This is a genomic window from Vibrio cortegadensis (assembly GCF_024347395.1).
GTDB classification, from domain to species: Bacteria; Pseudomonadota; Gammaproteobacteria; order Enterobacterales; family Vibrionaceae; genus Vibrio; species Vibrio cortegadensis.
In genome coordinates this window covers 1,095,759-1,153,429 of the sequence record NZ_AP025473.1, presented here as the reverse complement: position 1 = coordinate 1,153,429, position 57,671 = coordinate 1,095,759, and the positions used below count along the sequence as shown (strand labels likewise).

At 42.9% G+C, this 57,671-nt stretch carries 43 protein-coding genes (2 of these 43 cut by a window edge); 26 read left to right on the top strand and 17 right to left on the bottom strand.

The features are described 5' to 3' along the window. Together OCV39_RS19345 and OCV39_RS19340 are read left to right on the top strand one after the other, a co-directional pair. A protein-coding gene (locus OCV39_RS19345) for a DUF4145 domain-containing protein (protein WP_261889744.1) crosses the window boundary here: on the top strand, positions 1–231 show its 3' portion. It extends 1,362 nt beyond the left edge of the window; the window shows 231 of its 1,593 coding nt (coding positions 1,363–1,593); the start codon falls outside the window, past its left edge; it ends in the stop codon at positions 229–231. Positions 232–560: 329 nt separating this feature from the next. Next, the gene (locus OCV39_RS19340; protein WP_261889743.1) at positions 561–1,943 is read left to right on the top strand and encodes an MATE family efflux transporter; all 1,383 of its coding nucleotides are present in this window, start codon (positions 561–563) and stop codon (positions 1,941–1,943) included. Positions 1,944–2,031: 88 nt separating this feature from the next. Here OCV39_RS19340 and OCV39_RS19335 read toward each other — a convergent pair whose 3' ends face one another. Continuing rightward, positions 2,032–3,594 (bottom strand): arylsulfatase, encoded by a 1,563-nt coding sequence (locus OCV39_RS19335; RefSeq protein WP_113798975.1) that lies wholly within the window; start codon positions 3,592–3,594, stop codon positions 2,032–2,034. A 347-nt stretch (positions 3,595–3,941) separates the two neighbouring features. On the opposite strand from OCV39_RS19335, the gene OCV39_RS19330 reads away from it, so the two are divergent. From OCV39_RS19330 to yegS, 10 genes are all read left to right on the top strand, one after another. Then, positions 3,942–5,489: an arylsulfatase gene (locus OCV39_RS19330; RefSeq protein ID WP_261889742.1), complete on the top strand. Its 1,548-nt coding sequence runs from the start codon at positions 3,942–3,944 to the stop codon at positions 5,487–5,489. A gap of 207 nt (positions 5,490–5,696) precedes the next feature. Then, complete coding sequence (locus tag OCV39_RS19325; RefSeq protein WP_261889741.1) at positions 5,697–8,030, top strand: multiheme c-type cytochrome; 2,334 nt, start codon at positions 5,697–5,699, stop codon at positions 8,028–8,030. 95 nt (positions 8,031–8,125) lie between these two features. Then, positions 8,126–9,109 carry an AAA family ATPase gene (locus tag OCV39_RS19320; RefSeq protein WP_017094550.1) on the top strand — a complete coding sequence of 328 codons (984 nt, stop codon included), beginning with the start codon at positions 8,126–8,128 and terminating at the stop codon, positions 9,107–9,109. Positions 9,110–9,121: 12 nt separating this feature from the next. Further along, positions 9,122–10,084, top strand: a complete 963-nt coding sequence (locus OCV39_RS19315) for a DUF58 domain-containing protein (protein WP_261889740.1) — start codon at positions 9,122–9,124, stop codon at positions 10,082–10,084. After that, the gene (locus tag OCV39_RS19310; protein ID WP_261889739.1) at positions 10,085–10,645 is read left to right on the top strand and encodes a DUF4381 domain-containing protein; all 561 of its coding nucleotides are present in this window, start codon (positions 10,085–10,087) and stop codon (positions 10,643–10,645) included. Beyond that, positions 10,638–11,717, top strand: a complete 1,080-nt coding sequence (locus OCV39_RS19305) for a vWA domain-containing protein (RefSeq protein WP_261889738.1) — start codon at positions 10,638–10,640, stop codon at positions 11,715–11,717. The genes OCV39_RS19310 and OCV39_RS19305 overlap by 8 nt, the downstream gene beginning before the upstream one ends. Next, complete coding sequence (locus OCV39_RS19300) at positions 11,710–13,434, top strand: VWA domain-containing protein (protein ID WP_261889737.1); 1,725 nt, start codon at positions 11,710–11,712, stop codon at positions 13,432–13,434. Before OCV39_RS19305 ends, OCV39_RS19300 begins: the two co-directional genes overlap by 8 nt. Beyond that, positions 13,431–14,810, top strand: a complete 1,380-nt coding sequence (locus OCV39_RS19295; RefSeq protein WP_261889736.1) for a BatD family protein — start codon at positions 13,431–13,433, stop codon at positions 14,808–14,810. Before OCV39_RS19300 ends, OCV39_RS19295 begins: the two co-directional genes overlap by 4 nt. A gap of 78 nt (positions 14,811–14,888) precedes the next feature. Further along, a complete protein-coding gene (locus tag OCV39_RS19290) occupies positions 14,889–15,794 on the top strand; it encodes a LysR family transcriptional regulator (protein WP_261889735.1) in 906 nt (301 codons plus the stop codon). A 17-nt stretch (positions 15,795–15,811) separates the two neighbouring features. Continuing rightward, positions 15,812–16,753, top strand: coding sequence for a lipid kinase YegS (gene yegS, locus OCV39_RS19285; RefSeq protein WP_261889734.1), 942 nt, complete (start codon positions 15,812–15,814; stop codon positions 16,751–16,753). Between the two features lie 144 nt (positions 16,754–16,897). On the opposite strand, the gene OCV39_RS19280 is transcribed toward yegS, so the two are convergent. Together OCV39_RS19280 and OCV39_RS19275 are read right to left on the bottom strand one after the other, a co-directional pair. Further along, the gene (locus OCV39_RS19280) at positions 16,898–18,580 is read right to left on the bottom strand and encodes an alkaline phosphatase family protein (protein ID WP_261889733.1); all 1,683 of its coding nucleotides are present in this window, start codon (positions 18,578–18,580) and stop codon (positions 16,898–16,900) included. A gap of 97 nt (positions 18,581–18,677) precedes the next feature. Next, positions 18,678–19,466, bottom strand: coding sequence for a formylglycine-generating enzyme family protein (locus tag OCV39_RS19275; RefSeq protein WP_261889732.1), 789 nt, complete (start codon positions 19,464–19,466; stop codon positions 18,678–18,680). Between the two features lie 136 nt (positions 19,467–19,602). On the opposite strand from OCV39_RS19275, the gene OCV39_RS19270 reads away from it, so the two are divergent. From OCV39_RS19270 to OCV39_RS19250, 5 genes are all read left to right on the top strand, one after another. Continuing rightward, positions 19,603–20,934: an anaerobic sulfatase maturase gene (locus OCV39_RS19270; RefSeq protein WP_261889731.1), complete on the top strand. Its 1,332-nt coding sequence runs from the start codon at positions 19,603–19,605 to the stop codon at positions 20,932–20,934. Positions 20,935–21,021: 87 nt separating this feature from the next. Then, positions 21,022–22,062, top strand: a complete 1,041-nt coding sequence (locus OCV39_RS19265; protein ID WP_261889730.1) for a hypothetical protein — start codon at positions 21,022–21,024, stop codon at positions 22,060–22,062. A 434-nt stretch (positions 22,063–22,496) separates the two neighbouring features. Next, positions 22,497–23,534: a TerC/Alx family metal homeostasis membrane protein gene (locus OCV39_RS19260; RefSeq protein WP_390903258.1), complete on the top strand. Its 1,038-nt coding sequence runs from the start codon at positions 22,497–22,499 to the stop codon at positions 23,532–23,534. A gap of 289 nt (positions 23,535–23,823) precedes the next feature. Beyond that, positions 23,824–24,015: a hypothetical protein gene (locus OCV39_RS19255; RefSeq protein ID WP_017054483.1), complete on the top strand. Its 192-nt coding sequence runs from the start codon at positions 23,824–23,826 to the stop codon at positions 24,013–24,015. Between the two features lie 152 nt (positions 24,016–24,167). Continuing rightward, complete coding sequence (locus tag OCV39_RS19250) at positions 24,168–24,878, top strand: DUF1223 domain-containing protein (RefSeq protein ID WP_261889729.1); 711 nt, start codon at positions 24,168–24,170, stop codon at positions 24,876–24,878. Between the two features lie 47 nt (positions 24,879–24,925). On the opposite strand, the gene OCV39_RS19245 is transcribed toward OCV39_RS19250, so the two are convergent. From OCV39_RS19245 to OCV39_RS19235, 3 genes are all read right to left on the bottom strand, one after another. Beyond that, positions 24,926–25,483: a PhnA domain-containing protein gene (locus OCV39_RS19245; RefSeq protein ID WP_113798945.1), complete on the bottom strand. Its 558-nt coding sequence runs from the start codon at positions 25,481–25,483 to the stop codon at positions 24,926–24,928. A gap of 232 nt (positions 25,484–25,715) precedes the next feature. Next, complete coding sequence (locus tag OCV39_RS19240) at positions 25,716–28,142, bottom strand: VolA/Pla-1 family phospholipase (RefSeq protein WP_261889728.1); 2,427 nt, start codon at positions 28,140–28,142, stop codon at positions 25,716–25,718. Between the two features lie 16 nt (positions 28,143–28,158). After that, a complete protein-coding gene (locus OCV39_RS19235; RefSeq protein WP_261889727.1) occupies positions 28,159–29,406 on the bottom strand; it encodes an outer membrane protein transport protein in 1,248 nt (415 codons plus the stop codon). Between the two features lie 404 nt (positions 29,407–29,810). Between OCV39_RS19235 and OCV39_RS19230 the strand changes: the two genes are divergently transcribed. Further along, positions 29,811–30,893: a site-2 protease family protein gene (locus tag OCV39_RS19230; protein ID WP_113798983.1), complete on the top strand. Its 1,083-nt coding sequence runs from the start codon at positions 29,811–29,813 to the stop codon at positions 30,891–30,893. A gap of 92 nt (positions 30,894–30,985) precedes the next feature. On the opposite strand, the gene dcuC is transcribed toward OCV39_RS19230, so the two are convergent. Further along, on the bottom strand, positions 30,986–32,353 hold the full coding sequence (gene dcuC / locus OCV39_RS19225; protein WP_017054672.1) for an anaerobic C4-dicarboxylate transporter DcuC: 1,368 nt from the start codon (positions 32,351–32,353) through the stop codon (positions 30,986–30,988). 649 nt (positions 32,354–33,002) lie between these two features. Between dcuC and OCV39_RS19220 the strand changes: the two genes are divergently transcribed. Then, a complete protein-coding gene (locus tag OCV39_RS19220) occupies positions 33,003–34,148 on the top strand; it encodes a glycerate kinase (RefSeq protein ID WP_261889726.1) in 1,146 nt (381 codons plus the stop codon). Positions 34,149–34,301: 153 nt separating this feature from the next. Here the strand turns inward: OCV39_RS19220 and OCV39_RS19215 are convergent, their stop codons facing one another. Then, a complete protein-coding gene (locus tag OCV39_RS19215) occupies positions 34,302–35,429 on the bottom strand; it encodes an acyl-CoA desaturase (protein ID WP_017054674.1) in 1,128 nt (375 codons plus the stop codon). A 303-nt stretch (positions 35,430–35,732) separates the two neighbouring features. Here OCV39_RS19215 and OCV39_RS19210 point away from each other — a divergent pair, with 303 nt between their 5' ends. Together OCV39_RS19210 and OCV39_RS19205 are read left to right on the top strand one after the other, a co-directional pair. Continuing rightward, entirely contained in the window at positions 35,733–36,278 is a 546-nt protein-coding gene (locus OCV39_RS19210) for a GNAT family N-acetyltransferase (protein ID WP_113798938.1), read from the top strand. Between the two features lie 201 nt (positions 36,279–36,479). After that, positions 36,480–37,655, top strand: coding sequence for an MFS transporter (locus tag OCV39_RS19205; RefSeq protein WP_113798936.1), 1,176 nt, complete (start codon positions 36,480–36,482; stop codon positions 37,653–37,655). Positions 37,656–37,761: 106 nt separating this feature from the next. On the opposite strand, the gene OCV39_RS19200 is transcribed toward OCV39_RS19205, so the two are convergent. The 3 genes from OCV39_RS19200 to tal all read right to left on the bottom strand — a co-directional run bounded on the left by OCV39_RS19200 (position 37,762) and on the right by tal (position 41,943). After that, positions 37,762–38,730 (bottom strand): hypothetical protein, encoded by a 969-nt coding sequence (locus OCV39_RS19200; RefSeq protein ID WP_113798934.1) that lies wholly within the window; start codon positions 38,728–38,730, stop codon positions 37,762–37,764. A gap of 195 nt (positions 38,731–38,925) precedes the next feature. Beyond that, entirely contained in the window at positions 38,926–40,920 is a 1,995-nt protein-coding gene (tkt, locus tag OCV39_RS19195; protein WP_261889725.1) for a transketolase, read from the bottom strand. A 72-nt stretch (positions 40,921–40,992) separates the two neighbouring features. After that, a complete protein-coding gene (gene tal, locus OCV39_RS19190; protein ID WP_017053249.1) occupies positions 40,993–41,943 on the bottom strand; it encodes a transaldolase in 951 nt (316 codons plus the stop codon). A gap of 525 nt (positions 41,944–42,468) precedes the next feature. Here tal and OCV39_RS19185 point away from each other — a divergent pair. Continuing rightward, positions 42,469–43,470 carry a sugar-binding transcriptional regulator gene (locus OCV39_RS19185; RefSeq protein WP_017053248.1) on the top strand — a complete coding sequence of 334 codons (1,002 nt, stop codon included), beginning with the start codon at positions 42,469–42,471 and terminating at the stop codon, positions 43,468–43,470. A gap of 160 nt (positions 43,471–43,630) precedes the next feature. Here OCV39_RS19185 and OCV39_RS19180 read toward each other — a convergent pair whose 3' ends face one another. The 5 genes from OCV39_RS19180 to moeA form a co-directional block, all read right to left on the bottom strand. Then, positions 43,631–45,916, bottom strand: a complete 2,286-nt coding sequence (locus tag OCV39_RS19180; protein WP_113798928.1) for a bifunctional diguanylate cyclase/phosphodiesterase — start codon at positions 45,914–45,916, stop codon at positions 43,631–43,633. 190 nt (positions 45,917–46,106) lie between these two features. Beyond that, a complete protein-coding gene (locus OCV39_RS19175) occupies positions 46,107–46,550 on the bottom strand; it encodes a hypothetical protein (RefSeq protein ID WP_261889724.1) in 444 nt (147 codons plus the stop codon). 11 nt (positions 46,551–46,561) lie between these two features. After that, positions 46,562–48,676 (bottom strand): LruC domain-containing protein, encoded by a 2,115-nt coding sequence (locus OCV39_RS19170; RefSeq protein WP_261889723.1) that lies wholly within the window; start codon positions 48,674–48,676, stop codon positions 46,562–46,564. A 215-nt stretch (positions 48,677–48,891) separates the two neighbouring features. Next, positions 48,892–49,644, bottom strand: a complete 753-nt coding sequence (gene moeB / locus OCV39_RS19165) for a molybdopterin-synthase adenylyltransferase MoeB (protein WP_136995389.1) — start codon at positions 49,642–49,644, stop codon at positions 48,892–48,894. Positions 49,645–49,655: 11 nt separating this feature from the next. Next, positions 49,656–50,891 carry a molybdopterin molybdotransferase MoeA gene (gene moeA / locus OCV39_RS19160; protein ID WP_261889722.1) on the bottom strand — a complete coding sequence of 412 codons (1,236 nt, stop codon included), beginning with the start codon at positions 50,889–50,891 and terminating at the stop codon, positions 49,656–49,658. Between the two features lie 201 nt (positions 50,892–51,092). Here moeA and folE point away from each other — a divergent pair, with 201 nt between their 5' ends. Next, entirely contained in the window at positions 51,093–51,746 is a 654-nt protein-coding gene (gene folE / locus OCV39_RS19155; RefSeq protein ID WP_017053242.1) for a GTP cyclohydrolase I FolE, read from the top strand. Between the two features lie 168 nt (positions 51,747–51,914). Here folE and ppsA read toward each other — a convergent pair whose 3' ends face one another. Continuing rightward, the gene (gene ppsA / locus OCV39_RS19150; RefSeq protein WP_261889721.1) at positions 51,915–54,287 is read right to left on the bottom strand and encodes a phosphoenolpyruvate synthase; all 2,373 of its coding nucleotides are present in this window, start codon (positions 54,285–54,287) and stop codon (positions 51,915–51,917) included. 170 nt (positions 54,288–54,457) lie between these two features. Between ppsA and ppsR the strand changes: the two genes are divergently transcribed. The 3 genes from ppsR to OCV39_RS19135 form a co-directional block, all read left to right on the top strand. Then, positions 54,458–55,291 (top strand): posphoenolpyruvate synthetase regulatory kinase/phosphorylase PpsR, encoded by an 834-nt coding sequence (ppsR, locus tag OCV39_RS19145; protein ID WP_113798914.1) that lies wholly within the window; start codon positions 54,458–54,460, stop codon positions 55,289–55,291. Positions 55,292–55,431: 140 nt separating this feature from the next. Next, positions 55,432–56,388, top strand: a complete 957-nt coding sequence (locus OCV39_RS19140) for a diguanylate cyclase (protein WP_113798912.1) — start codon at positions 55,432–55,434, stop codon at positions 56,386–56,388. Positions 56,389–56,612: 224 nt separating this feature from the next. Continuing rightward, on the top strand, positions 56,613–57,671 hold the 5' portion of the coding sequence (locus OCV39_RS19135) for a basic amino acid/polyamine antiporter (protein WP_029203438.1). The gene runs 339 nt beyond the window's last position; only the first 1,059 of its 1,398 coding nucleotides appear in the window; the start codon lies at positions 56,613–56,615; the stop codon falls past the right edge of the window.

Sequence of the window (57,671 nt, the reverse complement as noted above, 5' to 3'; positions counted from 1 at the left end):
AAATTTAAAATGCGTGATGGTGTTAAAACACCGAAACCTATCCCTGCATTACTTCAAGAAGCAGCCGATGCGGGACATCCTGAAGCCCGAACTTTTGTAAACAGTGCCGAAGGTAAGGCAGTACTTAAGAAAGTGGGCTTTACAAGCCAAGGTAAGATGCAAAAAAACTCAGCGGAGAAGAAGAAGAGCAAGCAGAAACGTAAGTTGGCGAAGAAAGCGAAGCGTAAGTGATTTCGCTTTCAGTGAAGCAGATAAGTTGACAATACCTTTCCTTCCTCCTTTTTTTTACTAAGATGCCTCTCATCACTGAATCGATGAGAGGCCTTTTGTACTTTTAGTCTTTAACCAAAGTTAAGTTTTAATGATTCTCCATACTTAACTCAGCGTCCAAAGCTATTGGTACGGATCAGTACTCTCGTTAGCTGTCCTCCTTAACAATTCCAATGCTTGACCCTACTGAGTATTCTGTTTATATTATCGCCGCCCAACGGGCACATCCTAAAATACACATTCGCTATCCTGCCATCATTCGTGTATTTATATTGGTGTTTAATACTTCCATGCAAACTAAACTTCCCTCATTTACTCGAGAATCGGGTGCTTTAATGCATCTCTCGATCCCTATCATTTTTACTCAAATTGCAACCCAAGCTATGGGGTTTGTTGATACAACCATGGCAGGTCAAGTTAGCCCTGCCGATCTTGCGGCCATTGCTCTAGGTACCAGTCTTTGGCTTCCAGTATTGCTGTTGCTTCGCGGTATTATCATGGCTTTAACACCTGTCGTGGCATATCATCGTGGTTCACGAAATTTTGAACGTGCCTCTGTAGAATTTTTCCAAATGATATGGTTGGCATTATTGGCGAGCGTGCTATTGATCGCCTACTTGATCAATGCAAAGCCAATTTTGGAATGGATTGGTGTCGCCTCAGAAATTATCCCAATTGCGAGCGATTATACATTTGCGCTGGCGTTTGGTGTGCCGGGTATTGCGCTGTTTTACACATTGAATGGTTTTTGTGAAGGGATGAACAACACCAAAGCACCAATGATCATTTCCGTTATTGGCTTGCTTGTGAATATCCCGGTTAACTACATCCTTATTTACGGTAAATTTGGATTTCCTGAAATGGGCGCAGTTGGCTGTGGTTGGGCAACAAGCTTAGTTTATTGGATTATGTCTATAATCTTGTATTCTTATATCAAAAGTCACCACCACTATAAAACCATTATTCGTTTTTCAGATGCAAAGCCAAAAGCAAAAGAGATGTTGCACCTGTTGAGGTTGGGTTTTCCCATCGGCATGAATATCGCGGTGTGTGGCAGCATTTTTGCAGTAATCGCGCTGATGATCGCTCGTATCGGTGCTGAAAACGTCGCAGCAGCGCAAATCGCGTTAAACATTTCGAGCATGACTTACGTGATCCCAATGAGCATCTCATTTGGCATTACTATTCGAGTTGGTCATGCATTAGGTGAGAAAGATGAGTTGGGCGCTATCGTGCGAAGCAAAATTGGGATTATTGTGGCAGGCTTAGTGTCTCTCATTTCTGTCGTGATTTTTCTACTGTTCCCTGAATGGATCATTCGTCTTTACACCGCAGATCCAGAGATCAGCGCCAAAGCCGCAACATTGATCGTCTTTACTGCAATGTATCAATTCAGTGATGCGATACAAACCTCTGCAAATGGTGCACTGCGTGGCTATAAAGATACTAAGATTCCGATGCTTCTTGCCATTGCATCTTACTGGGGGTTAGCTCTACCACTTGGTGTTATATTAGGGTTAACGGATTACATTATTCCTGCGATGGGTGAAGCGGGTTTTTGGGTTGGGATCCTTACAGGATTAACCATCGCAGCCATTCTTATGTTATTTAGGCTGCAACATGTCATTAAGAGTCGCGATACACAGATAACAAGTACCGCACCCGCAAACTAATTAATACGTAATGACATTCCCCTCACACCTTTAGATGTAGGGGAATGCATAAATATTAAAATGGAACAAGCTTATGGTTTAGATAGGCTTATTTAACTTGCGCTGCAGCTGCTTCTAGTTGCTTAAGCTTGCCTTGAAGATTGTAAGTGTTTTGGTTGAAGTTACCAGGGTTCAATACTTGGCTGCTCTGCATTGGATAGTCAGGTAGCGTGTTCATGAACTCTTGTACTTTGCCGCCTACTGGTACGAATAGCCACATGTTGTCTGCCATCCAACGTAGGTACATGCCAGATTCGTGAGGTGCTTTTTCGAATGGGTCAGCACGTAGGTGAACAACTTGAGGCCAGTTCGGTTGGAAACGAACAGCATCAACAATGTTACCTTCCATTACAGCGAATGAAATCTTGAAGTCATTCCAACGTACAGCGTTTAACTCAGCGTTTGCAGAGAAGTAAAGCATGCTATCACGAGGGCCTTTCTCTTCTTTACCTTCGAAATAAGGTAGGAAGTTGTAACCATCTAAGTGTACACGCCAGTTCTTGCCGTTGTAAGTTGCACCTTTATCTGAAGCCAGTTTCTCAACAACGTTATCATCACCAGCAGCAGCTAGTAGTGTTGGGATCCAGTCTTGGTGACCCATAATGTCGTTGATCTTAGTTCCCGGTTTAATTGTACCAGGCCAGCGAACTAGCTGAGGAACACGCATACCACCTTCGTAAGTTGTACCTTTCTCACCGTGGAAGTAAGTTGCGCCGCCATCAGGCCAAGATACTGTTTCTGCACCGTTATCGGTAGAGTAGATTACGATTGTGTTGTCTGCGATTTTCAACTCATCAAGCTTGTCTAGAAGGATACCTACCTGGTCATCGTGCTCCAGCATGCCATCTGCGTAGATGCTGATACCTGATTTGCCTTGGTATTTCTCTTGCAAACGAGTCCACACGTGCATACGAGTAGTGTTGTGCCAGATGAAGAAAGGTTTGTCCTCTTTTACTGCTTTTTCCATGAATGCTAGAGATTCTTCTAGGAACTCTTCATCCGCATGTTCCATACGCTTACGCGTCATAGGTCCTGTATCTTCAATCTTACCGTCAGCAGTAGACTTGATTACACCACGAGGACCAAAGTTCTTATGGAATTCAGGATCTTTAGGGTAGTAGTAAGTCTCCGGCTCTTCTTCTGCGTTCAAGTGGTATAGGTTACCGAAGAACTGGTCAAAACCGTGGTTCGTTGGAAGGTGTTTGTCTTGGTCACCCATGTGGTTTTTACCGAACTGAGCTGTCATGTAGCCCTGTTCTTTTAAAAGGTCAGCAATCGTTGGAGCCCAGTCAGGGATGCCGTGGTCTGAACCTGGCATACCGATCGTTAGCAGACCAGTACGGAAAGGTTCTTGACCTGTTAGGAATGCAGCACGACCAGCTGTACACGACTGTTGGCCATAGTGGTCAGTAAATAGTGCACCTTCATTAGCAATACGGTCGATGTTAGGTGTTTCGTAACCCATCATACCGTTGTTGTATGCACTGATGTTGAATACACCAATGTCATCACCCCAGATAGCAAGAATGTTTGGCTTTTCTGCTGCTGTTGCCGCTGAAGAAGCTGCTAATAAGCCAACTCCTAATGCTAGTTTATTAATTTTAGTACCCATAAAGGACTCCAATTTGCTTTTAAGATTAATGTGTTAAAACAACACATCGATGAGCAAACATTAATCTCAAAAACCGGTTGTGTCTTTTTATAGTGGTTATAACTAATTGTTATGGAGGTTGGTTAAGTTGTTGATTATATTTCGTTATATGTATTTCTTGGAAGTGCCTATTAACTGTTATGTGTGATCCGAATCATGTTTGTATACGTAATCTCTATCGTCTACTGCCGCATCTTGTTGACGATAAAAATGACAAAAAGATTAATAGGTTAGCGAATGTCGCGATAGTTTAAAAAATGAACTATACGTTGTAGTGCAGGATGCAAATAACTAACGAAGAGGTTTCTATGACAGTGAAATATGGCGTCAAACGCCGATTAGCGATTTTAGGTACTGCGATGATGGCGGCTTCCACCGCCACATTCGCAGCAGAAAAACCGAATATTCTCGTCATTTGGGGGGATGACATTGGTCAATCTAATGTCAGTGCATACACCTTTGGCTTAATGGGGTATCAAACTCCGAATATTGATAGCATCGCCAAAGAAGGCATGATGTTTACCGATTATTACGCTGAGCAGTCTTGTACCGCAGGCCGCTCTACGTTCATCACGGGCCAAAGTGTACTTAGAACAGGTTTGAGTAAAGTTGGCTTACCGGGGGCAGATATTGGTCTTCAAGCAGAAGATGCAACGATTGCTGAAATGCTTAAACCAATGGGGTATATGACTGGTCAATTTGGTAAAAACCACCTTGGCGATAAAGATGAATTCCTTCCAACAGCGCACGGGTTTGACGAATTTTTTGGCAACCTTTACCACCTGAATGCTGAGGAAGAACCAGAAAATGAAGATTACCCAACCGACCCAGAGTTTCGTAAGAAATTTGGCCCGCGTGGTGTAATCAAATCATTTGCTGATGGCAAGATTGAAGATACTGGCCCACTAACGCGTAAGCGTATGGAAACCGTTGATGAAGAAACACTCGATGCGGCACTCGATTTCATGGATCGTGCGGTGAAAGCCGACAAGCCATTTTTTGTTTGGTGGAACGCAACACGTATGCACTTTAGAACGCACGTGAAGGCAGACAGTAAAGGTGTGACAGGCGTGGGTAACTATGCTGATGGTATGGTTGAGCACGATCGACACGTTGGCCAATTGTTGAAACAAGTGGATGATCTGGGTATCAAAGACAACACCATCGTTTTCTACTCAACGGATAACGGCCCTCATATGAACTCTTGGCCCGATGCGGGTACAACACCGTTCCGTGGTGAGAAAAACACCAACTGGGAAGGCGCATACCGTGTACCAGCAATGGTTCGTTGGCCTGGTAAGATAGCCCCGGGAACTGTATCTAACGAAATCATGCACCATATGGACTGGATGCCAACCTTCGTTGCCGCTGCTGGTGATGATCAAATCAAAGAGAAACTGCTTAAAGGTCATACTGCGGGTGATAAAACGTTTAAGGTTCACTTAGATGGTTATAACTTCCTTCCTTACCTAACGGGTGAAGAAGAAAAAGGCCGTCGTTCAGAGATCTTCTACTTTACCGATGATGGCGATTTAGCAGCGCTTCGTTACAACCAATGGAAAGCGGTGTTCATGGAGCAACGTGCAACGGGTACCATGCAGATTTGGTCAGAACCTTTCGTGACGTTACGTCTTCCTAAGTTGTTTAACCTGCGTATGGACCCATACGAAAATGCAGATATTACGTCGAATACCTATTATGACTGGTTGTTAGACCATGCTTATATGTTCGTTCCTGCGCAAGCGTATGTTGGTCAGTTCTTAGAAACATTTGCTGAATATCCACCACGCCAAAAAGCAGCAAGCTTTAGCTTGGATCAGGTAATGGAGAAACTTCAAGAGAACCATAACAAGTAAGCTTTGGTTTATTGAAACTGATAGCTTGATGAAACTGAAAACACAAAGAGCTCCTAGGAGCTCTTTTTTTATGCGTATTTCGGTGAGTAAATACCACTCGTGAATATGAATCACAACTATCGAGTTAACTGCCACTAAATAATTGTAATTTCATTGTTTTTACGTCTACCTTATTAAGCATAAGGATGTATAAAAACAAGGAATGTTATGTCTGCATGGTTGTGCTCACTAGTGAACGGATTGAAACACCAGCGAGTTGCAGTATTATCCGCAATGTTGTCTTTACCTATGCTGTCGATGCTTAGTTTCAACGGCTATGCCAATGAACAAGCTTCGCTAGCGACATATGTCGGATCTGAAGCGTGTATTGATTGTCACAGCGAAGAAGTGGAAGCGTGGCAAGGCTCTCATCATGATATGGCGATGAAGCACGCGACTGATGAAACGGTATTGGGAGATTTCAACGACCAAACCGTTACTCATGACAAAAAGCCCAACCGATTTTTTCGCAAGGGTGATGAGTTTTGGGTCAACATCGAAGGGCCAGACGGTCAATTTAAAAATTACAAAATCAGCTATACCTTTGCCTTTGAACCTCTACAGCAGTACATGGTTGAGTTTGAAGACGGACGCGTACAGTTGATTCCTTTCGCTTGGGATTCTCGAACTAAAGACGAAGGTGGCCAACGCTGGTTTCACCTTTATCCTGATACCACCAACACCGATGAATTCTACTGGACCAACAGCGGTCAAAACTGGAACTTCATGTGTGCCGACTGCCATTCAACAAACCTAGAAAAAAACTACGACAGCGCAAGCAATACTTACAATACTACTTGGTCTGAAATTAATGTTGGTTGCGAAGCGTGTCATGGCCCTGCGAGTGAGCATGTTGATCAGGCCCAGTCAGCAAGGGCTAATGGTGGGAAGGGGGCCCCAGTCTCAGCGCATTATGGTTTCGATCGCGACTTGTCGAAGTCGGTGAAAGAGTGGATCTATCAAGAGGGCAACTCAACCCTTCAACCAAAAGACATCATCCATACCAATCAAGTTCAAACCTGTGCTCAATGCCACAGTCGACGCACTCAGTTGAATGAAACGGGTGACCACGTTAACGGTTCATTCTTTGATAAATACCGCCTGAGTCTGATCACCCCTGAGCTTTACCATAACGATGGCCAGATCTACGACGAAGATTACGTTTACGGATCTTTCTTGCAATCAGTGATGGCAGAGAAAGGCGTCACTTGTACTAACTGTCACGATCCCCATACTGCAGAACTGAAAATTGCCGAAGAAGCTGTGTGTAGCCAATGTCACATTGCTTCTGAATACACGCCTGAAAAGCACACATTCCATGAAGCGAATACCGAGGCTTCACAATGTACCACCTGCCATATGCCTGAAACGACGTACATGGAAGTTGACCCAAGACGTGACCACAGTTGGCATATTCCACGCCCTGATATCAGCCAGCATATTCAAACGCCGAATGTGTGTACTAGTTGTCATGAAGACCAAACTGATCAGTGGGCCGATAAACAGATAGGTGAATGGTTCCCAGATTCTAAGTATCGTAACCAACAACACTTTGCCGTTGCCTTTTATGCGGATTCAATAGGGCACAGAGGAGCAGAAGATGCATTGGCGTATTCGGCTCAGGATTCAAGCTTAAGCAATATCATTCGCGCTTCGAGCTTAGAACGCTTAGGTGGCAACACGGGTAAGAACACACTTATCTCACTAGCAAGAGCGGTAAAACATGACGATGAGATGATTCGGTTAGGCGTCGTGCAAGGTTCGTCTGGTTTTCCGTTTACTGATCGTTGGCAGATTCTAGAGCCATTATTGAAAGACTCTGTATTGTCGATTCGTTCAGAAACCGCAGGTGCTCTTGTGCGTTATTGGGGAGAGATGAACCCTCTGCAGAAAGATCAAATCAAGCCTGCATTGGAAGAATACATTGAGATACAGCAATTCAATGCCGATAGAGGGTTTGGCCGCACTAACTTAGGTAACGTTTATCGAGATTTAGGTCAGCACGACAAAGCGATTGAGTTTTATCTAGGCGCTATTGAGATTGAGCCTTATTTCGAGAACAGTTATGCCAACCTTGCGGACTTGTATCGCGCCCTTGGCGATGAACCAAAAGCATTAGCGACACTGAAACAAGGCATTCAAGCTCAACCTAAATCGAGTGTGTTGCCATACAGCGCAGGGTTATCCATGCTGCGAGTGAAAGATTACAAACAAGCAACCAACTACTTAAAACAAGCCGCGGAAACCGCAAAAACTGACCCACAATATTGGTATGTGTACGGCTTGGCTTTAGAGAAGTCAGATGTGCTTGCGGCAAGTAAGTCGTTGCACAAGGCTTACCAATTCAGCCGCAATCCACAACACTTGTACGCACAGTGTGAGATTTTGGCTCGAAATTACCAGAAACCGGGCGCAGCAAAAGCGTTTGAACAATGTGTTTCATCATTGAGCAAAGTGGCGCCACCGGAGGCGATTAACCAATTGAAAGCTATGCTGAAATAAAGCACCAACATTGACGTGGCTATGGTGTTTATAACCAATAGTTATGGGGCTTGTGGGTAGGATGTACGCAGCCAGATTGAATAAAGGGAAGACCTATGAACCATGCGCAACAAGCAATAAACCAACTGATTGAACAGACAGAGAAAAGTGTTATCGGTCAGAGTCACGTCGTTCGGGCTCTGGTAATCGGATTATTGACCAATGGCCATGTGCTTCTAGAAGGGCTTCCCGGCACTGCGAAAACACGCTCGGTCAAGTCACTAGCGAATTTATTGAACACAAGCTTTGGGCGAATTCAGTTCACGCCTGACTTATTGCCATCAGATGTGACGGGTACTGAGGTGTATCAAGAGCTAGATGGTAAGCCTCAACTGCATTTCCAACCGGGTCCTATTTTCAATAGCATTGTTCTGGCCGATGAAGTGAACCGTGCCCCTGCGAAGGTGCAAGCGGCTCTACTTGAAGCGATGGCGGAAGGGACGATAACCGTAGGTGGTCAAACTCATATCCTTCCAGACCTGTTCATGGTGTTAGCGACTCAAAACCCGGTTGAACAAGAGGGCACGTATCCGCTACCTGAGGCGCAAATGGACCGTTTCATCATGAAAGTAACGGTCGACTACCCAGAAGACGAAGCAGAGCGTGACATCATTCGATTGGTGCGCAGCGAAGAGCTAGGCAGCGAGACGAGTTCAGAATTAGTCACCCCACAGCATATTGAACCTGAATTGGTACTTGAAGCTCGTCGCCAACTTCCTGATATTGCGGTTTCTGATTTAGTCGAAAACTACATTGTGGCCTTGGTGATGGCGACTCGTAAGCCAGAGCGTTACCCAGAATCAAACTTGTCTAAATGGATTGAGATTGGTTCAAGCCCACGAGCGTCAATCTCATTGGATAAATGTGCTCGCGCTTATGCTTGGCTACAAGGGCGTGACCACGTCACGTTAGATGATGTGCGTGCAATGCTACCCACCGTATTAGGTCATCGATTCTCATTGTCTTATGACGCATTGGCCGATGGTGTTGACCATCAAAGAGTGGTTGAAGAACTGCTTGATAATGTTGAGATCGGATAACTAGGGGGCGTCATGGCGAAGCCAACACAAGCTCCCAAACCGCAAGGCCTTGATCCACGATTATACTGTGATTACTCAAGGTTAGTGCGAATACAGGCTCAAGCTGAGTCGTTTTCTCTGTTGCCTCATCTTAAGGCGGGCAGTGTACTTTCGGGGCGACATAATTCTCTGTTCCGTGGCCGTGGTTTGAACTTTGAGGAATTACGTCATTACCAATTGGGTGATGATATTCGTAATCTCGATTGGAAAGTTACGATGCGAACGGGTAAGCCTCATGTTCGCAGCTATACCGAAGAGAAAGATCGAAATGTGATGATCTGTGTCGATCAGCGCAGCTCGATGTTCTTTGCTTCTCAAAATACCATGAAATCCGTTGTGGCCGCCGAAGTCGCAGCATTGTGTGGATGGCGAGTGCTGAAAGATGGTGATCGTGTCGGCTTCGTTTTAGCCTCACACCAAAAGCTCTTTCATACCAAAGCGCAGCGTTCTCAATCTGATTTGTTGGCTCAGTTAAAGCATCTTACCAAGGCTAATCAAAGCTTAGACGTGAGTGTGAGTGACAGCGAGGGAGTTGGGTTTAGTCAGTGGATTGAACTGATAAAGCGAATTAGACTCAAGCAGTCGACTCTCATATTTATTAGTGATTGGCGAGATTGCCAAGAGCAACATCTTGACCGACTTAAGCAACTGCAACAACACAATGACATCCTAGCCATTATGGTGACTGACCCATTAGAACAATCACTGCCTCAAGACCTTGCGAGTGCAAATTGGGTGGTGGGTGATGGTCGTTTTCAGATCAATCTTGATAGCCAATCTAAGGTCAACCTTGCGAGCGAGAGCCTTGCTCAAAAAGCGGCACTCCAAAAACAATCGCTTGCTAAATTGATGGCGATGAAAAACCTCCCTTATATCGAATTAGACACGTCTGGTCATCATATTTCACAGCTTCAAAAACTAGTAGGAGGGCGCTAAATGACTGTTGAACATACGCCTCCTAGTACTTATATCCTTCGCGAACTGCATGATGTCACGATTCCAGACAGCGTGAGTTGGGTTCCCCAAACGATCGGTTGGAAGATCCTCGGCGTTGCCTTGTTATTGGCCGCGTTCTATCTGGCTTATCGCTTGGCGCTAAAGTGGTGGAATAATCGTTATCGCAAAGAAGCGCTCAAAGAGCTTATGGTATTGGATGCACGAGACAAAAATTCAACCGAGCGAACCTTCAAGATACTCAAAGTAGTGCTTCGTTACTTAGACAGCAGCAATGCAAAGTTGTTTGGTCAATCTTATGTAAACCGCTTGAATGCTTATTTGCCTGTTATTGCTGGTACGAGTGCAAACAGCAATGCTTTCTTTACCGATGAAGTCTCGGGGCTATGGATGCAGAGCCTAATTGACTCCAAGGTACGTTTAACCTTTGAACAGCGTTTAGAGGTGATTCAAACCGCGATGATGTGGCTAAAACTTCATAAACCCGATGTACAAACAAAACCAGAGGTACAAGCGAAACCAGAGGGGCAAGATAATGTTTGATAGTTTATCTGCCAGCTTTGAATTCGCGCACCCACTGTGGTTTATCGCGTTACCTCTGCCTTTGTTGGTCTACTTTGCAGTGCCTGCTTATCGAACCAAACAAATGGCGATCAAGGTGCCATTTTTCAGTGAGCTGGTTGAAGCGATTGGTGAGGCACCATCAGAAGGTGCAAGCCAATTAACACCGAGCTGGTGGCAACGCACCACGTTGATTATCACTTGGGTGCTCGTGGTTTGCGCGTTAGCTAAACCAACTATCTTAGGTGAGCCACAAGTTCGCGAACAATTAGGTCGTGATGTGATGGTAGTGGTTGATTTGTCTGGTTCAATGGCTGAACAAGATTTTACTTCTAAACAAGGCGATAAGATCTCTCGTTTAGATGCAACCAAAGAGGTGTTAGCCGACTTCGCAACAACCCGAAAAGGTGACCGACTTGGGTTGATCCTGTTTGGTGACGCTGCATTTGTCCAAACACCATTTACTGCCGATCAAGAGGTTTGGCTTGAGCTGCTCAACCAAACCGATGTGGCGATGGCAGGGCAAAGCACGCATTTAGGCGATGCTATTGGCCTTGCGATCAAGGTGTTTGAACAGAGTGAGAAGCAGAGTGCAGCAGTTCAAGATTCAAGTATTGATGCGAACGCGAAAGAGAAAGTTGTGATTGTACTAACTGATGGCAATGACACGGGAAGCTTTGTAGAACCTATCGATGCCGCCAAGGTAGCCAAGGCGAAAGGCGTTCGTATTCACGTTATCGCCATGGGTGACCCGCAAACCGTGGGAGAAGTGGCTCTGGATATGGAAACCATCAAGCGTGTGGCTCAAGAGTCTGGTGGTGAAGCATTTGAAGCACTTAATCGCGATGAACTGACTAAAGCTTATGCTCAAATTGGTGAGCTAGAGCCGCAGTTGTATGAAAGCACCACTTATCGTCCTAAGCAGGGGTTACACCATTACTTAATGGCGATTGTCGTTGTGATGTATTTGACTGCGTTTAGCTTGGCGACAATCCGTAGAAGATCGCTTTTGGTTTCATCAAAGAAAAATTTGAAAGGAGAGAACAATGCCTGATTCTCTCATGTTGCAACAGTTTTTTACTCAGTTTCACTTTATCCGACCTTTGTGGTTGTTGGCCTTTATTCCGATGTTCTTCCTGTTATGGGTTCGTTGGAGAGAAGAGACTAAGCCAACGTGGAAAGACATTCTTCCTGCACATTTACGCGATGCATTGACCATTGGGGAAACCGGTTGGCGCAAGCAACTACCACTGAAGTTATTGATGGTTATTGTGACCATCGCCATCATTATTTGTTCGGGCCCAACATGGCAACGTGAAGCATCGCCTTTTGGTGAAGACAAAGCATCGATGTTAGTGGTGCTCGATAACAGTGAATCCATGCTGGCGAAAGACTTACCACCAAGTCGCTTGGAACGCTCTAAACAGAAAATTCGAGACTTACTCGCAGCGCGTAAGGGCGGTAATACGGGTTTGGTTGTGTATGCAGGCAGTGCCCACGTTGCGATGCCTGTGACTCAAGACAGCAAGGTATTCGAACCGTTTCTAGCGGCTATCACACCTGACATCATGCCGGTATCAGGTAAGTCAGCAGAAGAAGCGTTGCCACTTATCAATCAGCAATTGTCTGGTGAGTTAGGCTCGTCAGTGTTGTTGGTATCAGATGGTGTTAACCCAGGTACTATCAGAGCGTTCGAAAGCTTCTTTAAAGACAACCCATATCAGTTGCTTATTCTAGCGGCAGGAAATAGCAATGTGGTGAGCGATAATCCAGTCGACCTAGATTCATTGCGTAGCTTAGCGAGCAAGACGGGTGGACGACTGATCGAAGTGACCGTTGATAATTCCGATATCCAACAACTCAACAAAGCGGTTGAAAGAAACATGCAACTTAACGGTGAATCTTCAATGCCTTGGAAAGACATGGGATATGGCCTGCTTATCCCAATGGCGATCATCATGTTGTTGTGGTTTAGAAAAGGGTGGTTGGTTCAATGGTGTGTCGTTGGTTTGATGATCACAAGCAGCATGTATTCACCAGACACTTTAGCGAAAACAGTCAATTTGACTGCTGACAAGCCGGTAGTTGAAGAGTCCGTGACGGTTTGGGATACAACAGCCCAATGGTGGTGGGATTTATGGCTAACGCCTGATCAACAAGGCCAACGTTTATTGAATCAAAAGGAATACCTTGAAGCCGCCAAGCATTTTAAGGATCCAATGCGAAAGGGCGCGGCTTATTACTATGCTCGTGATTTTAAGTTAGCTCATAGCGCCTTTTTACAAACCAAGACCGATTATGGTTTGTATAACGCCGCCAGTGCTTTAGCTCGACAGCGAGAGTACCTTGCGGCACGAGACCTTTTGAAATCATTAAGCGAGGAAGAGGATCTGTCACCAGAACTAAGAACGGATGTGGAGAACAATCTTGCTGTGCTTAGTGGAATTGTCGAAGAGGTTAATCGCACCAGTGAAAGCCAGTCTGGAACCACAGATGGCCCTGAGGAGTCTTTAGAACTCGAAGACGATCAGCCTCGAACGGGAGATGGAGCTGAAGAAGAAACGGTAGCGGAATTGATGCTTAAGGAAACACTTAATGCCAATGAAATCTTAGGCAGTCAAGAGCTTGCCGACAAGTGGTTAAAACGCGTAGAAGCTGATCCTAAGTTCTTCTTGAAGTCCAAGTTCCAAATTCAGTTAAGAGATCCTGCACCTTCCATCGAACAGTATTCAAAACAGGAACGGTCGCTAAAACAGGAGCAAGCACAATGAGTCGATATGATTTAACTCTTGCAGCGCTTCAAGTAAAGGTAGGGCGCTTAGAGTCCGTTAAACTAACCAAGACCTTGTTTGTGTCGCTAGTTCTGCTGTTTAGCACTGCTTTTTCTACACTTGCTTCTGCGGCTGATATTTATGACCTGCAGAGGAGTGGCGATGTCGAACTGATTGCTTGGGTCGGAGAAAAACCGAAGTCTGGCGACAAGATTACGCCTACGAAAGTTAGCGTTAATGAACAAGTGATTCTCACTATTGAGGTGGCGACTCCTCGGTGGCTAACGGGTGGGACGCGAATTGGCAGCATCGAAATCCCTAATGTGATTGCTAAGCAGCGTAACCAACTGGCGACGAACTACACTGAACGAGTGGGCGGCACGACATGGTCACGTCAACGTTGGGAAGTGACGCTTTATCCGATGACTTCGGGCAAATTTGTGATTCCGACGGTACCTGTTCGTGTTCAAGTGTCCGCTCCTGATGGATCAAACGTTGGCGGCACGCTTTACACGCAGCCGATTAAGTTTGAAGCCTCACTACCTTCTGGTTTATTAAGCGATGAGTCGCCTTGGTTTTCTGCGACAGACGTGGATGTTGAGCAGCAATGGCAGCGTTCAAGCGAAGACTTAAAAGTGGGTGATGCGGTTACACGAACAGTGAAGATCAAAGCGAAAGACAGCTTGTCTGTGTTACTGCCTAATGTGTTGACCAATGAATCGACTCTGCAATATCAAGCTTACCCTCAGCCTAATCGTTTGGATGACACACAAGAACGTGGTGACTACCGTTCGAGTCGCGTTGAAGAGACGGTTTATGTGATTCAGCAAGGTGGCGAATTCACCTTGCCGGAGTTTACGTTCCAATGGTGGGACAGCAAAAATCAGCGTCTTGAAAGTGTGGTGATAAAAGGCGAAGTGTTTGAAGCAAAACACACACTCCAATCCTTTATCAAAGCTTACATGTCTGCCTTTATCAGCGTTGCACTGGCACTGGTGCTATGTATTACATTCGTTGTTTCCTTGAAGCGTTATTATAAAAACCGACCGACACCAAGTTGGCTGGTATTACGTCGTTTGCTTAAGCAAGGTAATTGGTCAGCATTGAGAACCTTTATCTATCGTGAGTTGCGAACTCAGACGACTCAGCTAGAACTGGGTAAAGCGCAACTTGGTAAATTGAATGGAGAGAAACGTTGGATAGAAGACAGTAAATCCCTCCAACAAGGGCGTGAAGATAAAAGCGTATTTACTCGTTTGTGGAGAGGGTTACGTAACTTACCGAGTGGCAAATCAAACTCAAGCAATTATCGTTCAATTTTCGACCGCTTGAAAATACCTAAAGCCCTGCCAGACTTAAAAGATAGAACTAAGTAGCAAACTTAAGTCATTTGCATCGAACATAATCGGCAGGTTCTCTACTATAGGGAATCTGCTTCTTTAATATGGAACTGTATGAAAAGTACCGAGCTAAATTTAATTCCTATCTTTGTTGCTATTTATGAAGAGCAGAACTTATCTAGGGCTGCGAATCGTATGGATATTAGCCAACCAGCCGTGAGTAAAGCTCTTGCTAGGCTTCGTGATATATATAACGAGCCACTGTTCCACAGAACCACATCCGGCGTAGAGCCGACTACCTTTGCTATTGATATTTACCCAGCTATGTCTGCGGCATTGAAAAATTTCACGTCAACACTGTCTGCATCAAGAGACTTTGAGCCTAAAACATCAAATCGTATCTTCTCTATCGCTTGCGTTTCCGCAGCAAGTTATGAAATGGTGCCAAGAGTTATGCAGTTGATTAGCCAAGCAGCGCCTAATATCGCGTTAGAAGTTCACCCCCTGTTTACCGAAGATTATGAATCGGATTTGAGGCTTCAAAGACACGATGTGATCATTGATATGACGCCCAGACGAAGAAGCACGCTCAAGCACGAGGTGGTTTCTAGAGAGGAACTGGTGGTGGTATGCCGTTCAGATCACCCTGTGATTGGCGATACTATCGATATGGATCAATTCCTTACTCTTGATCACGTCGTGGTATCACGTTGGCATGCACGTAAAAGCTTATTAAGTTCTGAACACTTTAGTGACTTGGAAAAGCGAAAAATTGTGTATCGAGCAGCTGGCGTCGTCGAGATGCTTCCCGTGATCGAGGGCTCCGACGCTATCGGTATGCTTCCTATGTCATCGGTGCGATGTTTTTCTGAGAAATATAATGTAAGAACACTACCTTTACCATTCGAATTGGAAGATCTTGATATGTGTATGATTTGGCACCCAAGTCGCACTAACGAATCAAGCCATAAGTGGCTGCGCGCAAAGATCAAAGCGGCAGCAAAAGACATATCAAGTTAGCCCTAAAGGACATCGCTATGGAAAGCATTCGCGCAATTTTAAATGGAAAGAAAGCCAATATCCCAGAACTGAGACAAGAGGTCTTTGCTGCAAGAGCCAGGAATATAGACCTACAAGTGAGGGTAACTTGGGAGTCTGCAGATATGTTTCGTTTGGTCAGCGAAGCGATATGCGACGGCGTAAAAAGATTGGTTGTTGCTGGTGGCGATGGAACGGTGAATGAAGCCGTTAACGCACTCAATCAGTTTCACTCCAGTGAACGACCTCAACTAGCCATTATTCCTATGGGAACTGCGAACGATTTTGCGACCGCAACGGGTATACCTAGCGATATTACGGATGCTTTCAAACTGGCGTTAGAAGGGAATGCGTTTGCGGTGGACAGTGTTTGTGCCAATGACCGCTATTTTATGAATGTCGCTGCGGCAGGTTTTGGCGCAGAAGTGACGGCTGAAACCCCCGTTGAACTCAAAGATTTTCTTGGCGGCGGCGCATACACGCTAACTGGTGTGGTCAAAGCGCTAGGCTTTAAGCCTTATAGCGGTACTTTGACTATAGATAAAGGCACTTTTACTGGCGAAATCCTAGTTGGCGCTTTTTGTAATGGTCGTCTAGCCGGGGGTGGACAAGAGCTAGCACCCAACGCGTTCATTGATGATGGTTTGATGGATCTTACTTTGGTTAAAGCATTCGTGGCTTCTGATTTGCCAAAAGTCATCGAAGAGCTTAAGCATCCAGCAGACGACGGGAAGTATGTTGTTCATACTCAAGCTCGTTGGTTGGAGATCGATTTTCCTCAATCGCTGCCGATTAACTTAGATGGCGAACCTTATCATTCTAATCAAATTCGTTTTGAAGTTATACCTTCAAGTATCAGTTTGGTGCTGCCCGAAGATAGCCCTTGTTTAAGCAAACAAAGCACGGAAAAGAATGCTCGTTTTAGTAACGGTATTGATTAAGCAGATAAGATTTAAGATCAGAAACTGAGATAAGAAAGAGCCGTTTATCTATTTTGACTGCATCAGTCTGAATATGACAAACGGCTCTTCTATTTTGTTAGTGATGGATTCGAAGCCTAGATGATCAAACCTCAGAGATTTATCTCACTCGGTAATTTCTTTCAGCACTTCTCCAATCGAACCACTTGGTTGAGTTATGCCCAGTTTGTTCGAAAGTGTAGGTGCAATATCGTATGGGGTAACTGCACGAGAGATTTTTTGAGCTTCAACGTCGTAGCCTGCAAAAATTACAGGTACTTGAGTGTCGTATTTCCAAGGTGAACCATGAGTTGAGGCAATTTGTAGGCCTTCCATGTCGTTAATGTAGCTGCGCGGTGCAAAGACAACATACACATCGCCAGAACGAGCAGGGTGATAGTTGTTCTTGATTAGCTGCATCACATGAGTATCCGGCACTCGGTTCGCCGAAATATCACTGCTCGATACGGCAAACGCTACACCTTTCACTTTAGCAATCTCGTCAGCAATCGCTTCTTGCACCTTTGCGAGGTTCAGCTTTTTCTCTGCGATTAAGTCGTGATTAAGATAGATATAAGGTTGAGCATACAGTCGAATCGCATCTTTGGATAAACCAAACTCATCCTTTAATCGTTTCTCAACGCCGCTCGATAGTAGTGTGTCTTTGTTGAAATACTGAGCTTGATTGAAACCAAGCGCATTTGCCGCAGGCGAAGATTCAGGTACACCATGATCGGCAGACAATACAATTAATGTGTTCTTTAGACCGACTTGGTTATCGACGGTTTTAAGGAGTTTGGCGATCGTCTTATCAAGTCGAATGAGATTGTCTTCTGTCTCTAGGCTTTCAGGACCGTATAAGTGCACCACATAGTCGTTTGATGAGAAACTCACAGACAGGTAATCGGTCACGTCGCCTTGACCTAGCTTCTCTTGCATCAACAGTGTGCTTGCGAAGTTCTCGGTGATTTCATCGCCAGCCGGGCTAACGGTTAGCGTTGTGCTGTAGTATTTGTAGCTTGCAGGGCCGTATGGGTGAGGGAAGGTGCGTTGGAAATCACCGAGCTTCACCTTGTGGTCCGTGTTGTGCTCTTGCAGTGTGTACTCTTCACGTGGTAACGAAAGTTCCCATTTTTGCTTAGAGTATTGGGCTGCAATTTCTTTTTCATTCCAACGAGATACCCAAGCTGGATACTCGTCGTAGTAATAGTTACTAGTGACAAATTCAGACTGTGCCTTCGAGAACCAGAAGGCTTTGCCACTGTGTCCCGCTAATGAGATTGCGCCGCGGTCTTTAACAGACACACCGAACACTTTCGATTTGCCACTATTGGAAATCGTCAGCTCGTCACCAAAGGTGGTGGCCAGTATTGGCTCTGGAGAGCGGCCATCACCTTGTGCTGTTTTTTGTGTTGGGTCGATCTCAGTTGCTTTGTCGACACCCGCGCCTGAAGTCAGCATCTTGTAATTGCCGTCTTCTACGTTATACACCAAACGTTCTTCACTACGGTCATACCAAACATTTCCTACCATGCCATGAACACTCGGTGGAGCACCGGTTGCTAGCGACACATGACCGACAATGGTTTCTGTGTTGCCGTGTTGGTAGTTCGCATTGGTGTAGTAAGTACCATCATCCATTAGGTAACGAAATCCACCCTCACCGAAGTTGTGCTTATAGCGTTCGATAAGGTCTGCACGCAGTCCATCTACCGTGATTTGGAGGACTAGATTGGGTTTGTCCGCAGCTGATGCTGGGAAGGCACAGAGTAACGCGAGTGTAAGACCTGAAAGCTTGGTGTATTGCATAGAGTGTCCTTATTCGATGTGATTTCGCTATTCAAAATGACATGGATTGGTCACTGAACAGAGGATGTCCTTTGTTCAGCAACCATGGGGTGTTCTGCTAGTTTGCGTCCTTTACTAGGCGTAGGCCCATATCAGACATGGTGATCGATTGACTGGCAAAGTCACGACGGTAACTTTCTGATTCATCTTCGTCGTATGCAAAACTGCCACCGCGTACCGATTTGTGTGATAAACCGACATCACTGTGTTTCGCGTTGTTAGGATTGTCTGTTGGACCGTATCGGTAGAAAGTGTCATCGAAGGCATCAATAACAAACTCACCAACGTTGCCTGTCATATCATATAAGCCTAGCTCATTTGGTTTCTTTAGCCCGACAGGATGTGCGCTATTTTTGGAATTTGCTGAGTACCACGCAACATCATCTAAGTTGTTGGAACCACTGTAAGTATAACCTTTGCTTTTATTGCCACCTTTCGCGGCAAATTCCCATTCAGCTTCTGTCGGAAGGCGGTACTCTTCGCCCGTTAATTCATTCAACTGCTCAACGAAATAGTTCGCTTGCTGCCAACTTAGGTTATTGACCGGAACTTGTGGATCTTGGAAATAACTGAGAGATGATCCCATCACTGACTCGAACAATTCTTGAGTCACCTCAAACTTCGCAATATAGAAACTATCTACAGTTATATCTCGTGCTGGTTGCTCTGCTTTGGTCGCTTCAGGGGTGTTTGATCCCATGGTGAATGTACCGCCTTCAACTAACACCATCTCTTGGTCAATTTGTTGGGCGATAGGGTGTGTAGGCACGCTCGCACAACCGCTCAGGAAAATAGTCATGGTGACGCTGCTGATCGCCGCTAATTGTTTGTAATTGAAAAATTTCATCACGTGCCTCGAATGTTCGAAATAGGAGGCAATTTTAACGTTTAAGGTCATTCCTATTGGTTATAAAGGGTATAACATGCCACAAGCTGAAATAGGAATTATGATGGGAACAGACACTAAGATAGGTAGGTAAATCATGCACATTACTCAAGGTCCACAATACAACGGTAAAGCCTCTAAGCGCTTACATGTGATGGCTAAGCCGATTGGCGCGGCGTGCAACATTGACTGTAAATATTGTTATTACCTAAGTAAGCAAGATTTGTTGGAGTACAAGAAAGACAGTTCTCCAAGAATGGATGATGAGACGTTAGAGACTTACATCCGACAATACATCGAAGGTCAAAATACCCCTGAAATCATATTCTCATGGCAGGGTGGTGAACCTACCATGCTGGGTTTAGCGTATTTCGAACGTGTGGTTGAGCTACAGAAAAAGTACCAGCCTGAAGGTGTTTTGATTTCAAATGACCTACAAACTAATGGCACACTACTGAATGATGATTGGGGTCGATTCTTAGCAAAGAATAACTTCCTGATCGGTTTGAGTATTGATGGTCCTGAAATGCTACACAACGCCTATCGTGTCAACAGAGCAGGCCGGGGCACATTTAAACAAGTGATGGCAGCCGTCGAGCTGCTACATAAACACCAAGTAAAATTCGCAACGCTAACCTGCGTGAATAACCTTACCAGTCAAAATGCATTAGACGTGTATCGCTTCCTACGTGATGTGGTGAAGTCTCCACAAATGCAGTTTATTCCTATCGTTGAGCAAAAAACCTTTAGAACGGTTGCGCCACAAACGTCTCAAGTGAGTGAGCAACTTAAGCAAGGCGACAAACGTCTGATCCCAGGCCATAAAGACTCGATCATGGAATCGTGGTGTGTGTCGGACTTGGCTTGGGGTAACTTCCTTATTTCTGTATTTGATGAGTGGGCGAAGAACGACATCGGTAAAGTGTTCGTTCAGTATTTTGAAGCGAGTTTAGAAACGTGGATTGGTCGTCCGAACCCGCTTTGCACTTTGAACGAGATATGTGGTAAAGGCTTAGCGATGGAACCTAACGGTGACGTGTTCTCGTGCGACCACTATGTGTACCCTGAATATAAAATTGGCAATATCCACCACGAGAAACTTGATGATTTGGCGTACAGCGCGCCACAGCAAAAGTTTGGCTTTGCTAAGTCACGTACACTGACCAGCCAATGTCAGCAATGTGACTATAAGTTTGCTTGTCATGGTGAATGTCCTAAAAACCGCTTTATCAAAACTGGAGCAGGCGAACCGGGCTTGAACTACTTATGTGCAGGTTGGCACAAGTTCTTTTCTCATGTCGATAAGTCGATGGCTTATATCGCTCGAGCGATGGGGCACCCAGTTGCTCATGGTAAATTCAGTGACTCGGTCATGATGGCACGTCGAGCACAACAGGCGCAACAAGCTACGTTCGAGACCAAGTTCTAACTCAGAACCGAGGTCTACAGACCCTAACGAATTTTAACTAAATACGTGTCTAAGGACAGGCTAAGTTTTCCAGTTTAAGGTAATACTATGATGAAGAAGAGTTTAGCAACGGTTGTTGCTTTGTTGATTTCAACCCCTGCTATGGCAGCCAATGGCGTTCAAGAAACCGTTGATGCGCCAGCGCAAAATATCAATCAAGTACTTGAAATGACGGACACTCAAACCCGTATTCAACAATTGTCTTACATGGCGCAAGATCAGAATCAATCTATCGAGAACCGTACAGGTGCGCTGCAAGAACTGGCTACTTATCCAAGCCAAAATGCGCTGGTGGCGGTTGCTAGAGGCTTAAAAGATCAAAACCCTGAAGTTCGTGAGGCTTCGATTATCGGTTCTTCGCCATATCAACTTGAGCATCGTTGGGCGTTAGTTTCACCTTTGCTGAGCGATACAGATTCTATGGTTCGTCACTCGGCAACATCGAACTTAGTACGTGATTACAATACGTTAGATAAGGAACAGAAAGCACAAATTGAACAACCCGTCGCTGAGTTAATCACATTCTTGGAATCACAAGAATCTGAAAAGTTTCAATTGTTGTTCGCTGACGTGCTCCGTTGGCACAATGAATGGGATAAAGCGGAAACGATTTATCTTGAGTTGATTAATACTCACCAGAAAGACCCTCAAGTTTGGCTGAGCTACGCGGATAACTTCCGAGCTCAGAATAAAGATCAACAAGCGGTCGAGGTGTTGGATCGTGGTTTGAAGAACGTGCCGGACAATGCAGCGATGCACTATTCTAAATCATTAACTTTGGTTCGCCTTGAAGACAAGGCAGCAGCAGCCAAAGAGATTGAAGTAGCAGCAGAACTTGTAAAAGATAACAGCTACTACTGGTACTTGAATGGGGTACTACAAGAAGAGCTGGATATCGACAAATCGACTAAATCGTTCGAGAAGGCGTATTTGATCTCTGGTTCTCCGGAGCAGTTATACGCGGTCTGTGATATCTACGTACGCTACGGTAATGAGAAGACGGATGACTGTTTAGAAGAGCTAGGAAAAGTCGCTCCGGACTATGTTATTGAACAGTTGAAAGAAAAACGTATAAACTCAAGTTCGTAAAGTCTATCTATGGAGTATTTCCTTATGAGCATATATAAACGACATCGTTTTCCCCCAGATATTATCCAATATACCATCTGGTTGCATTAACGCTTTAGCCTAAGGCTTAGGGATGTAGAAGAGCTTCTAGCAGAACGAGGATTTGTCGCCACGATAAATATTTTTATCCATACTATGAAAATATTGAATAGACACTTAACAAGAAGAGGCTTATCATTCGCCGTGTTTGGGGAGTAGTTAGCGCAAGCTTATTTATCGTCATCTCGTTAAGTGAAAGCTTATCCGGTAAATAAGAGTGAAGACCATCAACTAAGTTTCAAATAAGTTGCTTCATTCCAACGAGACCAACGCATTCAATGCCGATCACTATGATTCGGTGGTTTTTGTATGCGGAAGGTCACCTATTCTTATGATCTTCCGTTTTTGGAGGATTCATGAATCCAGTAGAACTCACATCATCAATCAGCACTACGTCTGGTTCACTATCTCAACATCCTAGCTTTATGATCTATTGCGGCTTCGCTGTAATGACGCTTATTTTGATCTCGCTCGATATATGGCAAACCAAGGGCGGCAAGATCACCATTAAAAAAGCGGCATTATGGAGTGTTGTATGGTTCGCTCTGGCGATCGTCTTTGCCGGAAGTATCTATTTTTTCTGGGACTTTTATGCACCCAACAGTAGCTACTCATCAGAGAAAGCGACCATCTCATTTCTAACAGGGTATTTGTTAGAGAAGTCGTTGAGTGTCGATAACCTATTTGTATTCGCGATTATTTTTGCACAATACAAAGTGCCTCAGCATTTGCGCCCTAGAGCGCTGCTGTGGGGTGTGGTAGGGGCTTTGATACTAAGAGCGGTAATGATTGCGGTTGGGGCTCAGTTGTTAGCTCAGTACCATTGGTTACTTTATGTCTTCGCAGTGTTTCTGATTGGCACTGGGATACAACTTGCGCGAGATAAAGGTGAAAGTGAAGTAAACCCATATCCAGAAAAATTGATCAGAAAGTTTGCCAAAGTGACGGATGACTTTAAAGGAAATGCGCTGTTCATGACACAGCAAGGGCAGTGGTTTGTTACCCCAATGCTGATTGTTATTGGCGTTATTGCGGTAATGGATGTGATGTTCGCTCTGGACTCTATACCAGCAATCTTTGCTGTCACAAGAGAACCTTTCTTGGTGCTTGCTGCGAATGTTTTTGCTCTATTAGGATTACGATCTCTGTATTTCGTACTGCAGGGGATGATGGATAAATTTGTTTATCTAAAGCCAGCGCTGTCGATCATCATGGTTTTCATCGGTATTAAAATGATGTTGGTAGGATCGGCGTGGGAAATACCGACCTACATCTCGTTGTTGGTACTCTTACTGGTCATGACAACGGCAGTTATAGCTTCAATGTTTCGACGGGAATCACACCACGAAGATTGCTGTGAGTTATCGGACAGAATAACTAATCAAAAACTCTAATATTAAATTAAAAAAGAGTGAGTCGAGAAAAAACAATATGTGATCTAAATGTTAACTTGAATTGTGCTTTGGTTGCTAACTGAACGAAATATGCAGCTAATAATACAATTTCCGATTAACTATGCACGGTTTAGTCATGGTTAATAATTGAACATGTTAAAATAATGTTTGATTAGTAAAACTAATCTGAAAAGTCAAATTTTGTCATTTTTTACACATCAAAAAATGGCTTAATATTCTTCTCAACGAAACGAAACCATTTCAACAAAATTTAAATAGAGAGGCAATCATGGCACACGCAATGAACATCGAAACAATCGCGACACCTATCTCTATGGATAAGAAAACCTACTCGGTTAACTTCAAAGGATTGATTGCGCACATTGTCGATATTATGTTTGGTAAAGAACAAGTAGAAAGCACTTACTATGCAAGTAACCTATCTGGTCACATGCAAAAAGATATCGGTATCTACCGTTAATTGCTTTAAAGCTTCTAGTTTTACCGTTTCATAGATAAACGAATTAAAAAGAAACGCCGACTACTTAGTAGTCGGCGTTTTTGTATTGAGTGAAATAAAAAAGAATCAACTCAGGTCTGTGTAGATAGGTTTTCACTTAAGGTATCGTTTAGATGAAGAGATTTCTGTTATTAACTCTTACCTCTCTTGTTACTTTTCCTAGCGCAGCTCAAACATGGCAACATTCTGGGCCTCCGGCTCAATTGATTGAGCTATTTACATCGGAAGGGTGTTCAAGTTGTCCTCCTGCCGATCGTTACATTGGTGAATTTCGTCATTCTTCTAAATTATGGAACTCAGTGATCCCAGTCGCCTATCACGTTGATTACTGGGACTACCTGGGGTGGAAAGATAAATTTGCTAATCCTGCCTTTAGTCAAAAACAACGGTTGTATAAAGCTTATGGCGTCGTTGACAGTGTCTATACCCCAGGTTTTGTTGTCGATGGCAACGAGTGGCGCGGTTTCTTTCATTGGGGAAAGAAAACCTTGCCTTCTCCCTCGACAAACAACAGAGGTCTATTGACTTTGAATAGGGAAGGGAATCGTTTTAAATTGGTTTATAGCGGCACTGATGCCTACACAGCTAATTTGGTGGTTCTTGCGCTTGATGAAGTAACGCAAGTTAAAGCGGGCGAGAACAGCGGAAAGTTACTTGAGCATTACTTTGTTGTTCTGGATAAAATGCAGCGTCAGGGCCAAAAGGCTTGGCAATTTGACGTACCTGTAATACCAGAAAATGCAGATGCGGTTGCAGTATGGTTAACCAAAGAGGGCTCATACCTTCCAGTACAAACTGTCGCCGGGGAATTTAACCGTAAATAATAAAAAAGGCGCTAATCAGCGCCTTTTTTATCGAGAAGCGTTAAGAATTACTTCTTACGACAGAACTCAGCGATAACATACATAGATTGACCGCCGTTCGCTTTACCAGAAACAAGCTTAGGATCGTCACCAATGCTGATGCCACGGATAACCGTACCTTGCTTGATTACTTGGTTGGTACCTTTCACTGGAAGATCTTTGGTTACTGTTACGTCGTCACCTTTTTTAAGCTCAACGCCGTTAATATCGAATGGTTTGTCATCAGCTGACATGCCGATCTGTGCCCAAACTGAAGTCTCTTCTTCAAGATACATCATGTCTAGTAGATCTTGAGCCCAACCTTCAGCATTTAGACGAGTAAGTTGACGCCAAGCGGTTACTTGAACCGGTGCTTCTTGGCTCCACATACTGTCGTTTAGACAACGCCAGTGGTTGATATCTTGTGGGTCGTCGATCTCGCTAAGACACTTTTCACAAACCATGATGCCGTGATCAACTGTTACGTAGCTGTGTGGTGGCACAGCATATGCGGTAAGTTGAGTATCAGCAGAACATAGTTCACATTTAGATTGGCAGCGTTCAAGCATGGTTGCTTCAGAAGACATAGTAGACTCACAATTAGTATGAATTAATAACCGCGCTATTATCCACGTTATAGGAAATAAAGATAGGGTCCGTACGGTATTCTATCTGGATTAATTTTGAGGAAGTAAACCATTTGTATTCTGATTGGTAAATAAGTCGTTACGTGGCAAGTAAAAAGATAGAAATATGAAGAGTGATGAATAATAATGCCAGCGGTTAAGCTGGCATTTTAGTCTATGGGCTCAATTTAGATTATTCTAAAATCGAATTTGAGTTGTCTACCGCATCAAGATTATTATCTAACATGAAATCAACTAACTGTGCTTGCATACCAGCATGATGAGCTAAATCTAAAGGCATTGGTGTCGTATCATCTTTAGGGCTAACAAATGTACTGTGAGCGGCAACATCTCCGAACTTAACAAAGTCTTTGCCTCCATTCGGTGTTGTAGCCGATGAATCAAAGTCAATTAGATTCAACTTCATTGCTAAAGGTGTTGTACCTGCAAATGGCGCATTTGGAACGGCATTTGGAACGGTATCATCATCTTTAACCTGCCCCATATAGATAGGTAACACCGGGTCACCAGATGAAAGAAGGTGGCTGGCGTTAGTATATGGATCAACCGTATCTAAAACAGTTTGAGCTGCGTACGCGAACTGTTGGAACGCAGAGGACATCGCTGCAAGTTGTTCTGGTGTCGCGTTTGACTCAAATGCTTCGTAACATGCTTTATCCGTTAAGCTACCACATGTAGCCGCTGCAAAACCTGAATAAGCATCAGATGCCCCTAAAGCAACATTATGTTTGATTTGAGGTCCAAATTCCGTAGAACCAAGAAGTAGATTCGATATTTGCCCTCCCGAGTTTTCAATAGCCGCAGCACTGAAGGTGTAAAGAGCATCTGCCGTTGTGCTTCCTAACGTACGATTGGATGCAGCAACCGCTGTCGTACCAACAATCCCACCGAGTGAGTGCCCAAGGAATTTCACTTCTGATGTTGGAGAAAAACCTTTTAGTGGAGATGCCCCTAGCATGCTTGCTTTATATGATGCTAATAGTGAAGCGCGAAGACCCATAACGTCTAATGCACTCTGACGAACATTATCTCGTGCAACAGGCAAATTGCTTAAGTTTAAGTAAGCAAGAGTATCTTTGTTTGCTGAACGTTGGTCGTCCAGACTACGTGTACCGTGAATGGGCAAATCAATGGCTAGAACTGCCAATCCAGCTTGAGCAAGATTGTAAGCAAACGCGTAAGCATTTTCTTTCGCAGAAGTAATACCATGCTGATAGATAACGACATTGCTAGGATCTGAACCATTAGGTGTAAACAACAAGAATTCAACAGCTTCTAATGATTTTACTTGTGGCACTGGAGAGTATTTAGTTATGAGCCTTTCGCGATCAAGAGGCGTGCCATCAACCAATTTTAGATTTAATCCAACTAATTTTAGCTGTTCAGTTTGGCTTGTTGCAAGCATCGTATAATCAATACCAGCCGCCGCTAACTGAGTGGCCATATTTGTACTTTCGGCCGAATCGTTTAATGCATTCGATACTTTTGCCAAACTTGGCATGCCAGATTCAAATGGTTGGGAATTCCATTGTGTTGTACTTTTCTCTAAATAGTGCGGTAGTTGAACATAACCTTGCGACACATCGACATTTATCGTGGTGTTAGTTACAGATGCAGCATACATCGCTTTGATTGCATTTTTCTGTTCTGTAATTTTATCTGCATCATCTTCACCAATATATTTATCAAAGTCCGTATCAGCATCGAGAGCATCAGTAAATGAAGCGGTTACAGGGTTAAATACCATTCCATAAGCTGTCGTTAAATCAATGCCATTTGGATTGGCACTGCCTTTCCAGACACTGTTCAAACCAGCAGGGTCACTAAACCCTGTTGCTGTTGCTGCTTTTGTTGCAAAAAGTGAATCACCAACAGATTGAGTAGTAAACCAACTTGAGTAAATGATGGTTGTAGGATCAGCAACTACGCCAGACTGAGCAAATATACCTTCTACGCCTTGGGTTACTTTCTGAGCTTGAGCAATGGAACCTGCGGTATAAATTTTCTTCGTCGATTTTAAGGCAGCGTAACTGTCTGACATACCAACGGCTTCACCATCAGAATCTAAGACTTCATTCGTGACAGAGAAGATATAGTCACTATCTTCATTAAGATCTTTTGTGAAAATGATAGTTAGTGAGTTGTCTTTAGCTAATACATTATAGTCAACCCCTAATGTTAAAGGTGCCTTAACTCCAGGGTTTCCTGTTAGGCCATCGGTCAATTCTAAAACATAAACGCCGGATGTTAAAAAACCAGTAGTGAAGCTTGCGCCTTCAAAGCTTAAAACTGCTGGCATAGTAGTTGAGAAGCCGTCGGCAGTATTCATCGCCGCAAGAGGGTTTGTTAGCGAATCATTTCCACTTGTCGGGATAGCTAGAGATCCATCGGTCGTATCCATTAGAGCAAAGCTTGGTAGAGGAACTGAAGCATTCTTGCCGCTTAATGTAAACTTAATGGAAGTAGGCTGTGCAAGTGAATCTTGAATATATTGCTCATATACAGGAAGGGTTGCGGCCCCTGAGCTTTCAGTATTGTCGCCACAACCTGAAAGTAGTACTGCAGAGCATACAAGTGATAATTTAAATATATTGTTCATTTTAGAAACTCCTAGACTACTTAAAGCTGTAATTAAATTGGATAGCAGATAAATAAGCGATAGCATCTGCATCAAACTCTATATTTTCGCCCAAAGCATTCTTCTCATAAAATGTGCCACCTTTACTCTGTACAATAGCCAAACCAGCATCGACACTCATTTCTGGGTTGATAGCATATGTGAAGCCAGCACTGTACCAGTAACGATCACTGTCTGGGATACTTAGAGTTGCTTCACCTGCTTGCTCATCAAACGCGATGCCCGCTCTAAGAGTCCATTCAGTATTTAACTGATAAGTTGCGCCAAAGGAGTAACGGTTATTGTCATCATATTTCTCAGGCTTGTAGAAACATTGCCCAGCGACACCGTTGTCATTACATTTATCACTAGTGGCTTTCAGTTCAGTGAAGGTACTCCAATCAGTACGTTGCCAGCTGTAGTGGATCGCCCACTGCTCATTGAGTTGATGAAATGCTGAAAGCTCTAGAATGGAAGGTAAGCTAATCTGAAGTCTGCCCGTTACTTGCGGTTCTGATGCCTTTCCAGAGTCATAACTTTTGAATTTGCCATCATCAAAATCGAGATCAACAGCCGAGCGATATCCGATACCAAAACGATTGTCTTCATCAAGTTCATACAAGGCACCAACATTCCATCCAAATGCAAAGGTTTCCCCTGTCATTCCAATAAGCTTATCGGTAGGTGAACCACCTATAACACCAGATAAAACGCCTTCATGACGAGTTAATTCCGCCTCTGCATAAACAACATTTACTCCGGCACCAAAGCTCCATTGGTCATTTAATCGATAGGCAATATTAGGGTTAAGGTTCACAGAAAGTAGCGATGTATCACCTGCCATATCACCTGCGTAGATATCATCAGGATAATCCGTGGCAACACCATAAGTGGTAAACATGGCAAAGCCCCATGCCCAAGATTCATTTATCGGGCTGATATAGTAAGTGGCAGGGACGATTTGCATAGGAGCAACGTCTTTTGAATGTTGATCATTCGTTACGTCGTATACATCAACCTCAGGGTCAACGATGGAAAGAGCGCCAGAAAATTGTGCTGTTTCAAAAAGTGTCATGGCTGCCGGGTTACGAGCGAGTACGCTTGCGTTGTCTGCAACCGCGCCTTCACCAGAAAATGCACGACCTAGACCAGAAGCTGAATGTTCGGCAACTTGGAAACCAGCGGCATTCGCATTACACGCTAACAATATTGAAACTGTCAGCAGAGAGCAGTGCTTCATGTTCATCCTTGACCCTCCTAGGGTATGAATTAGTAAGTTTATAGTTTTTATAATTTCATCCATTTAGTGCAAATACTGCACTTATGTAAATCAAATGTTAATTCTTTGTTTGCTGTTTTGTCAAAGTTTTAAGTCTAATTTTATGAAATTCATTATCGATATTTGTGATTTTCGATAGATTAATCTTTTTAATTCAATTGTATAGAGGGGGAGCTAAAGGTTAGACCAGCCGTGTTTCATTCATCTTCGTTATAATTAGTGATGAATGTTGCATTTTGAATTCATTGCACACATCCAAAAGGCACAAAATGAGAAGCCCCAATGACCAAAGTCATGGCTAAACCTTTACCCGCTAAAGGTAAGTCGGCATAATCGCGCCACTTCTGTTTGAAAACATGCTGGGTATAAATTTGGAATTACTTGCAATCGAATTTCTTGGAAAACCATTGCGCTTAGAGGGCTCAATGGCTGGGTGGCAACAACTTTTTTGGGATGATCATTTGGTCTCACAGCTGGATGCAACAGCAGATCAAGAAGAGAACCGTACTCATCAATTTAGCTTAAGTCGTGGTGAAGATTTATTGCAGTGCGAGCTTAATGTTGATCTCGTATGGCAGCCGTTTGTTATCGAATATACGGCGCTTGTGAATGAGCAAGTCGTCACTCAAGGAAGCCGAAATGCGAAAGATATAGAATCACAAGTGCCTCAAGTGAAACCCAAAGCAGAAAAACGTTTTAGTTTGATTGGCTTGGCTTCTTTGGCGATGAAAGGGCTAAAGAGTGCGAAATTGATTAAGGTTGTTTTAGCATCTGCAAGTTTAGCCGCGTATTCATGGTTGTTTTCTATACAGTTTGCTTTATCACTCATTGCTTGCTTGATGTTTCATGAGTATGGGCATATTCGAGCAATGAAATACTTCGGTATGAAAACGAAAGGGATCTATTTGATCCCATTTTTAGGTGGTCTCGCTCTGAGTGACGAAAAAATCAATACTCGCTGGCAAGACGTTGTTATCTCAATAATGGGGCCATTTTTTGGTCTGATCCTTTCGTTTATTTTTGTGGTGATCTACTGGGTAACCGGAGAGATGTTTTTTGCAGGTTTGGCAGTATTTAACGCGTTGCTTAACTTATTCAATCTCTTACCGATCTTGCCATTAGACGGAGGACATATCCTCAAAAGCATCAGTTTTTCAATGAACAGCAAGTTGGGTATTGGGCTATGTGCGTTAGCGGCTGTAGCCGGGATTATTTTAAGCTACCAGCTTGGTTTAACTCTGTTTGGTTTTCTTCTGATTATGGGAAGTGTCGAGATATTATTTGAATGGAAACAACGTCATCGTAGCCATTTGTTGCCACTTGATCGATACGCTCAAATCGTTTCATTTGTATGGTACACGGGCTTAGTTGCTGGGTTAATTGGAATTATTTGGTACTTTGCTTCTACTGGTGATGCCTTATTGCAACTGCCAATGCAAATACTTGGAACATAAACAATCATTTTTTAAAACGTATAAAAAATGCCATTCACTGAAAAGCGAATGGCATTTTTATTAATAGATTGTTTGTCTCTAATTTTTAACGATTAAGCAAACATAGGTACTAGGACTACAGTGCCGATAACAACCGTTACAAGACCTGCAATCACAGGAACAGAAGTACGTTTAACTACTTCGAATGGGCTGATTTTAGCCATACCAGACGTTGCAACGATAACACCAGATACAGGTGAAATTGTACGACCAAGGTTAGACGCTTGTAGCATAGGGATGATTAAGAACGCAGGGTTCAGTCCCATTTTAGCTGCAAGTGAAGGTGCAAGTTCTACGAATGCGTAGAATGGCGCGTTACCAGAACCTGTAGCGATAGCGGCTGCAACAGTTAGACCTGTTAGTAGTAGCATTAGAGCGAAACCACCAGCACCAGCTGCTTCAGCAAGGCCGATAAGGTTATCAATTGCACCGATAGACATTAGACCTTGCGCAAATACACCAGCCGCAACTAAAAGCATTACAACGCCTTTGAAAGCGTCAGCCATGCCTTCGTAGCAAGAATCTAGATCTTCTAGTGTTTTCTTGCCATCGAAACGGTTAACAACGAAATCAACTAGTGCGCCAATAAAGATTGAACCAACAACGATTGTGTAGATGTCTAAAGATAGACCAGGGATGGTACGACCGTTAAACAAGAAAACACCGAAGATTGGAAGGAAAGGCAGTGCTGCGTAGAAAGCAGGTGCATTCGCTTCAATTTCAGATACATCAATTTTTTCCATTGGTGTATTTTCTTTCTTATCTAGGTATTTATTCCAGAAGAAAGCGGCAGCAGCCATTACAGCAATTGCTGCGAATGAAACTGGTAGTACCGTTTGAACTGCGAATACGTCTAGTGCCATTCCTGATTTTTCTGCTGCAATAACAACATCACCAGAAGTTGGTGAAAGAATGATTGCCGCTGGAGAAGCACAAACCGCAACCGCTGCAGGGCGAGAGATACCCATTGCAACCATCATTGGGAATAGCGTTGCCATTAACAATACACCTAGACCAGTCGCTGAACTTACTGCAAGAGACATTAGACATGCCACAATGTAAGCTGCTACTAGTAATACGTAAGGTGACTTGATGAAAGACAGAGGCTTAGAAAATTGTTTAACTACAACATTGTTTGCGCCCATGTGAGTCATGTATGAAGCAAAACCACAAAGAAGCATGATTTGCATACCTAAGCCGCCGCCACGGTATTTAAGCATGTATTTTACGAACTCTAGAGAGTCAGTGATCACATTGCCTGTTGATGCAACTTTTGCAGGTAAAACATTATGACCAAGCAGGCCAGTGATAAGTAAAAGAGAAATACCAGCAGTAAGTAAGACACCTGCTGCTTTGTAACCTTTTACAATGAAATATCCCACGGCAATGGTTATTACCAAACCGATTAAGAGTTCTAACATAGAAATCCCCGTTAAATGAATAAAAGTATAAGAAAGTGTTTCAGTTTATGACTGAGAATGTACAGAAAATAGAGCTGTAGCACGACATCAACTTGATGCTGGTATGATCTAAAACAAATAATAATTTACATATTAATTAGAAAGGCTATTTATGTAGCAAACGTGTTAATTGTTAGTTGATTGAAGTTGATTCTGTAGTGGCTAATATCGTGCATAGATCGCTTTGATGTGCAGATAAACTATGTTATAGCCCTAAAGGGTTATAAGTGTCGACGGCAGCACCATTAAAATAAGTACGATATAAAGGTTATGCTTTGGTAGGAATGTGAGACTTTTCAGGAAATATGGTGAGTGTATTTTGTTTCGTTTTGAAAATAAGGTGAATTTTTAATCGTTTGAGGTGAATAAGTTTCAGATGTACTCAAAAACAATATTCTATTTAAAAACCATCGGATACATTCCCCCAACATGAGCAGCTTAGATCTGTATGCAAAAGGATCTGTATGAAAAAGTATAGCTATAATGGTTTTTGTATTATGTTTTGTTCAGTTCGCAAGTAAGAATAATTTTAGGGCGCTATCTTGTTGCGTTTACCATTTTAATCACAGTATCCCTTAGCCCAAATACCACCGAATTATAGAGACTCCAAATGAAAATAGTAATTGCTCCTGACTCATTTAAAGAATCACTTGATGCTATGTCGGTTGCGGATGCGATTCAGCGCGGATTTTGTCAGGAATTGCCTAATGCTGAATATGTAAAAGTTCCTCTTGCCGATGGGGGGGAAGGGACGGTAGAAGCACTTCTTCAAGCATTAACAGGAGATAAGCAGTACAGCAAAGCAACGGATGCTCTTGGCAATGAAGTCACTGTGATGTGGGCAATACTCAAAGATAAAATGGGTAAGACTGCATTAATTGAAGTCGCTGCTGCTTCTGGTATCGATATCATTGCTCCTGAAAAGCGCAATATCAGAGATGCGAGCACATATGGTACTGGCATAGTGATTAAAGAAGCTCTAGATCAAGGGGTCGATAAGATCATTCTAGGCTTAGGTGGCAGTGCGACGAACGATGGCGGCGCTGGCATTTTACAAGCTCTAGGAGGTCGTTTACTTGATGATTCAGGTAATGATTTACCTGTCGGTGGGATTGCACTTAAGGATCTCAAAGCCATTGATCTATCCAACTTACATCATCGCTGCTCAGAGGTAGAGCTTATTCTTGCCTGCGATGTTGATAACCCGCTGTGTGGTAAAAATGGCGCAAGTTACATTTTTGGCCCGCAAAAAGGAGCGAATAAAGATGATCTGCAAGCTCTTGATTTAGCATTAAAGCAATTTGCAAAGTGTGGAGAATCTGTCAATGGGATAAATGCACTCACGGTAAGCGGCTTCGGCGCTGCTGGAGGCACTCCGATGGGGCTGAGCTTAGCGTTTGATATTCAAATAAAGGCAGGGATTGAAATGGTGTTAGACACATTAGATTTTGACCTGATATTGGATAATGCCGATTTGGTGATTACTGGTGAAGGTCAGATGGATGATCAGACGCTACAAGGCAAAGCGCCTTATGGTGTGGCTAAACGAGCGCAAGATAAGGGGATTCCAGTGATTGGTATTGCTGGCTCATTAGGTAAAGATGTTAAAGCACTTTACAGTAGCATTGACTGTGTATTCGATACCGTTCGTTCTCCCCAGCCTTTACCACAGGTACTTGAAGAAGCAGAATTAAATCTAGTCCGTACGGCACGAAACATTGCAGCAACCTTGAAATTGGGCAAGCAAGTACTCTAATCCAGTACGGCATCTACTTTAAGGTATTTGCTTTAAAATAGATGGCGTTAAGAGATTTGCTTTAAGGCATTTGCTTTAAGACATAGTGCAAAAAAACGATGCCACATAAAGCATCGTTTTAGTTTTTTAGTTAACAATGAACTGCCTAGTACACTAAGCGTATTGTGCCACCATTTGTGACCAATTTAGTTTCTGTTGTTCGAACTTTTTCTGGATCAATTCATAGCGAACTTTTAGAAGAGAGTGTTCGTACTTCTTCACCACACTGTCTTTTCTATTCTCGATCAACTGTTTTTTTACCGCGTAATACTCATTCATCTGCTCTACCAGCAAGTCAAACTCATGTTGCAATTTTTCAGAAATCTGTTGTCTGTTTGGAAGGTTAGCGATTTTGTCTTGTGCTAATTTTAATGACATCTGAGCGCGGGCTTTTTCAATTCTCGCTTGCGGTGTTTTACGTAGTTTTCCCGCAAGGCCAAGCCATGAACATGACTTGATAAGCCACTTCGTTGGATCATATTGCCACCAGTAAATGCCATTACGATAATCATTCTCAAAGATATGATGGTAATTATGGTAACCCTCACCAAATGTCAGAAAAGCCAGAAAGCCATTATCTCGGGCTGTGTTTTTGTCTGTGTAAGGCTGACTACCCCATATATGAGCAAGAGAGTTGATGAAGAACGTGGTGTGATGATTTAGCACCAAGCGTACGGCGCCAACCATTAATAACATGCCCCACACGTCGCCATAGAAAAGGCCAAGCGCAATGGGAATGCCAAAGTTCATGATAACAGCAAGAAGAATATAGTGTTTGTGTTGCCACATGAGTACTTTATCTTTTTTCAAATCTCGACAGTTTTCATAGTCAAAATAGCTTGCTTCAGTGTAGTTACGGATCATCCAACCAATATGTGAGTACCAGAACCCAAGTTTTGCAGAGTAGGGATCTTTATCATTATTATCAACGTGTTTGTGATGGACACGATGATCAGAAGACCAGTGTAAGGCACTATTTTGCAAGGCAAATGCGCCGCCAAGAGCAAACAGTACTCGTAGGATTGCGTGAGATTCAAACGCTTTGTGCGACCAAAGACGGTGATACCCTGTGGTGATGGATAAGTTACAGAAACAAAAACAGATGAGCAGCCAAACCCAATGCTCCACACCATAGCCGAAAGTCATGCCATACCAAGGGGCGACAACAGCAGCAAGAAGCATACTAAAAGAGAAAATGAAGACATTAAGCCACATAATTGGCGGCTTTTTACTTGATTCCATGTGTCAGTTTCCGTGAGTAACAGTATATAGGTAAGAATAACTTAGTGGTTAAGTCATTCAGTAATGATCATTTTGTTAGACAACTATTATCGTCGTCACGACAAAAAATAGAGTTGTGCTCTTTTACAGCTTACTACCATTCAATATGGTTTGAGCTTACGAGCGTACGCTAGAATATCAGCGTACACGTGTAAGTCAAATGGGATTGTTATAAATGTGATTAGAATGTTTTGCTTTTAATTGATGGGTGAATAGTATTAAATGTGAATAGAACGCTGTATCTGAGGTAATAAGGACTATTAAATGGAATTAAAAGTAGCGGAATATAAGGATTATGAGCGCATTGCTCAGCTTCACGCTCAGAGTTGGAAGCAGTATTACAAAGGGATTCTTGGTGATGAGTATCTTGAGCATGATGTACTCGATGACCGTTTAGTTATCTGGCAAACGCGGTTGATTAACCCACCTTTTAACCAGCATGTTTTGCTAATAGAAGAAGGCGGTTTGTTGTGTGGCTTCATCTGTGCCTTCGGTAATCATGACTTTGAACGCGGAACCATCATTGATGCACTGCATATCGATGAGAATTATCATGGGCGTGGGTTAGGTTCAAAACTGTTGGATGAGATGTCAGCGTGGATCGAGCAGTACTTTTCAGATTCAGGTGTTTATTTAGAGGTGATGGCTGAAAACCACCCAGCAGTTGAATTTTATGAATCTCTCGGTGGGCAGAAGTCGGTAGACCGCCTGTGGAATGCGCCTTGTGGTAACAAAGTCAATGAGTTGGTTTATACGTGGCCAAGTGCCAAAGATCTCCGTAAAGCAGTGACCCATGGAGATACGGTTTAACATTATTCTACATGCGTCGCAGGCCCTGTTTTATTTTCAGTGAATTTGATTTCTGAAATGGCGGGGCTTTTTTTGCCTGTTAAAAACCTTCCATAAAGAAACATATTAGTAACAATTTATGTCGACATCTAATGATAACTCCGTCAGCATGGTGCTTATGGCTTTTAAAGGCGAATTATTGAAGGTAAGGATACGGCATAAATGAATCGAAACGTGTGGCTATTGTCACTTTGTCAAGCTCTATTAATGACAGGCAATATTTTATTGATCTCGGTGATTGGTCTTATTGGGCAGCAAATCGCACCCTCGCCAAGCATGATTACTCTACCTGTTGCGTTGCAATTTCTTGGCTTGATGTCTGCAACGATTCCAGCATCAATGATTATGGGTAAGTTGGGAAGAAAGCGTGGTTTTAGTATCGGTAATCTCGTTGGTATTTTAGGAGCGTCTCTGGCGACATTCTCTTTGTACCACCATTTATTTTGGATTTTTTGTGTCGGAACATTTTTGCTCGGCGTTGGCATCGGTTTTGGCACTTTGTACCGTTTTGCTGCGATAGAAGTGTGTGATGCGCATGCTCGGCATCGGGCCATATCAATTTCTATGGCTGGTGGTGTATTGGCAGCAGTGTTAGGTCCTAACCTCGCGATCTATTCCCAACAATGGTCGTCTGATGGATTATATGTTGGCGCATTTGCGTCATTGATCGTTTTGAATTTTTTAGCATTACTCTTACTCCAAACCATTCAATTTCCCAAGCCAGCAGAGAGAAGCCAATCGATTCGGTCAGAACCCTTAAAAGATATCATCACTCAGCCGAATTTTATGGTGGCCGTTTTTGCTGCAATGGTCGCGTATGCTGTGATGAATATTTTGATGACAGCAACACCTTTAGCGATGATCGGTTGTGGGTTTAATTTCACCAAGGCTGCAGGAGTAATTGAATGGCATGTGCTTGGTATGTTTGTTCCTGCCTTTTTTACAGGGAAGTTAGTTGAGCGATATGGTCCACGACTAATGATCCTGATAGGCGGTATGCTCTTTATAGGCTGTATCGCGATCAATCTACATGGACAATCTATTTGGCACTTTAGATTAGCGCTGGTATTACTTGGTGTTGGCTGGAATTTTATGTTTATCTCCGCAACAGGGTTATTTAGCCAATCCTATAAAGAGCAAAATAAGGCAAAAGCTCAAGCGTTCAATGAATTCTTTGTATTCAGCTGCGTAACGGTTACGGCACTATTAAGTGGTTGGTTGGAATCGACAGTCGGTTGGCAAAACTTAAACTTATACGTATTGCCCTTTGTATTTGCCGTGATTGCCATTTTTGTTGTTAATACAAAGCACCATATTAAAAAGGAGATTGCGGGATAGCACAAAGAGAGTGTTTCAAACACATAAACCAAAAGAGCCGTGGCATGACTCTTTTGGTTTCGAGAATTATCAGAAATCAAACGATAAGGTCTGTAAGCGTTTAGTGCTAAGTGTTAGGTACAACACTTTTGTAAAAATACCGTTCACAGAAACCGCTATTGAGTCTGCGCACAATGGCGGCAACTACAGCGATAATACTGATTGCGAAAACGATTCGTCCCCAGAAAATTGTATTGAAATCGGCTCCGATCAATAGAACGACCAGCGTATCTTCGATCAAGCTGTGTAAAAGGTTCAACAGCATGATTGAAGTAAATACATCTCTCGCTTTTATATGACCTTTCTGAGCTTCATTAATCAACAAGCCACCACCGAATGAAAGCCCTAACGTGATGCCAATAATGGTTAAGTTTGTCGCTTCTTTGCTGATACCTAAAATACGTAAAAATGGTTTTAATAGAAGTGCCATGACTTTTTCAATGCCAAGCAACTTGAGAATTTTCAAACTGAAAAGAAGTGCGGCTATTACGACATAAACCATCAATAAGTTCTTGGCTTGATCAATACTCCATGCGAGATAACTGGTATCGGGGTTAATGTCAGGCTTCCATAATATTTGAGCGGGTTGAGATAACGCGCCAGTTGCATCATAAGTGAGGTGAAGTAGCCAAGCTAAAAATAAGCTACCACCAATTCGAATGGTTAGCGTTACCCATAAATTGACCCCTGCTTTTTTAGCAATAGCCCCCTCAATGGGAAGGGAGTGGGAGAGAAGAAGCATGCTTCCAAGAATTGAACTTTGTGCCACAGTCAGTGGAATATCAAGGTTCACTAGAATAATAAGACCTGCATAAATATTCGTAAGCAGTGTCGTCGCCCAAACGAGGCCCATCTCGCTTGGCAGCCCAACGTTATTCATCAGAGGACCCAGTAAGTCGCTCAATATGATGATGCCACCACACTCTTCGATGATCTTAATAATTATTATAATTGGGATCATTATTTTAGAAAGAGTATAAATTACATCACGTATTTCTTTCGCTAGCTCATAGAAAAACCGTTTAAGAGTGTGCATTCCGTGTCCTACACCTAAATTATATTTATTAATAAAATGATAACATCATAAGATCTAATGTCATGCTTATCATGTGCCTATAGACCCTGAAATAAGGAGAAAATGCTGTGCTCTCGATATAAAAAATCCCCACATTTTTCAATGTAGGGATTTGATGATGCTTATTCAGCTTTGCTAATTAAGCCACAATTAGAGTTAAGCTAGTAGCTCTTTTGCTGTGTTTACTACGTTTTCAGTAGTGAAACCAAACATTTTGAACAGCTGGTCAGCAGGTGCAGATTCGCCGAACGTTGTCATGCCGATGATCTTGCCACCGAAACCAACGTATTTGTACCAGAAATCAGCAATGCCCGCTTCGATAGCGATACGAGCAATTACGTCTGAAGGAAGTACTGATTCACGGTAAGCTTCATCTTGCTTGTCAAATGCATCAGTTGCTGGCATTGAAACAACGCGAACATTTTTGCCTTCAGCAGTTAACTGAGCGTAAGCTTCAGTTGCAAGTTCAACTTCAGAACCTGTTGCGATAAGAATAAGTTCTGGTTTACCTGCACAATCTTTCAGGATGTAACCACCCTTAGCGATGTTTGCTAGTTGTTCTGCGTCACGATCTTGTTGTGCAAGGTTTTGACGAGAGAAGATAAGTGCTGTTGGACCATCTTTACGTTCGATTGCTAGTTTCCAAGCTACCGCTGACTCAACTTGGTCACATGGGCGCCATGTGCTCATGTTTGGAGTTAGACGTAGAGAAGCAACTTGCTCAACAGGTTGGTGAGTTGGACCATCTTCACCTAGGCCGATTGAATCGTGTGTGTATACTTGGATGTTCTGAATTTTCATCAGAGCAGCCATACGCATTGCGTTACGAGCGTATTCCATGAACATTAGGAATGTTGCGCCGTATGGTACGAAACCACCGTGCAGAGCAATACCGTTCATGATTGCTGTCATACCGAATTCACGTACACCGTAATGGATGTAGTTACCTGCGAAATCTTCAGTTGTTAGCGACTTAGAACCAGACCACATAGTCAAGTTAGAAGGCGCAAGGTCAGCAGAGCCGCCCATGAATTCAGGTAGCATTGCACCAAACGCTTCTAGAGCATTTTGAGATGCTTTACGTGAAGCGATGTTTGCTGGATTAGCTTGAAGATCAGCAATGATTGCAGATGCTTTCTCTTCCCATTCAGCAGGAAGGTCACCGTTTACGCGGCGTTTGAATTCAGCTGCCAGCTCAGGGTGTGCTGCTTCATAAGCTGCAAATTTCTCGTTCCACGCTGCTTCCTTAGTTGCGCCTGCTTCTTTCGCATCCCACTCTGCGTAAATTTCCGACGGAATTTCAAAAGAATCGTGCTCCCAACCAAGTTGTGTTTTTGCTGCTTTAATTTCGTCGTGGCCAAGTGGTGCGCCGTGACAGTCGTGTGTGCCTGCTTTATTTGGAGAACCAAAACCGATGATAGTTTTAGTACAAATTAGAGTAGGACGACCTGTTTCTGCTTTTGCTGCTTCGATAGCGGCATTGATTGCGTCTGAATCGTGGCCATCTACTGCTGGGATTACATGCCAGCCGTATGCTTCAAAACGTTTAGGTGTATCGTCAGAGAACCAACCTTCAACTTCACCATCGATAGAGATACCGTTGTCATCCCAGAAAGCAACAAGCTTACCAAGACCAAGCGTGCCTGCTAGAGAACATGCTTCGTGTGAGATACCTTCCATCAGACAGCCATCACCCATGAATGCATAAGTGAAGTGATCAACGATGTCGTGACCTTCTTTGTTGAACTGTGCAGCAAGTGCTTTTTCAGCCATTGCCATACCAACAGCATTAGTAATGCCTTGGCCTAGAGGACCCGTTGTTGTTTCGATACCTGGAGCGTAACCGTACTCTGGGTGACCTGGAGTTTTAGAGTGTAGTTGACGGAAGTTTTTAAGATCTTCAATCGATAACTCGTAACCAGCAAGGTGAAGTAGAGAGTAAATAAGCATTGAACCGTGGCCGTTAGAAAGAATAAAACGGTCGCGATCTGCCCACTCTGGGTTTGCTGGGTTGTGGTTTAGGTGAGAGCGCCAAAGAACTTCAGCGATATCAGCCATACCCATAGGAGCGCCTGGGTGGCCAGAGTTTGCTTGTTGTACACCGTCCATGCTTAGAGCACGAATAGCGTTAGCTAGAGGTTTACGGTTCATAGTACATCCGAAAATTTAAGTTTGTAAAAGAAAGAGGAACAAAACTGCTCCTCTCATTTGAATTCTTTAAGATTAAAGCTTAGCTTCAATCATTACTTCCAGTTTACCTTGGTCTACTGCGAAGTTGCGGATACCTTCAGCTAGTTTCTCAACTGCCATTGGGTCTTGGTTGTGATCCCATAGGAATTCAGCGTGAGTCATTGCTGCTGGACGCTCTTTATTACCGTTAGAGTCAATTAGTTTCTCTACAACTTCGCCTTCAGCAGCTTCTAGGTCAGCAAGAAGTTGAGGAGCGATTGTTAGGCGGTCACAACCAGCAAGTTCAAGGATTTCGCCGATGTTACGGAAGCTTGCGCCCATAACAACAGTTTTGTAACCATGTTCTTTGTAGTAGTTGTAGATACCAGCAACAGAAACAACACCTGGATCTTCTTGAGCTTCAAAGTCACGACCTTCTTTCGCTTTGTACCAGTCCATGATGCGGCCAACGAAAGGAGAGATTAGGAATACGCCAGCTTCTGCACAAGCACGAGCTTGAGCGAAAGAGAAAAGTAGCGTTAGGTTACAGTTGATGCCTTCTTTCTCTAGGATTTCAGCAGCACGGATGCCTTCCCAAGTAGAAGCCAGTTTGATAAGAATGCGATCGTTAGTGATACCAGCGTCGTTGTACATTTTGATAAGCTGACGAGCTTTAGCAACACTGCCTTCCATATCGTAAGAAAGACGTGCGTCAACTTCTGTAGAGATACGACCTGGAACAACTTTAAGAATTTCTTTACCGATGTTTACAGCAAGCATGTCACAAGTATCTTGAACTTGTTGTGCTTTATCTGAGCTTTGAGCTTTAGCGTATTCAATAGAAGCGTCGATTAGAGGTGCATACTCTTCAATTTGAGCCGCTTTAAGAATTAGAGAAGGGTTAGTTGTTGCATCTTCTGGAGTGTATTTGCTAATTGCTTCGATATCACCAGTGTCAGCTACAACAGTGGTTAGTTTACGAAGTTGCTCTAATTTATTGCTCATGTTGATCATCCTATTTCTCTGGGCTTAGTCACTTTACTGTAAAGTGAACAGGGCATTTGAAAGCGAGTTAATTGTTGATTTATAAAGCTCAAGTTTCGTTAAGCTTAATAGAGAATCATCAATAAACTTGAAAATTTTTCGGTTTAAACAATTGCGCTGAGCATTTGTTCGAACACTGAGTAAATGATGTGTCCATATTTATCTTATCTGGAGATAAAGTCAATTACTGAATCTAACATATGATGACTTAAATCAAGTATTTTTAATCGCTCTCACATGGCTCAACTCAGATAAACGTTTGCCCAGTATTTGTAAGGGCTGCATGGCAACCAAGAACCTGTAGAATTTGTTTGAGTATTTGTAATGGCTATGGGCAAATGTTGCATTCCCATAATGTGTTGACATATGATTACCCCCTGAGCATATGAACACCTTTAAGCCATACCCAAATGCTATTTTTTATAAATTACACATTAAAAAGATAGTGATTGGGTATGTCATTTTTAATATTTATGAGAATTGGATATGAGTAATAATAGCCAAGATGTTTCTTTAGATAATACCGATCTCCTTACTGAGATCTCCGTAGCTTACTATCAAGACGGTGCCACTCAAGAAGAGATTTCAAAAAAATTCTCGATTTCAAGAGCTAAAGTTGGGCGTATGCTTAAACAAGCTAGAGATGAAGGGATCGTTGAAATTACGGTAAAATATCACCCTGTATTTAGTGCCAAAATCGAGCAAAGGCTAGTTGAGCGATTTGGTGTTAAAAGAGCGCTTATCGCATTAGACCAACCTAATGAAGAGCAGCAGCGTCTCCAAGTGTCAGGTTTGGTGTCAAACTACCTGACTAGCACGTTAAAAAACGGAATGGTGGTAACGGTAGGGCAAGGCAGAAATGTTTCATCGGTTGCTCACCATATAGGGGTAATAACACCGCGGGATTGTAAATTCGTATGTGGTATCGGAGGTATTCACCCGCGGGGCGGAATGTTCAACGCTGATCATATCTGCCGACAACTAGCGAAAAAATATGGGGGTACATCTGAAACACTTTATGCACCTGCTTATGCGGAGAATAAAGATCAGAAAATGGCCTTCATGCAAAATGGAACGGTTAAGCAGACTTTAGATTTAGCTCGTAAAGCGGATGTTGCATTAGTTGGTATTGGTGACATGAGTGAAAATAGCTACATGGTTGATCTCGGCTGGTTTACACCAGATGAAGTGGTGCAGTCGCGCTTGCAACAAGGAGTTGTAGGTGATTTTGCAGGGCACGATTTTTTCAATATTGATGGCAATGCCGCGAATACGGTCATGAGTGATCGTGTTATTGGGTTGAGTATTGAAGAGTTTCGACCAATCTCGGAAGTGATTGCGATTGTGGCAGAAAATAGTAAACCATTAGCGCTACTTGGTGCGTTGAGAAGTGGCGTTATTGATGTGATTGCAACTAGCGTAAGTAATGCTTTGACCGTATTGAATTTAGATGAGCAGATGAAAGAGAGCAAAAGATCTGAATCGTAACGTGCTGAAATGCTCAGGAGCCTAGATATGTTTCTTAAACCCAAAACTATGAAGTATACAAGAGCATGATCATTTTAAGCGTTAGGAAAGCGGCTCAATAGAATGAATCAAACCACCATTTAAGAGAGAAGGGAATGATATCGATATCATTCCCATTATTTTATAGTGCAGTTTGTTTCATTTTTTCTAGGGTAAATGCTTTAAGCTCTTCAGGTGAGATTGGTTTAGAGTAGAGATAACCTTGTAGTAAATCGCACTGACACTCTCTTAGTACGTTCTTTTGGTCATTTGTTTCAACGCCTTCAGCGAGAACGACCATTTCAAATATTTTCCCAATTGCGATGATGTTTTTTACCATCGTCAAAGATTGGTGATCACTATGGATATTATCAATGAAACTCTTATCGACTTTCAATTCATCAATCGGTAGTGCTTTCAGCATACTTAATGAAGAGTAGCCAGTACCAAAATCATCGAGAGAAATCTTAATGCCTAATTGATGCAGTTGCTCGCAAATCGGTTTTACATAATCGAGATCTTCAATAAATAGGTTTTCTGTAATTTCAATGGTCAAATTATTCGCATTGAACTTTGAGTAGCTCAAAGATTTCATGAGATGAGGAACAAAATCAACTTGCATGAATTGTCTCTCTGAAATGTTGAGTGACAACCTTAAATCATTGGACATTGCTTGTGGTAACTGGCTGATATCGCTCAGGCTTCGTTCAATAATAAACTTGCCTAATTTAGGCATTAACCCAGATTTTTCAGCAATTGGAATGAAAACGTTCGGTGGAACGAATCCGAGTTTTGTGTCAATCCAACGAACGAGAGCTTCAACACCGTATAGGTTGCCTTCCATATCAAATTGAGGCTGATAAACCATGAATAGCTCTTGGTTTTCAATGGCCAGTCTTAGTTTTTGTTCAATTGCCATCGTTTGAAGGTGTTGCGCTTGCATTTCCGAGTTGAACATTATCGATGCGTTACGTTCTTTTTTAGCCTGAAACATAGAAATGTCTGCGGCTCTTAGCAGTTCATCTAAATTCCCACCGTGTTCAGGGTAAGTTGCTATACCAATACTGCTGCCTAATAGAAATTGGTTACCATCTATGGTGTAAGGCTTAGAAAGTTTGTCTTGTATATTGTCGGCAAATTTTCGTAGGTCTTGAACATTATGCTTTTTAACCATGACGATGAATTCATCACTGACTTTTCTGATTAAAATATCCGAAGGGGTAACACATGTTTTCAAACGCTCAGAGATGTCGATAAGAATCTTATCACCAAAAGTATGGCCGTGAGCTTCGTTAACACTTTTGAAATTATCGATATCGATGTAGAGCAGATAGAAGGTTTCGCTTGGTAAATCTAGCCATTGACTAAGAGAGTCAGAAAGGTAAGGACGGTTTGGCAATCCTGTCAAATGATCGTGAGTTGCCTGATACAGAAGCTTTTCACGTGTTTTTCTGTCATTTTTTGCGATAGATCGAACGAGAGTGTAGAAACAAATTTGTATCATTAAAAATACAGAAGATAAGAATACAAACTCAGAGTAAAACTGCTGGTCTAAAAGTTGTCTATCCGTTTGAGACATTGCCCAAATATTAAACTCAGGGATAAACCGGACAGATATAAGGTAATTATTACCAGAGTGTTCATTACTTATGGTGAAAGATTTCGCTGATTTTTTTACTTCATCCTCTGAAAGACCGTATTTTTGATTGATTTTCGCAATACCAGTTTGATAGGTAGCTAGAGACATTGGTGTTTTGTACCAATTTTCAGCATAGCCATCAGCAGAGACAAAAAGAGGGTGCAAATCTTCACGTATTAATTGTAGTGAATTGGATGCATTCAGGTGACTTGTGTTACTTAGTACCATTGTACTTTGGATCTTAAGCCCTGCGGTCATCACAGCTTTAACCTCACCAGAAGGCATTCGTAATGCTTTGCGAATGGGGATGACAGGCTTTTCTAATGAGGGAACAACATAAGTTTTCCCAACAACAATAGCCTCACTGTTAAGTGCATTGATAAAATCTTCATGGTTTGTCTCATGTTCCATGAGATTAGGCATAGCAGCTAATTGTAGGTTTGAGCTAACTGCAATGAACGTTCCCGCTGTATTGGTAATTCCAAATGCTTCTATAGCAGGATGTAATGTGAGTAACTTGTCTAAAATAGGTCGAATTTGTATAGCAGCAGTGCGAGTATAATCGTTTTGGGAGATGATTTGCTGACCGATAAGCTCTAATAAAGATTCTTGGCTTTTTAGAAGTGAGTTTGTTGAATTAACAAAAAGTTCTAACTGTAATATTTGATCATTTGTCGCTTGCTGTTCTATTGCTTGGTAACGAGAATGGCAAAATATTCCGAATAACAACATGGTCGCAATTAAAACAACGGTATACATAGTCCAGATGTTTTTCTTTAATTCTGCCATTTAACCTCATGAAGCTTTTCAGTACGCTGTTTGTGATACCATGGTAGCTATTCAAAATAGTGAAGCAAGTATTGATTTGGTAGTAAGTGACATTTTTTGCTTAGATGTGAGAAACATAACTTATTTACTGGGGGGAATGGGAAGAAAAACTAGGGAAGCGGCAATATTGTCCAACTTCCCATGAAATTGATTACCAAATTAATTGGCGGTTCGTGGTAGAAAAAATCTGCTGTTTAGCAGGAGACCCATCATAAAACCATATTTCGACTAACAACTCTTTTTTTGCATTTGGTACTGTAAAATTGATGGTGCTTTTACCTTCTTGCAATGAAGCTGATGCGATGCGACTTGAATAATTCGCTTGTATGGCTGCGCTATTATCGGTGCTAAATTGATGGTAGACAGATACGTATGCACGTTGTGTGGTCTCACTGCTTAAATCAAGCTTGAGCTGAAAATCGTCTATTGGGTTGTAGTCAAACCCATCAGGAACAATTAGCTCAGAGGTCGTTAAGGTACTTTCTGCCGGAGTGGCGGTGCTATTACCGCCTTCAGAGCTTCCACCCCCACCTCCTCCGCCCCCACACCCCATAAGAATAAGAGTTAGCGTCGTTACAGTCAGTAAGTTTTTCATAATCGATACCCTTATGGTTGATAGTATTTATTTTGTATAGCATTTGATGACTCAAACCAATCAGTGTTTTTACTGCCACCAGATTGGGCATATTCGGCAAAACTCGGATAGGCAGTTACAAGGTCGGTACGTTCTGTCGGCCATTCCCATTCATCGGTAATGAGTAGCGCCCAAGGTAAATTTGTCGCTGTCTTAAAGTAAACACCTGAACTTTCATCACTGACATCGACACCAAGGCCGGCAAGGTTATCGGTATCAAATTTCTCTGTTGGGGCCTGGTCAGCTAAATGTATCTCATAGCTACGACCGGGGTGATTGGGTAAGCCCTGCCCATGATAGGTTCCTGGTGAGGCAAAGATGAATGGGTCATATGGCATTCCCATAAGAGAAGAGACATCAGCATCTTCTTTCAATGTAATGCTTAAGTTGAAAGCAAAAGCTTCGGAGTCTTTACAGCTATTAATGGTTCGATAGTAACTGCAATTTGTTGAAAATTTAGACGTTAAATCGTTCGATATAATAAATATTGCTTCGTTGGCATCCAGCTCCAATCCGCTATCTTCATTGATTGCACCGTTATGCTGTTGGAAGGTACGAGCCGTATCAATCTCAGAGCGAGACAATCCAGCTAATCTAACAGCAAATCCATTTTTATAGTCTGCGCCATAAGCTGCAAATCGGCCTTTAATGGTTGATTTAACCACCTTATTCTCTTTAACAATTTCGGTGATGTGGTAGAACATGACGACGTCGTTCATATCGTAATCTGCGGTATAGGGCCAGTTATCTTCATAAGCGAGGGTCGCGTAGCCAAATTCGCTTGGGAAGTATCGAGCAGTGGCCCCATCATTGAGAACGTTGATTTGATAGTCTTCCACTTCTCCAGAGGTAGAGCCTCCGTTGTAATTAAGTCCTGTTTGTTGACTGAAACGAAATCGAGCCCATGTGTTACCGTTTAGGGCATTGATATCGACATTCAGCAGCAGTTGATTCGTGCCAGCAGTGAGCTCCTTGTCTGAAAATACCTTCTCGTTTTCATCGTCGAAATCACCATCTTGGTTCCAGTCTATCCATGCAGACAAGTAACCAGAGATTGAAGCATTGGCAATAATAATGGAGTCAAAACCAGTTTCTAGAGCGGTAACAAATCCGATTCCATCTTCATCATTACTGCCAGAAGTGTTATCACTTAAAGGGGACACAAAACCATCCTGTTCTCCGTCTGGTACTGTGTTGCCTAACCAAGTCATGCCATCGATTTGGTGTCGCGGGCCATTACTGGCAAGCGTAGTTTGATAGCTATCAGGAGCGTCACCAAAATCGATGGTCGAGTCTTCATCAATCACAGGAGCATTTGCACAACGTGCACCATCGTTTTGACTAGATGAAGGACCATCTGCAAACTTAACCGCAGGGACATTTCCGGCGGCTATTTGAGCATCGTCGGATAAATCAATACGGTAGACTTGTCCATCTTGATTTCGAGATACGTAGTAGTAACCGTTGACATCAAAGTAACCCGCTCCAAATGTTCCTAGCTCGCCAGTATCTCCGATGTAAGTTTCAGCGCCTGTTGACGTATTAAAGCGATATAAACCGCCGCTGTTATTATCGATACCATATAGAGAACCATCACCGGGGTGGAAAGCGAAATCCGTTAATTTTGGGCTAGCGGAAGAGGAGATCTGCTCTACTAATAAAATGGCCGTTGGATCACTCTCAAGTGGGCGCAAGTCAATTCTAAAAAGCCCTTTTCCAGTGCGGTATAGGTAATAATATTGGTCGTGAACATCACCCACATAAAAAGTGTGGCCAGTGGGTAAATTAGCTGTGTTAACGATCTCTGCTTGGAAGTCGTGGCCTAACCTTACGATTTGTTTATTCGTTGTGTCGTAACCATAGATATAGCGGTTTTCAAAATCGAACCCGACACCGTTAATGTTCACATCCATGCCTGTGTCGCTTTGTATCAGCGTTGATTGACCAGTAACTAAGTTTAAGCCATACACTTGAACTGGGTTTGATTGGAATAAATAGGCTTTGCTTGGACAAGTATCGAATGGGGCTGCCAATGCCGCCCCTCCATAGGTAGCCAATGATAAAGCAACAATAGGTAGTATTCTCATGTCATCTTCCTTTCCTTCTAACGTATACTCCTTATTACAAGTTGCGTGCCATTTTTAACCTTTTGATTTCAATGTCTTTTATTTTTATATTTTCTATATTCTCAATTTGATTATCAATATTGGAGATATGAAAAAAGCCTTAGCGATTAGACTAAGGCTTAATGATGAGTGACGGAGTAATGCTACCAGCCATGAAACTGGATGGATCGATGACGTTATTTGCTACATACCGGACATGATGGCTGCTTGAATAATTTCATTTCACGCCATGTCAGTGACATCGCATCTAAGATCAATAGCTTTCCTTGCTTCGACTGGCCAAAGTTCGCTAATACCTTAATGGCTTCTAGCGCTTGAGTCGCCCCGATAATTCCGACAACAGGAGCCATTACTCCCGCCTCAACACAACTTAATGCAGCGGTTCCAAATAGGCTACTGAGGCATTGATAGCATGGCTGATTCTCATCATCATAAGTGAATACACTAATTTGACCTTCCATACGAATAGCGGCACCAGAAACTAATGGTGTTTTAGTCGCAAAGCAGAGTCTGTTCAGTTGATTTCGAGTTGCTACGTTGTCACTTGCGTCGAGCACTAAAGAGTGCGATTCCACAAGTTGTCTAAGCTGCTCATCGTTTAAGCGTTCAGAAACCGTATCAACCATGATATGAGGGTTAAGAGTTAAAAGTGTCTCCTTAGCGGAATCGACTTTCAAACGACCAATGTCTGCGTCACTGTGTAGAACTTGACGTTGTAAATTCGACAGTTCAACGACATCGTCATCAATCAAGGTGATTTTTCCAACCCCCGCAGTGGCAAGGTATTGAGAAGAGGCACAACCTAAGCCACCAGCACCAAGGATCAAAATTGAGCTCTGCTTTAGGGCTTCTTGTCCATCAAAATCAAACTGTTTGAGGATGATTTGACGATTGTAGCGAAGCATCTCTTGGTCAGATAATATTTCCAACTCTCAATTCCTTAATAAAGCGTAGAGTTAAACTGCTGGATCTGAACGGTTTCACCCACTTGAACATTACCTCTGTCACGTTCAATAACGACGAAGCAGTTAGCAAGGCTCATTGAACGAAATGCACCAGAGCTTTGGTTGCCTGTCGATTCAACTTCGAACTGACCATTTCTGATGGTGTAGATCCCACGTTGATAGTCTGTTCGCCCCGGGCCTTTTTTGAAAGCCGTTTTTGTAATGGCAGGGATGGATTCAGGTGCTTGCCAATGAGTATGGCCTGCAAGTTTCGCTAGCATAGGTTGAACTAAAACATACATTGTCAAAATGGCTGAAACCGGGTTTCCTGGCAACCCACAGAACCATGCATCATCTAGAGCGCCAAAAGCGAAAGGCTTGCCCGGTTTAATCGCAAGTTTCCAAAAACCGATCTCCCCAAGTTCTTCGAGTATGTCTTTGGTGTAATCCGCTTCGCCGACACTTACACCGCCGGAAGTGACAACCACATCAGCCATTTTTTGTGCTTCTTCAAATGTTGCTCGTAAGGTGTCTTGGCAGTCTGGAATGATTCCAAGATCAATCGCTTCGCTGCCAAAACCTTCGATGAGAGGTTTAATTCCATAGCGATTGCTGTCGTAAATTTGACCATCTTCCAACGTCTCACCCAATGATTTCAATTCGTCACCAGTAGAGAAGAAGGCCACTTTAGGTTTAGCAATAACGTTTAGATGACTAAAGCCAAGAGAGGCGATCATCGGAATATCGCGCGGGGTAAGTCTTACCCCTTTTTCTAGAACAATGTCACCTTGTTTGATGTCATCACCAGTAGGGCGAATATTGTTTTGTGGTTTGATGTTCTCTTGTTTAATTTCAATGCCAAGATCTGTTACTGCGGTATTTTCTTGCATGATAACAGCATCACAGCCCTCAGGGATTTTTGCGCCTGTCATGATACGGATACAGGTTCCAGCAGGCCATTCACCTTCAAATGGAAGTCCGGCGAAAGATTTACCAGCAAGCGGTAATATATTGGAACGCTCAAGATCAGCGAGTTTTATCGCATAACCATCCATTGCAGAATTATCAAAAGGTGGAACAAAAATTGGAGATAAAACGTCTTCAGCTAGGACATAGCCTAAAGCATCAGCAAGAGGTAGTTGTAGGGTCGTTTGAATAGGAGAGATACGCGAAAGCATTTTGTCTAGCGCGTCTTCAATAGGCATTAAGCCCGGAGCGTCACAGCAGCCCATATAAGAATCCTTTGGTACTTGTCATTATTAGAGTGTTATCGCCGAGTACTTTAGCATAAATTTAGCCCTGGCAATATACTCCACAGGTGTTGGTATTCATCACTTCAGTGCAATGCCCCTCACCAAAATAGGGGTGTAATTATTCAAGATTGCGAGTATGCTTGTCTGCCATCCAAAAGGGGTAAATCAAGAGGAATGCGAATGTCAGGTCTTAGCGAATCAGCTCTGTTGGTTAAAGATGCGCTATCAAGCCGTGGATTAGAGACGCCGATGCGTCCTAATGATGTAAGCCGAGAAGAGAAAAAAGAAAAGATTGAACACCATATGCGTGAAATCTTGTCTCTGCTCGAGCTAGACCTTACTGACGATAGTTTAGAGGAGACGCCTCAACGCATCGCCAAGATGTATGTTGATGAAGTGTTTTCAGGTTTAGACTACACAAACTTTCCAAAAATCACCGTCATCGAGAACAAGATGAACGTTAGTGAAATGGTTAGAGTAAAGGACATTACGGTAACCAGCACGTGTGAGCACCACTTAGTCACAATAGATGGCAAAGCAGCGGTGGCTTATATACCACGTGGAAAAATCATCGGATTATCAAAAATTAATCGTATCGTACGTTTCTTCGCTCAGCGCCCTCAGGTGCAAGAACGGATGACACAACAGATTCTAGTCGCATTGCAAACCTTGCTTGAGACAGAAGACGTTGCAGTAACGATGGATGCGGTGCATTACTGCGTTAAATCACGCGGAGTAATGGATGCAACAAGTGAAACCACTACTACTGCGTTAGGTGGGATCTTTAAGTCCAATCCAGCGACAAGGCATGAGTTTCTCAGCGGCTTACGCTAGGTTTATGGTTAATAGCTCAATAGATTAATCGTGAAAGGCGACTAGCCATTAGCGACAAGAATAAAAAAGCCGATGACATAAAAATGTCATCGGCTTTTTTTACTTAGTTATAGAGCGGCTCAATTATAAATCTGCTCAGTTATAAATAACGATTCTTGTTATAGAACGCTATTTTTGGTCAATGTTACCAAGCTTGAGCCAAGTATCGACAACAGTATCTGGGTTTAACGATACAGAACTAATGCCTTGCTCCATTAACCATTGAGCAAAATCGTCATGGTCGGATGGGCCTTGTCCGCAAATACCAATATATTTTCCTGCTTTGGTTGCGGCATCAATGGCCAATTTCAGCAACGCTTTTACTGCTGGATCTCGTTCATCAAACAAGTGCGCGACATCGCCTGAATCTCGGTCTAAACCAAGAGCCAATTGCGTCATATCATTTGAACCGATAGAGAAGCCATCAAAGAATTTTAAGAACTCGTCTGCAAGTATTGCGTTAGACGGTAGCTCGCACATCATAATGACTTTAAGTCCATCTTGACCGCGTCGTAAACCGAATTTCGCCAATAGATCGATCACTGATTCTGCTTCGCTTGGTGTTCGAACAAATGGGATCATGATCTCTACGTTCTTTAAGCCCATTTCGTTACGTACACGTTTGATTGCTTGAGTTTCAAGCTCAAAACAGTCTTCAAAAGAGGAAGAGATGTAGCGAGAAGCGCCTCTAAATCCTAGCATTGGGTTCTCTTCGTGTGGTTCGTAATCTTTACCACCGACTAAGTTGCTATATTCGTTCGACTTAAAGTCAGACATGCGGACAATCACACGCTTAGGCCAGAAAGCCGCACCTATTGTTGCAATACCTTCAGTAAGTTTACTAACGTAGAAATCAATTGGGTCGCTATAGCCTTTAATGCGCTCAGTGATCTCAGCTTGAAGCTCTTCAGGTTGTGCATCAAAATTGAGCAGGGCCTTAGGGTGGATCCCAATCATCTTATTGATGATGAACTCTAAACGAGCAAGACCAACACCTTCATTTGGCAATTGAGCAAAGTCGAAAGCACGATCTGGGTTTCCAACATTCATCATGACTTTAGTCGGCAGTAATGGTAACTCGTTGACTGCTGACTGTTTTACTTCAAAGTTCAACTCACCTTGATAGACAAATCCAGTTTCACCTTCAGAACATGACACTGTAACAGATTGCTCATTTGTCAGCTTTTCTGTCGCATCACCACAACCGACAATGGCTGGAATACCGAGTTCGCGTGCAATTATTGCAGCATGGCAAGTTCGGCCACCACGATTGGTCACGATAGCAGAAGCTTTTTTCATTACCGGTTCCCAATCCGGATCCGTCATGTCTGTGACCAGCACATCACCATCTTGGACTAGTGACATTTGGTCCAAAGAAGAGACTAAGCGTACAGGACCAGTGCCTATTCGCTGTCCAATGGCTCGGCCTTCAATCAAGACTTCTGCTTTTGCGTTTAATTGGAAACGCTCGACGACATTTTTGTCACTTTGAGAACACACGGTTTCTGGTCGTGCTTGGACAATGTAGATCTTGCCGTCAATCCCATCTTTGGCCCATTCAATATCCATTGGACGCTGGTAATGTTTTTCAATAATTAAAGCCTGTTTCGCAAGCTCTTCAATTTCATGATCGGCCAGTGAGAAATGCTTCTGCTCTTCTTCATCTGTATCAATGATCTCAACTTGCTTACCGATCTCTTGGCTATTGGCGTAGATCATTTTGATCAATTTGGAGCCAAAGGTCTTGCGGACGATCGAATGATTACCGGCTTCAAGGGATGGTTTATGAACATAGAACTCATCGGGGTTCACTGCGCCTTGAACGACCATTTCACCCAGACCCCAAGAGGAAGTAATGAAGGCGACCTGATCAAAGCCAGATTCGGTATCGAGTGTAAACATCACGCCAGATGAGGCTTTGTCAGAGCGAACCATGCGTTGAATACCCGCAGAAAGCGCAATGCCTTCATGGTCGAAACCTTGGTGCACACGATATGAGATAGCCCTGTCATTAAATAACGAAGCATAAACGTGCTTTGTTGCTTCGATAACCGCATCGATGCCTTTGACATTAAGGAAGGTTTCTTGTTGACCAGCGAACGAGGCATCAGGGAGATCCTCTGCGGTTGCGGATGAGCGTACCGCGACTGAAAGCTCGTCATTACCATCAATCAGTGTCGCGTAATGCTCACGGATATTATGTTCTAACTCCGTTGGGAAGGGAGCATCCAGAATCCATTGTCGAATCGTCGCGCCTGTCTTACGCAGAGCATCAATATCTTCAACATTCAAATCATTGAGTAGGGCATAAATTCGGTCATTAAGCTGTTCAAATTCCAAAAACTGGTGGAAGGCAAACGATGTAGTAGCAAAACCGTTAGGAACTGAAACGCCAGCATTGGATAAATTAGAAACCATTTCACCAAGTGAAGCATTTTTACCGCCGACTTTGTCGACATCGTTCATGGACAGGGTATTAAACCAAAGAGTGTACTTTTGCATGTCTATCTCCGAAACATTGCATTAAGTGCGAAAAAGGCAAACGATTACGTATTGGCTTAAAAAATTTTCACAAATGTTAAAAGCTGTGGGGGACGTAATAGCATGCCCGTGTAGGATTTCGTTATTATGGGTACATCCTACTCAAAAAATTTTTAAAACTTAAATAAAATATGCAAACAGAATATCAAAGTCGTGATGTGTTCTATGTTTCTGACGGAACGGCCATCACTTGCGAAACGTTAGGGCACACTGTACTGGCTCAATTCCCATTTAAAGCCAATATTCAGACATTTCCGTTCATCGAAAGTGAAGAGAAGTTGAATGATTTACTGAAAGAAATCGAACTCTCATTTTCAACTTCTGGTACATTTCCGCTGGTCTTTTTCTCTATGGTCATTCCTGAGATTAAAGAGAGGTTGCTTCAAGCCAATGCTCATTTTTATGATGTTCTTGAGCGCCTAGTGGCCTCAGTCGAAGCGGATCTTGACTTAGAAGCAAAGCCTCAGTTACAACGATCACATAGTGTGAATAAGGATTCAGTTGGTTATTTTGATCGGATTGCTGCGGTTGAATATACGCTGGCTCATGACGATGGCATTTCACTTCGCGGTTTAGAAGAGGCCGATATTATTTTGCTTGGTGTTTCTCGCAGTGGCAAAACACCGACGAGCTTATACATGGCAATGCAGTTTGGTTTGCGCGTTGTGAATTACCCCTTTATTGATGAAGACATAAAACGACTTCAACTGCTGCCAAGCTTCGAGATTTTCCGTCATAAGCTGTTCGGTTTAACGATTGATGCCGAACGATTGACCGAAATACGTGGTAATAGGCTCGCTGATAGTGAGTATGCAAGTACGGAGCAGTGCATCACGGAGTTAATCAGTGTTGAGGCTCTTTTTAGAAGAGAGGCTATCCCCTATATCAATACTTCAAGTATGTCTGTGGAAGAGATTTCGACTCGTATTTTAGAACGAACAGGTTTAAAGCGTCGGCTGTTTTAGATAGAGAAGATCTAATCATTTGGTGTTTTTATAAACACAAACAAATGGTGCTTGATATCTCAAAATCCGCAAATTCAGATATAAAATGGCATACTGTTTTGGTAATGTAACAAACTATTTTAAATTAGAATCATTAATTCATGCATGCACCTCCCCACAATTGTCGCCGTTCATTATGTCAAATTAGTCACGTGCTATCGGTTTTACCTGAGCCTGTCTTTTTAATCGATAGAGCAGGGAAGTATCTTAATGTGTGGGGGGGAACTAGCCAACAACTTCATCACGATGCCCAGCAGTTATTAGGCTCTTCCTTAACTGATCTGTTTGAACCAGCACTGGCTAAATCCTTCCTTAAGGTTTTAGAGCAGGTATCGCTATCGGGTGAATCACAAATGATCGAATACACCATTTCCCCAAGTGATATAACGCAGTTTGAAGAGATTGTTGGACCAAAAGAGAAGCAATATTTCAGTGCCGTTGTTGCACCTTTCTCTGCTGAAGGGGAAGTTTTATGGTGCGTGAGAAATGTCACTGAGCTAAATAAAAGTTTGGAGCTACTGGGTAAGCAAACGGAATTGTTAGAGGGGCTGACGAACACTGACCACTTAACACAAGTGTTTAACAGGCATGCTTTGGAAAATTATGTTCCTCCTGTAATGGAGAGAGCAAAGCGTGATCATGCGAGTGCGACAATCTTTATGATTGATGTGGACTATTTTAAACAACTCAATGATCACTATGGCCATACTTATGGCGATAAAGCATTACGTACCATCGCAGACTGTTTAAAAAGTGTAGAACGAAAAAACGGAATGTGTTTTCGTTATGGTGGTGATGAATTCCTACTGTTTTTCACTCACCTGACATTAGATGATGTGGAAGAGATAACATCTGAACTGAGTGACAAGCTTGAGCAATCCGCCCTAGTTCATGCCCACTCTCCAATCAGTGAAAAAGTGACGGTAACCATTGGGATTGAGCATCAGCGTATTATGCCTAACTCATGGGAATTAGAAGAGTTGGTACAACTGGCGGATAAGGCTCTATTTGAAGCCAAAAATACGAAAAGAGGTAGTATTAAGCTAAACGTCAATTAGCTTTCCTCTCGGTCTGTTGCATTGTTATGACACATTGATGTACAGATAGTATCCAAGATGTTCTCAACTGGCTCATTTTGATTTCTGATTAATTGATCAAATTCAAATAAAAGCATTTTTTGCTAAATTATTGGTCGAATGCATGAGCTATATCGTGCATTTTTTCAATAAATCATCATAATGCTCGGCTATCTCACCATAAGTTAGATTTTAATTAGGTTAATATGGAAAAGAAATTGGGGCTGGGTTCACTAACAGCACTCGTCATTGGCTCGATGATCGGGGCGGGCGTTTTCAGCTTACCTCAAAATGTAGCCGCGATCGCAAGCCCTGCAGCGGTTATGATTGGCTGGTTAATTACTGGTGTGGGAATGGTATTTCTTGCACTTTCTTTCCAACATCTTGCTCACTTAAAACCTAATATTGATAGTGGTGTGTTTGGCTATGCACAAGCTGGGTTTGGTGATTTTGTCGGGTTTTGCTCTGCTTGGGGTTACTGGCTAAGTGCGATGCTTGCCAACGTATCCTATCTGGTGATTGTCTTCAGTACGCTTGGAATGCTATTTGATCAACCAGATGCCGTCTATTTCGGCGCAGGCAACACATGGTTATCTGTTGCTGGATCTTCGATTCTGTTATGGCTGGTGCATGCATTGGTATTACGCGGAGTCCAAACTGCTGCATTGATCAATGTTATTACCACTTGCGCTAAACTTATCCCATTGATTCTGTTTATCCTCTGCGCTTCTATTGCCTTTAAATGGGACACCTTTGTTTTTGATTTTACTGGTGTAAGCTTTGGACCAGAACATGATTTACTTGCACAAGTAAAAAGTACCATGTTGATTACGGTTTGGGTGTTCATCGGTGTTGAAGGTGCTGTCGTTGTATCAAGTCGAGCTAAAAAGCGTGGTGATATAGGCAAAGCAACAATTTTAGGTTTGTTAACCGCACTTACGATTTATGTATTTGTAACTTTGTTGTCTATGGGGGTGATCAGCACACAAGAGCTAGCGACGTATCAAAACCCTTCAATGGCGAAAGTGTTAACAGAGATAATTGGCCCGTGGGGTGAACTAGTTATTGGTGTCGGCTTGCTTATTTCTGTATGCGGAGCATTTCTAAGTTGGACCGTTCTTGCATCTGAAGCGCCATATTTAGGTGCAAAAGATAAAATGTTTCCTAAAGTATTTGCGAAAAAAAATGACAGCGGTAGTCCATATAAAGCACTGACGTTTACCAATGTTTGCATCCAATTTTCGCTGATCTTCGTGATGTTTGCT

Coding starts and splice junctions, on each gene's coding strand:
- OCV39_RS19180 (WP_113798928.1), bottom strand. CDS start 45,916: ATGGCAGAATTAAAGAAAAACATCTGGACTATGTATACCGTTGTTTTA.
- OCV39_RS19170 (WP_261889723.1), bottom strand. CDS start 48,676: ATGAGAATACTACCTATTGTTGCTTTATCATTGGCTACCTATGGAGGG.
- OCV39_RS19315 (WP_261889740.1), top strand. CDS start 9,122: ATGGCGAAGCCAACACAAGCTCCCAAACCGCAAGGCCTTGATCCACGA.
- OCV39_RS19235 (WP_261889727.1), bottom strand. CDS start 29,406: ATGAACATGAAGCACTGCTCTCTGCTGACAGTTTCAATATTGTTAGCG.
- OCV39_RS19280 (WP_261889733.1), bottom strand. CDS start 18,580: ATGCAATACACCAAGCTTTCAGGTCTTACACTCGCGTTACTCTGTGCC.
- OCV39_RS19325 (WP_261889741.1), top strand. CDS start 5,697: ATGTCTGCATGGTTGTGCTCACTAGTGAACGGATTGAAACACCAGCGA.
- OCV39_RS19340 (WP_261889743.1), top strand. CDS start 561: ATGCAAACTAAACTTCCCTCATTTACTCGAGAATCGGGTGCTTTAATG.
- OCV39_RS19200 (WP_113798934.1), bottom strand. CDS start 38,730: ATGCACACTCTTAAACGGTTTTTCTATGAGCTAGCGAAAGAAATACGT.
- OCV39_RS19300 (WP_261889737.1), top strand. CDS start 11,710: ATGCCTGATTCTCTCATGTTGCAACAGTTTTTTACTCAGTTTCACTTT.
- OCV39_RS19215 (WP_017054674.1), bottom strand. CDS start 35,429: ATGGAATCAAGTAAAAAGCCGCCAATTATGTGGCTTAATGTCTTCATT.
- OCV39_RS19250 (WP_261889729.1), top strand. CDS start 24,168: ATGAAGAGATTTCTGTTATTAACTCTTACCTCTCTTGTTACTTTTCCT.
- ppsR (WP_113798914.1), top strand. CDS start 54,458: ATGCAAACAGAATATCAAAGTCGTGATGTGTTCTATGTTTCTGACGGA.
- OCV39_RS19260 (WP_390903258.1), top strand. CDS start 22,497: ATGAATCCAGTAGAACTCACATCATCAATCAGCACTACGTCTGGTTCA.
- OCV39_RS19305 (WP_261889738.1), top strand. CDS start 10,638: ATGTTTGATAGTTTATCTGCCAGCTTTGAATTCGCGCACCCACTGTGG.
- OCV39_RS19275 (WP_261889732.1), bottom strand. CDS start 19,466: ATGAAATTTTTCAATTACAAACAATTAGCGGCGATCAGCAGCGTCACC.
- OCV39_RS19255 (WP_017054483.1), top strand. CDS start 23,824: ATGGCACACGCAATGAACATCGAAACAATCGCGACACCTATCTCTATG.
- OCV39_RS19270 (WP_261889731.1), top strand. CDS start 19,603: ATGCACATTACTCAAGGTCCACAATACAACGGTAAAGCCTCTAAGCGC.
- OCV39_RS19295 (WP_261889736.1), top strand. CDS start 13,431: ATGAGTCGATATGATTTAACTCTTGCAGCGCTTCAAGTAAAGGTAGGG.
- ppsA (WP_261889721.1), bottom strand. CDS start 54,287: ATGCAAAAGTACACTCTTTGGTTTAATACCCTGTCCATGAACGATGTC.
- OCV39_RS19240 (WP_261889728.1), bottom strand. CDS start 28,142: ATGAACAATATATTTAAATTATCACTTGTATGCTCTGCAGTACTACTT.
- OCV39_RS19290 (WP_261889735.1), top strand. CDS start 14,889: ATGAAAAGTACCGAGCTAAATTTAATTCCTATCTTTGTTGCTATTTAT.
- OCV39_RS19245 (WP_113798945.1), bottom strand. CDS start 25,483: ATGTCTTCTGAAGCAACCATGCTTGAACGCTGCCAATCTAAATGTGAA.
- tkt (WP_261889725.1), bottom strand. CDS start 40,920: ATGAACCGTAAACCTCTAGCTAACGCTATTCGTGCTCTAAGCATGGAC.
- OCV39_RS19330 (WP_261889742.1), top strand. CDS start 3,942: ATGACAGTGAAATATGGCGTCAAACGCCGATTAGCGATTTTAGGTACT.
- tal (WP_017053249.1), bottom strand. CDS start 41,943: ATGAGCAATAAATTAGAGCAACTTCGTAAACTAACCACTGTTGTAGCT.
- dcuC (WP_017054672.1), bottom strand. CDS start 32,353: ATGTTAGAACTCTTAATCGGTTTGGTAATAACCATTGCCGTGGGATAT.
- moeA (WP_261889722.1), bottom strand. CDS start 50,891: ATGGGCTGCTGTGACGCTCCGGGCTTAATGCCTATTGAAGACGCGCTA.
- OCV39_RS19140 (WP_113798912.1), top strand. CDS start 55,432: ATGCATGCACCTCCCCACAATTGTCGCCGTTCATTATGTCAAATTAGT.
- OCV39_RS19265 (WP_261889730.1), top strand. CDS start 21,022: ATGATGAAGAAGAGTTTAGCAACGGTTGTTGCTTTGTTGATTTCAACC.
- OCV39_RS19185 (WP_017053248.1), top strand. CDS start 42,469: ATGAGTAATAATAGCCAAGATGTTTCTTTAGATAATACCGATCTCCTT.
- OCV39_RS19310 (WP_261889739.1), top strand. CDS start 10,085: ATGACTGTTGAACATACGCCTCCTAGTACTTATATCCTTCGCGAACTG.
- OCV39_RS19220 (WP_261889726.1), top strand. CDS start 33,003: ATGAAAATAGTAATTGCTCCTGACTCATTTAAAGAATCACTTGATGCT.
- OCV39_RS19210 (WP_113798938.1), top strand. CDS start 35,733: ATGGAATTAAAAGTAGCGGAATATAAGGATTATGAGCGCATTGCTCAG.
- folE (WP_017053242.1), top strand. CDS start 51,093: ATGTCAGGTCTTAGCGAATCAGCTCTGTTGGTTAAAGATGCGCTATCA.
- OCV39_RS19205 (WP_113798936.1), top strand. CDS start 36,480: ATGAATCGAAACGTGTGGCTATTGTCACTTTGTCAAGCTCTATTAATG.
- OCV39_RS19320 (WP_017094550.1), top strand. CDS start 8,126: ATGAACCATGCGCAACAAGCAATAAACCAACTGATTGAACAGACAGAG.
- yegS (WP_261889734.1), top strand. CDS start 15,812: ATGGAAAGCATTCGCGCAATTTTAAATGGAAAGAAAGCCAATATCCCA.
- OCV39_RS19175 (WP_261889724.1), bottom strand. CDS start 46,550: ATGAAAAACTTACTGACTGTAACGACGCTAACTCTTATTCTTATGGGG.
- OCV39_RS19335 (WP_113798975.1), bottom strand. CDS start 3,594: ATGGGTACTAAAATTAATAAACTAGCATTAGGAGTTGGCTTATTAGCA.